The organism is Paenibacillus timonensis (genome assembly GCF_022427145.1).
GTDB classification, from domain to species: Bacteria; Bacillota; Bacilli; order Paenibacillales; family Paenibacillaceae; genus Fontibacillus; species Fontibacillus timonensis.
Genome location: NZ_JAKSXN010000044.1, coordinates 1 through 46,059 on the forward strand (window position 1 = coordinate 1; position 46,059 = coordinate 46,059).

Below are 46,059 nucleotides of genomic sequence, written 5' to 3' on the forward strand. Positions count from 1 at the left end.
GGATCTCTCCTCTAAGTTGTCTGCAAGATATTGATTTACTTTTGAAGAAGCATTAGCAATTGAATTTAGGTATAATTCACGATCTTGAGTATTTAAACTCTCATAAAAATTTTGAACTGATTGGAAGACTAACTCTTCTTCGGATATGTTAGAAGCATATGAAGTTATTGGGATGCAGGATAGAACTAAAGCAAACGATAGAAAAAAAATGAATAAAAACTTTTTTGGCAATAAAGCTATACTATTCTGTACTTTGACTTTCATAAAAACACCTCCTCGATTTTACTTTATTCATACAACAATGGAATAAAAAAGAAAATAGTTGTCTTTTTTGGTTTTGATAGATTGGAAGTTTAAGAAACGGCTGTACCGTGTTTCAGTGATAAAAAATTTCTTTATTAAAAGCCAAGTAGATATCTTGGGGAATTTACACCACTTGCATTTAGAACTTATAGAATTGGCGAAGCCTCTTAACATGTTGAGAAACCCACGTCATCAGACGTCAGGTTTCTCATTTTTCAATTGTAAAGCGCCTTCTTATCGAATAAGGGAGGGCATCCCTTCATGTTGTCGAGATATCCCAAAGAGAAAAAACTCTTGCTTTTTGGCAATTCCTTGCTTAAAATTTTCACTAAGGAAACATTTTTATATATGACTAAAAAACAAAGCCGAAGCAAACAAGTGTTTACTTGTACAACATTGAGTGATTTGGGAGAGAGGAGAAGCGAAATGGATGAGCTGAAGGTGAAGAAAAGCCCGTTTGAAAGGGCCAAAATGACGTTAGGCGTATTGGCGCTGATCGTATTGGCGGCCTGTTCCAAAGTAGAAGGTCAGGCGGATCAAATCCGACGTTCGGCGGACGATACCCCGATACAGGTGGTGGCCACGATCGGGATGATTACGGATGTCGTACGGGAAGTCGGCGGCAAGCAGGTCGAGGTGACCGGACTGATGGGACCGGGGGTGGACCCCCATTTATACAAGGCGTCGCAAGGGGATATCGAGAAGCTGGACAATGCGGAGGTCGTGTTTTACGGCGGGCTGCATTTGGAAGGGAAAATGACGGAAATTTTCGAGAAATTGGAGCAGAGGAAGCGGACCGTGGCGGTCTCGAAGGATATCGACCCGGCCTTGCTGCGCTCCGGCGCGAATGCCGGCGGCACGCAGTACGACCCGCATATCTGGTTTAACGTTCGGCACTGGATGACGGCGACCCAAACGATCCGTGACACGTTGTCGGCCTATGATCCGGACCATGCGGACGTTTACCGGAAGAACGCCGAGGCGTATATCGGCGAATTGGAGAAGCTGGATGCGGAAATCAAGGAACGGATCGCCGAAATCCCCGAGCAGGATCGGGTGTTGGTGACGGCCCACGATGCGTTTGGTTACTTCGGAGATGCTTACGGCATCCAAGTGATGGGGCTGCAGGGAATCAGCACGGCGGCGGAATACGGTTCGAAGGACGTCGCCAAGCTTCGGGACTTCTTGGTCGAGAACAAGATCAAGGCCGTGTTCGTGGAATCGAGCATCCCCACTAAATCGATGGAGGCCGTCATCGCCGGAGCCGCAGAGCTGGGGCATACGGTCAAGATCGGCGGCGAGCTGTATTCCGATTCCTTGGGCGAAGCCGGTTCGGAGGCGGACACGTACATTCACATGGTCCGGCATAATGTCGACACGATCGTTGAGGCGTTGAAATAAATGCAGAAAGGGAGTGCAGAGATGAATGGTTATCCGCTTGAAGTTAACCGATTAACGGTCGCTTATCAGAAAAAGCCGGTGTTGCGATCGGTATCTTTTCAAATCCCGGAGGGGCAGTTGATCGGGATTCTCGGCCCGAACGGAGCGGGGAAATCGACGCTGTTGAAAGCCGTGATGGGGTTGCTTCCGACCCTGGACGGCGAAGTACGCATCTACGGTCGGTCCTACCGGGAACAACGCAAATTGATCGGTTATGTGCCGCAGCGCGAATCGGTCGATTGGGATTTCCCGACGAATGCGCTAGACGTGGTGATGATGGGACGTTACGGCCAGCTTGGCTGGTTTCGCCGCCCCGGGGCGAAGGAACGGCAGATTGCCCTCGAGTGTTTGGCCAAGGTAGGGATGGCGGAGTATGCCGGCCGCCAGATCAGCCAGTTGTCCGGCGGCCAACAGCAGCGCGTGTTCCTGGCCCGGGCATTGGCGCAGAACGCGCAGGTGTATTTTATGGATGAACCGTTTGCCGGCGTGGACGCCACCACGGAAAAAGCGATCATCGCCCTGCTGCACGAATTGAAGGAGCAGGGGAAAACGGTGCTGGTCGTACATCACGATTTATCCACGGTTAAGGAATACTTCGATCACGTGCTGCTGTTAAACGGCGAATTGATTGCCGCTGGCCCCACCGGGGAGACGTTTACGCCGGATCATTTACACCAGACGTACGGCGGAAGAATCGCCATGCTGGCGGATTTCGGCCCTGTGCCCGCAGGGACGGTGTGACGGCGATGCTAACGACATTGTGGCAATGGGTTACCGATCCGAACCTGCAGTGGATCTTGATGGGATCCCTGCTATTGGGCTTAGGCAGCGGCGTTATCGGCTCCTTCACCTTCCTGCGCAAGCAAAGCTTGCTTGGGGATGCGTTGGCGCACGCCGCGTTGCCGGGGATTTGCATCGCATTTATGCTAAGCGGCGTCAAATCGGTGGGCTTGTTTATGCTCGGCGCGATCCTCGCCGGGATGGCGGCGACGTTTGGCATTTCCGCAATTACCCGTTATACGCGGATTAAGCAGGATGCAGCGCTTGGCATCGTACTGTCCGTGTTCTTCGGCATCGGAATCGTGATGCTGACCAAAATCCAGCACAGCGGCAACGGGAATCAGAGCGGGCTCGACAAATACATGTTTGGGCAGGCAGCCTCGATGATGCTGGCGGACGTATATCTGATGGGCGCGGTGTCCGTGCTGCTCATCGTGATTTGCGCGCTGCTCTTTAAGGAGTTTAAGCTGGTGAGCTTCGACCCCGGCTTTGCCAGAGGCATGGGGCTCAAAGTTGCCTTCCTTGAACAGCTGCTGCTGCTCATGACCGTCGTGGCGGTCGTCGTGGGAATTCAGGCCGTGGGCGTGGTACTGGTGGCCGCCCTTCTCATTACGCCGGCGGTTGCCGCCCGGTACTGGACCGACGCGTTAGGTACCATGGTCGTGCTGGCCGGCGTCTTCGGAGCGCTGTCGGGGGTCACCGGCACGCTGATCAGTTCAACCTTGTCGAATCTGCCGACCGGTCCGGTGACGGTGCTGGCGGCCACTGCGTTGTTTTTCGGCTCCGCCGTGTTTGCGCCGAATCGGGGGCTGTTGATGAAGTGGGTGCGTCGCTGGCGCAGCCGAAGCGAAATGCAACAACCTGCGGAGTTGGCGATGATCCGGCAAGCCGGGAACGCGGTCGAAAGGGGGGCGGAATAACATGGCCGATTTTTGGATTATTTTGACCGGCACGCTGGTGGCGGCGACATGCGGAATTTTAGGCTGCTTTCTGATTTTGCGGAAAATGGCCATGGTCGGGGATGCCATCAGCCACTCCGTGCTGCCGGGCATCGCCATCGCGTTTCTGATCAGCAGCTCGCGGGACTCCATGCTGATGCTGATCGGAGCGGCCGTCCTAGGGCTCGTCACGGTTTTCCTGATCCAGGCGCTGCAGCAAAGCGGCCTGCAATCCGATGCCTCGATCGGCATCGTGTTTACCGCGCTATTTGCCGTCGGCGTGATCCTGATCAGCCGGAACGCTTCACATATCGATCTGGATTTGGATTGCGTATTGTTCGGCGAGATCGCCTACGTGCAGTGGGATACCTGGATTTGGAACGGCTACGATATGGGGCCGATCGCCGTCTGGATGCTGGGCGGGACACTGCTCCTCGTGCTGGCGGCCATCCTTCTGTTCTACAAGCAGTTTAAGCTATGTGCCTTCGATCCGGCGCTGGCGGCTGCGATAGGCATTCCGGTCGCCTTGTTCCACTATTTGCTGATGGGGCTCGTTTCGTTGTCCACGGTCGCTTCCTTTGAGAGCGTAGGCGCGATCCTGGTCGTCGGCATGTTGATCATCCCGGCTTCCGCGGCTTATCTGCTGACGGATCGGCTCAGCGTCATGCTGGGGTATAGCGTGCTGATCGGGGCGATCAGCGCCGCTGGCGGTTACTACGCCGCCAAATGGTTGGATGCTTCCATAGCCGGTTCGATGGTGACGGTCGCCGGCATCTTGTTCCTGCTGGCGTTCGTCGGCTCTCCAAAGCACGGCCTGATCGCCCGGTTCGGCAAACGGAAACGGCTGAACTCGGCGGCGGTTTAACCCGAAAATGACAGCATTTGCCTCGTTTTTGCTACCAAGTGGCAGCCCTCCCCGTATTACCTGATATAATTAGCCGGCTAAAGGTCCGGCAAGAACATATCTTAAGGAGAGGGATTCATATGGAGGCAGGGACGCAGCAACATCCAAAGAAGAGTATGCCGTTGGGAAAATGGATTTCCACGGCCATCATCGTCATCGTCGTGCTGATCGTCGGGTCAAACAGCTACTCGCAGGTAGAATACGGACACGTCGGATTGTACAAAACGTTCGGGAAGTTGAACGACAATGTTTTATCCCCGGGCATGCATTTCAAAATTCCGTTTATTCAAACCGTCATTCAAGTGAATACGCAGGTCACCAAAACGGAAACGGATACGACCGCTTCCTCCAAGGACTTGCAGCCGGTATCCACGCACGTCGCCGTCAACTATTCGGTGAACAAGGATTCGGCCTACAATCTGATGAACAATATCGGCGGCAATTACGATACGGTCATCATTAACCCGGCCGTGCAGGAAATCGTCAAAGAAGTGACGGCTCGCTACCAGGCCGAGGATTTGATCGCCAAACGCGACATCGTCGCCGGAGAGATCAGCGAGCATCTGACTGCCCGTCTGGCAAAATACGACTTAATCGTTAACGAAATTAATATCGTCAATTTCAAGTTCTCCGACGCGTTTAACCAGTCGATCGAAGCGAAGCAGGTCGCTCAGCAGCAAGCGCTGAAAGCCAGCAACGACCTGAAGCGGATCCAGATTGAAGCGCAGCAGAAGATTGCCCAGGCGGAAGCCGAGGCCGAATCGCTTAAGTTGAAGAAGCAGGAGGTAACGCCGGAGTTGGTGCAACTGAAGCAGATCGAGGTGCAGGAGAAAGCGTTGGAAAAATGGGACGGCAAGCTCCCGCAAGTGACGGGAGGCGCCACGCCATTCATCGACATCCAGTCGCTGACCAGTCAGCGCTAAAATAAAATCGAAGTGGAACCGAACCTAGCCGCCTTCAAGGGCGGCTTTTTCGGGTTTGCGGCCTGCTTCGCAGCGTGTCCCCGAGCTTTGTCGGAATCCGGGATTATGGTAAAATGTCGGTATGCTGTTTAGAGAGTAGAACATATTGCGGATAGGGGAGCTGTCTGTTGTTGAAATACAAACTGTTGGCGCTCGATATGGATGGTACGCTGCTTAATGATGAACATCAAATTACGCCGGAGACGGAACGCTGGATTCGCAAGGCGGCGGCTGCCGGGGTGCATGTCTGCTTGTCGACGGGACGCGGTTATCAAGAGGCAGTTCCGTACGGGGATCAATTAGGTTTGGGAACGCCGATGATCACCGTGAACGGGAGCGAGGTTTGGAAGTCGCCGCATGAGCTGTACCGCCGGGTATTGCTCGATCGATCTTTCGTTTCGCGAATGTACGACATTTCCCGGGAAAAGAAGGTCTGGTTTTGGGCCTACGCCGTCGAAGGCAGCTATAACGAAACGAATTGGGAACCGGAATTATTGGAACGGAATCAATGGATGAAGTTTGGATATTTTACCGAGGACGACGAGGTGAGGGGAGAAATTTTGCGGCAGCTGCAGGAGATGGGCGGCCTCGAAATTACGAATTCGTCCCCGCACAATCTGGAAATTAATCCGAAGAGAATCAGCAAAGCCAGCGGGATCGACACGGTTTGCGGGCTGCTTGGGCTAGAGATGTCCGAGGTCGTAGCGGTTGGCGACAGCTTGAACGACTTGGCGGCGATCGAAGCCGCGGGGCTTGGCGTAGCGATGGGGAACGCTCAAGAGGCCGTGAAGGAGAAGGCCGATGTCGTGACCACGTCGAATAATGAGGATGGAATTGCCTGGATCATTCGGGATTATATTTTGACGGGGGAGTGAGAAGATGGCGCTGACCGTGCTGGGTTGGATTCTGGTGATCGCCCTGTTTGCCGTAGGGATGGCTGGAGCCGTGTATCCCGTATTGCCTGGGGTACTGGCCGTTTATTTTGCCTTTTTCGTGTATGGGTGGTTTTTCTCGTTCGAGCCGTTTGGCCCGTTCTTCTGGATCCTGCAAACCTTGATCGTTGTCGTGCTGATGGTGGCGGACTATGCGGTCGGGGCTTGGGGGGTTAAAAAATTCGGCGGCAGCAAGCTGTCGGTATGGCTCAGTACGATTGGCATCATCGTCGGCCCGTTTGTGATCCCGGCTTTCGGCTTGGTGCTGGGTCCGCTGCTTGGCGCGATGATCGGGGAATTGATCAAGGGCGAGTCGCTGTCCAAGTCATTCAAAGTCGGCGTCGGCTCGGTCGTTGGCTTGTTTAGCAGCATGGTCGTCAAAGTGATTTTGCAGCTGGTCATGATCGTCGCCTTCATCATCTGGATCGTCTCGTTTTAACTTATGAATTTCAGTTTGCACTCATCAGGATTGCGGGAAAGAAGGAATCGGTTTTGTCCAAGAAGGAATCGTTCATCAAAGGTACGTTAATATTAGCGGGGGCCGCGCTGATCGCGAGGGTGCTTGGCTTGTTCCAGCGGGTTCCGCTGGAGCACATCCTCGGAGACATCGGGAACGCGTCCTATTCGCAAGCGAATGCGGCGTATTTCATGCTGCTAACTTTAGCGACGGCTGGCATTCCGAGCACGCTGAGCAAAATGGTGTCGGAGCGGCATGCGCTGAACCGGCCGGAGGAAGCGCGTCGCGTCTATCAGGCGGCGCTTTTGTTTGCGGGCGCGGCAGGCGTGGTAATGTTCGCGCTGCTGTTTGTTCTCGCGCCATATTATGCTGAAGCATCCGGCGTTCCGGAATCGGTGGTCGCCATTCGGGCCCTGGCTCCCGCACTTCTGCTGTTTCCGCTGATCGCCATTATACGCGGTTATCTGCAGGGCCGGAACATCATGATCGCGGGCGGAGTTTCGCAGGTGATCGAACAAATCGTGCGGGTGGCCACCGGCATTATTTTGGCATTCGTTCTGTTTAACTGGGGGTACTCGGGCGAGCAGATTGCGGCGGGCGCAACCTTTGGTGCGGTACTTGGCGGCGTGGCGGCGTTGATCGTCATGCTGGTTTACAGCATGAAATTGCAGCGGAAGGACCAGACCGAGGGGCAAGGAAAACCGCGTGGCGAGTCCGATCGTCTGCCGTTTAAGCGGATTTACGCGGAAATCTTCAAACTGTCGATTCCGATCGTGTTGACCGCGCTGGCGGTGCCTGCCGTCAACTTCATCGACAATTCGATCCTGAAGCCGCTGCTGACCGGGCAGATCGGCTCGGGACAAGCAACGTATATCCTCGGTATTCTCGGGAATCGGGCCCAGATGATCGCCGGCATTCCGCCGATTCTGGCGATTGCGCTGAGCCAATCGCTGGTGCCGATCATCTCCGCCGCGTATGCGCGAAAAGACCAGGAGCATTTGCAGCGTCAAGTGACCTTGGCGATGCGGGTTGCGGTGCTGAGCGGGATGCCGATCATTCTCGCGTTGGGCACGGCGGCCTATTCCGTGAACGGGCTGTTGTTCAGTACCCGGGACGGCAGCAGCATCGTGGCTTTGCTGACGTTCGCTACGATTTTCCAGATCACGATGATGACCAGTAACTCGATTCTGCTTGGGGTAGGCAAAGCCAACTTGTCGATGGTGCACGTGGCGATCGGGATTCTCGTGAAGCTGGCAGCCAGCTACGTGCTTGCTCAGTTTTGGGGGATTTATGGCATCATTATCGCCACCGGTCTCTGCTTCCTCGTCATCACGCTGTTAAATGTGCGGACGATGAAGCAAATCGTGCCGTTTTCCTTGATGGGAAGCCGCTGGGGCGGGTTCCTGGTGACGGTCGTTGCGTTGTCCGGTATCGGCTATGGCTTGAACCAGGCCGGAATCCAAATGGTGGATCTGATGCCGGCGCGCGTCGCATTCTTCCTGACTTGCTGCATCGTTGGCGTGGCGGTCGTCGCGTTGTATCCGGTGCTGCTCATCCTGCTGCGCGTCGTCCGGAAGGACGAGCTGGCCGGTTACCCGGCGCCGCTTCGCAAGGTGCTGTCCCCGCTGATGCGGTTGCAGCGCGGAGGGCGGCAGGTGGGGTAGGATAAGATTGCCTCTGGGAGTTCCCGACCTATGGCCATATGGTGCAGCTCTTTGCATGATTATCCCTTTGGCTCAGGGTAGCAAAAGTTGCGAGAGGGGCTGCTCCCGCCCTATGGTCATATGTGCTGCTCTTTGCACGATTATCCCTTTGGCTCAGGGAAGCAAAAGTTGCGAGAGGGGCTGCTCCCGCCCTATGGTCATATGCGTGCAGCTCTTTGCATGATTATCCCTTTGGTTCAGGGAAGCAAAAGTTGCGAGAGGGGCTGCTCCCGCTCCGCGGTCATATGCGTGCAGCTCTTTGCATGATTATCCCTTTGGTTCAGGGAAGCAGAAGTGGACAGTTGCGGGGGGAAGCACCCGAATGGTTATTGTCCAGCTACCTGATTATACGGGATAATGGTGCAAAACAAGCTGCACAAGAGGGGCCCCTCCGCGGGTCGACGCTCCTCACTCCTCCGCCGCATCGTGCACCAATGCGGTTTCGAGGATGCCGTTCCGGTGCGACCGGCTGATGTCGCACAGGAACGGCGCCTTCGGCGCGCTGATGCCATCCAGCGCGCGGGTGTCCTTGAGCCAATCCTCCCGGGAGATTGGCTCATAGGCGGTGTCGCCCCAAGCGCTCAGCAGCTTGGGGCTGTAGAGACGCTGGCCCGGCGGCAGCGTCTCATGCTCCAGAAGCTCTGACCCCTGCACCTTGGCGGTCAGAGCTTCTTCCAAATTGGCCGTGAACAGCTCCGGCCAATAATCCGCCCGCGAGCCGCTGTGCGGCACGCGAGCGGCGAACCGCTCCGCGCCGCTGCGCACGGCGCGGTAGCCCATGAGCATCGCGTACAGGCTTTTGCCTAACGCGATGCGGGCAGGCAGGCTGCCGAAGTCGGAGACGGTGCGCCCCGCCAGGCGGCGCGCCTCACTCCCGGCAGCCCCGTCCCCCTCCGCCTGTTCGCTCAGCGGGAACACCACCTGGTTTAATCCGGCCAGGCTGAACAGGCGAAAGTTCATTTTTCCCGTAACGTGTTTCTGGAAATAGGGATGGCGCACCACGCGCTTTTCGATATAATTCTGCTCGTTGATGATCAGCCCGACGGTGAGCAAGGCGCTCCCACGGTCGATCCAAAACCGTTCCCAGAACGGCCGCATAAAGCCGGAGACATGAAAATACGGCAACAGGTGGAATCGGCTGGCCCCAAGCTCCCGGCTCTTCATATACAATCTCAGCTGCGGGTAGGCATCCTGGAAAATCAAAGCGTTGCTCCGTTCCAGAAAGCGGTAGGTAAGCCGTTTCTCCTCGGCGTCGATGACATCGGCCATCCGGCTGCTGTGCAAGTCCGTCATATTCCAGCCGGCATTCCGCGAGACCATATGCGCGAGAAACGCCCAATGCAGCTCGGGGCAGGCTTGGTAGCAGGCGAGATAAGCTGCCGTCCGGCTGATGTTGTTAGCCCCGGCCAGCCGCGTTTCCTCGGCGATGGCTTCGACCAGCCGCAAATCCTCGGCGCTATACTCTTCCCCTGCCGATGGTCTGGAGGGCGCGGTACGCCGCAACTGCTCCTCGATGTCGGTGATGACCGTGCGGGCAGCCGCTTCGTTCCAGCCCAAAGATACCGTCTCTTTCCGCATTCGGGACGAATCGGAAAACGAGGCGGTTTTGCTTCTGAACATAGTTGAAAAAGCGGCGGGAAGGCGGTACATCAATCTTCGCAGATGGACCGCCTTCCCCTTGGTCTGACGGGGGTCACCCATGGGGTTACGCCCTCCCTTCTGTCCGAGCGGCTTTCAAAGCTTGCCGAGCGCTGAATATTTAGCGGCCGACAAGGCATAATATTTTATCAGTATGTCCGAAATATTTGACTTCCACTCCCGGTTTTGGTTGACTAGAAGTACCTTAGAGGAAAGGAAGGATTGCCAATGAAAAAAATAACGTCCCCCGCGGAATTTCAAGTCAGCATCCAATCCAGCAACCTGATCGTGGCCGTGTTCAAGGCCGACTGGTGCGGGGATTGCAAATTCATAGATCCGTTTATGCCTGACGTCGAGGAGAAGTACGCAGGCCGGTTGACGCTGATCGAGGTCGATGTCGACCAGGTCGGCGATGTCAGCCAGGAGCAGAACATTCTGGGCATCCCGAGCTTCGTCGCCTATACCGATGGCCGCGAGCTGGTCCGATACGTCAACAAATTGCGGAAATCCCGCGAGGAAATCGAGAATTTCCTGAACAAAGCGTTGGACGTGTACCACACGCTGCATGACACGCCGGAGACTCGCGATACGTTGTAAAACCGCCATTATATTCCTCACACCGCCGCAAGGGTTTCCTTTGCGGCGGTGTCTATTTTTCAACATTTTCTATGAAAGAGGTTGCTTCATCGGTTATAATGAAAGGGATTTAGCGATTAACTAAAAGGTGTGAACCGTTTGAATACGAAATATTTGAAATGGCTCAGTTACGCGTCCTGCTTCGTCATGTTCCTGGCCACGCTAGGTGGCAGCGTCGTGACCAAAACCGAATCGGGACTGGGCTGCGGCAATGATTGGCCGCTGTGTTACGGGAAATTTGTACCCGCTCATACGCTTGCTTCCATGATCGAATATTCCCACCGCGCCGTCAGCGGGGCGGCCGGATTGTTTTCTTTGGCGGCGTTTGTCGCCTTTTGGTTGTACCGGAAGAACCGCAAAGACCTGCAACTGTACTCCCTGTTGGCCTTGATCTTCGTCATGGTGCAAGCCGTCATGGGGGCGATGGCGGTGATCTATCCCACGTCATCCGCCGTTATGGCGCTGCATTTCGGGTTTTCGTTGATCGCCTTCGCCAGCTCGATCATGCTGGTGCTGGGCGTCCGTCAGGAAGAACGCGGACAAGCCGGCGCGGCGTCCCAAGCCCATGCCCCGGCGGCCCGCGTGTCCAAAGCGTTCCGCAACCTGACCTGGCTGGCTACCGGCTACACGTATATCGTCGTTTATATCGGCGCTTATGTCAGCCATACGGACTCGGCCGGCGGGTGCAGCGGTTGGCCATTATGCAACGGGCAGCTTGTTCCCGGATTGTCCGGGGGCGAAGGCATCGCCTTCATCCACCGGGTTGCGGCCGCACTGCTGCTGGTCGTGATCGCGACGGTTGGCCATTTTGCCTTCCGCAAGCATCCCGGATTACCGGAAATCCGCAAGCTGGGCGTCGCCGCAACGCTGCTGGTGATCATTCAGGTGTTTACCGGGGCGACCATCGTGCTGACGTTAAATAATTACCATGTTTACCTGTTTGCCTCGCTGGCGCACATTATCGTGCTGGCCGCTTTATTTGGAGTTTTATGCTACCTTAGCGTCCGAACCTGGCAACTTAGCCGTACGGCAGAGGTACAAGCGCCGCCGGCCGGCAAGGCGGTTTGACCACGTGATTGTCATGAATCTGTAGAATGACGGGCGCACAGGCAACCGCTAAGGTAAGGTATACTTTTCTCTATAAGCGAACGTACTGCGACGACTGAGCGACAACCCCGTCCTATAGGAGGATCAACGAGATGACTTACAAGAACCTGCGGCAATGGATCGATGCGCTGCAAAAAGAAAACGACCTGGCCATCATCGACGTGCCCGTCGACCCCTACCTGGAGTTGGCCGAAATTCACCGGCGGGTCATTGATGACGGCGGCCCGGCTTTGCTGTTCACCAATGTCAAAGGAACCCCGTTTCCGGTGGCAACGAACCTGTTCGGAACGCCTCGTCGCGTGGAGATGGCTTTTGGTCCCCGTCCCGAAATGCTTGCTAACCAACTGGTCGAGGCCATACATAAACTGCTGCCGCCGACGCCCAAAGCGATTTGGAACGAACGCGGGCTGATCCGCGATGTGTTGAAGGTCGGCATGAAAACCGTATCCAAGAACGAAGCCCCGATTCTCGGGGTCTGCCGGACGGAAGCGCCGCTGAAGGATCTGCCGAAAGTGACGAGCTGGCAGAAAGACGGCGGTCCGTTTATTACGCTGCCGCTTGTGTATACGGAAAATCCGTTGCAGCCAAAAGAAAACAACCTGGGCATGTACCGGATCCAATTGTATGATGACCAGACGACCGGAGTGCACTGGCAAATTCAGAAAGGCGGCGGTTTCCACTACCACGAAGCCGAGAAACGCGGCGAGCCGTTGCCGGTTTCCGTATTCTTGGGCGGACCGCCGGCTATGGTCGCTTCGGCGATTTCGCCGGTACCCGAGCATTTGTCCGAGCTGCTCGTAGCTTCGTTTATCCTGGGCGAGAAGCTGCCGATGGCGGAGAACCCGCTGGGCGGCCATCGCATTCCGGCCGAGTCGGAATTCGCCATTTCCGGACTGGTGCCGCCGCACGAACGACGTCTTGAAGGTCCGTTCGGCGACCATTTCGGATATTATTCCTTGCAGCATGAATTCCCGGTGCTGCACGTCAACCATATGTGGCATCGCAAGGATGCCATCTACCCGGCAACGATCGTCGGCAAACCGCGCCAGGAGGATTATTACTTAGGCGACTTCCTGCAAAAGCTGCTGTCGCCGGCGTTCCCGATCGTAATGCCGAACGTTCGCTCCCTTTGGACGTATGCGGAGAGCGGGTTCCATGCGCTCAGCTCAGCCGTGGTTCGCGAAAGCTACTCCCGCGAAGCGCTCGTGTCGGCGTTCCGCATTCTGGGGGAAGGACAGCTCTCGCTGACCAAATTCCTTATGCTGACGGACAAGCTGATCGATCTGGCGGATTTTCGTTTGCTGCTTAAGACGGTGCTGGAGCGTTTCGATCCGCGCACGGATCTGTTTATTCTCAACAATACGTCCCATGACACGCTGGATTATACCGGCCATAAACTGAATCATGGCAGCAAGGCCATTCTGATCGGTGTCGGCGATCCCGTACGGGAATTGCCTCGTGCGTATGAGGAAGGCGAAATAACCGAAATCGACAGCATCCAAGTTTTTCATGACGGATGTCTTGTCGTTTCCGGTGCATCCTATGAGGACGAGCCGGAGCTTGCCGGTCGGCTGCTTGGCCGGCTGCGCGAGCGCGGGACCGCCTGGCCGCTGGTGGTGCTGGTGGATAACGCCGAAGCGGCGACCCAGGATCAAACGGCCTTCCTGTGGACGGTGTTTACGCGCTTTAATCCGGCTAGCGATACTTACGCCGCCTCCGAGGTCCGCCAGCATCATCTGGCCTACGGGTTGCCGCTGGTGATCGATGCCCGCATGAAGCCGGGTTATCCGGATGAGCTGTTCCCGCAAGAGGACGTCGTGTCCTTAGTGGATCAGCGTTGGAAATCCTACTTTCTGTGAAACGGGGAATGCCTATGCTGCGAAGCTTGCTGGGCGAGCCGCCTCGGCAAAACGAGGGTCGGTTGGCCGAAACGATCGACGCGATGATGCAGACGATCCGGCTGCTGCAAAAGGAAATCAAAGAGCATCAGGATCCTTCCCATGATTTCCGCAAGCTGGAGATTTGGGTCCATGGCTTGATCTCTTCGTTGGATGAACTCGAACAATGTTTGTTCGCTGCGGCCTTTTTCCGCAAAAAGGTCCGCACCGAATTTGTCGAGGACATGGATCCGGTTGAACGGGCCGATTACGCGAGGTATGTCTACTTCTACAAGGATGGCTTCATTCGGGTGTTCTCGGCGCTGGACAAGCTCGGGACGGTGCTGAACGAGCTGTTTGATCTGAATACGTCGAAGGTGAAGACGCATTTCTCTTATTTTACCGTGCTGCGCCAATTTGCTTATCTGAAGACCCATACGGAGCTTGGAAACCGGCTGAACGCCATCAAGGAGACCAACCGGGAGGCGCTTGGCGTTCTGCGGCGCCGGAGAAACACGGAGATTCACTACATGAACTCGGAGATGAAGGACGACTTGTGGCAGCGGCATCAGGCGTTGTTCGGGAAGGTTGCCCTGGAGGACCTGGACCAGCACATTCGCGAGCTGGAGCAAGGGTACCGCATGGTTTGCGACACGTATTTCACGACGTTCGACTACATCAATCAACGTTGGAAAAAAATAGCGGCGGTCTAAACCGATTGCCGTTCTTATTTTTCCTCTTTACAAAATGGGCAAAACTCATTATACTCATCAATAGTTTCATTACACGACTTTAAAATTTCATATTTTTCTTATCGAGAGAGGCGGAGGGAAAGGCCCGATGAAGCCCAGCAACCGATTCGCCCGTGATCGCGGAAGTATTAAGCCGCGTCGTCATGGGACCGAATGTCATGGTGCTAATTCCTTCAAAACCAATGCGTTTGTTAGCAGATGGTTTTGGCAGATGAGAAGGCATTGTCTTTACGTAGAGAGAGCCCTTTGAATCTGTAGGGGCTCTTTTCTTTTTTTCATACGCCGGTCGATAATTGTCCATGCTAGAAACAGGAGGTTAGCCGATTGATCGAACTAAAAGGAATTACCAAAATATATGGCACGAAAAAAACGGCGACCACCGCGCTGTCCGGGTTGAACCTCAGCGTTCGCAAAGGGGAAATCTTCGGTGTCATCGGCCATTCCGGCGCCGGCAAAAGCACGTTGATCCGCTGCATCAATTTGCTGGAGCGTCCGACCGAAGGCGAGGTGTGGGTCGGCGGGGTCGAGCTGACGAAGCTGGGCAAGCGCGAGCTTCAACAGCGGCGCCGCAAGATCGGGATGATTTTTCAACACTTCAACCTGCTCTCCTCGGCGACGGTTTACGATAATATCGCTTTTCCGCTGACGCTGATCGGAACGCCGAAGGCGGCCATCGCGGAGAAGGTCAATGAGCTGTTGGCCCTGGTCGGCCTGGAGGAGCACCGTCACAAGTATCCGTCGCAGCTCTCCGGCGGCCAGAAGCAACGCGTCGGCATCGCCCGGGCACTGGCCAGCGATCCGGACGTGCTGCTGTGCGACGAGGCCACCTCGGCGCTGGATCCGCAGACGACGGACTCCATCCTGAAGCTGCTGCTGGACATCAACCAGCGGTTCCAACTGACGATCCTGCTAATAACGCACGAGATGCACGTCATCCAAAGCATTTGCGACCGCGTGGCGGTGATTCACGAAGGCGGCATTGTGGAGGAAGGGCCGGTGACGGAAGTGTTCCTGAAGCCGAAGCACATGGTGACCCGGGAGTTTATCCACCGGGAGGCAGCGGGGGAAGAAGGCGTGAAGCTGGCCGCTTCCGTCCCGCATCCGGCGTGGTCCAGGCTGGTGAAAATCACGTTCCTGGGCGCGAAAACCTATGAATCGGTGTTGTCCCAGGTCGTACGGGAAACCGGCGTCAACTTCGCCATCCTGCAAGGTACGATATCAACGATCAAGGATATCCCGTATGGTCAATTGACCGTATCGTTCGAAGGCGAAGACGACCGGGTGGAGCGCACGCTGTCGCTCCTGCGGGAACGCGATCTTGACGTGGAGGTGATCGAATAATGGGAGGACTGGACTTCGGAACGATCGACTGGTCGGAAATGGGCACAGCCACGCTGGATACGCTGCAGATGATGGGGTATGCCACCTTGTTCACCTTCGTAATCGGGCTCCCGCTCGGGGTGCTGCTGTTCACCTTCTCTCGTTCCCAATCCTTGGTATTAGGATGGGTTTACCGGTTGATTTCGCTGATCGTCAACATTCTTCGCTCGGTTCCGTTCATCATCCTGATTGTCGCGTTGATTCCGGTCACGCGGGCCATCATGGGCGTATCCACCGGCGTGGAAGGCACGATTCCGCCGCTGGTGATCGGGGCAGCCCCGTTCTTCGCCCGGCTGGTGGAAACGGCGCTGCGCGAGGTTGATCGCGGAGTGATCGAAGCTTCCCAGGCGATGGGGGCTTCCTCGTTCCAGATCATCCGCAAGGTGCTGCTGCCGGAATCGCTGCCCGGCCTGATCGCGGGCATGACGATTACCGTTGTCACGCTGGTGTCCTATACCGCCATGTCGGGGATGGTCGGCGGCGGCGGACTCGGCGACTTGGCGATCCGTTACGGGTATTACCGGTATGAGACGGGGATCATGATCGTTTCGGTTATTTTCATGGTCATTCTGGTACAGGTGCTGCAAATGCTGGGAGACCGGCTGGTGATCTTTTTTACGCGGAAATAAGGAAAACCTAAATAGATAGAATCATCCTTATTCAAAAAAACACTTTTAAGGGGGAGAACCTGCAATGAAAAAATGGACTTTATCTTTGTTAACGCTCGTATTGGTACTGGTATTGGCCGCTTGCGGCAACAATAACGCCGCCAATAACGGAGCAGCAGGAAACACGGCAGGAGAATCGTCGGCAGCCGAGGGGAACGCCGCGGATACGGGCAACCAAACCGCAGCCGAGCCGGTGAAGCTGGTTGTAGGTGCTACCGTACCGCACGCCGATATTTTGAAATTTATTGCGCCTAAGCTGAAGGAAGAAGGCGTGGAACTGGAAGTCAAAGAGTTCACCGATTATGTGCAGCCGAACGTACAGCTGTATGAAAAAGAACTGGACGCCAACTACTTCCAGCATCAGCCTTACCTGGACGAACAAAATGCCCAAAACGGCTTTGATCTCGTTCCGGTCGTAGGGGTTCACGTTGAACCGTTTGGCGCTTACTCCAACAAATACAAATCTGCGGACGAAATTCCGGACGGCGCGAAAGTCGCGATCCCGAACGACCCGACCAACGGGGGCCGCGCGCTGCTGCTGCTGCAGAAGCAAGGGTTGATCAAGCTGAAGGATGACGCCGGGATCACCGCAACGCAAAAGGATATCGTCGAAAATCCGAAAAACCTGAAAATCATCGAAGCCGACGCGGCGATGCTGCCACGCCAATTGGCCGAAGTGGATCTGGCGCTGATCAATACGAACTACGCGCTGGAAGCGAAGCTGAATCCGACGAAGGACGCTTTGTTCATCGAGGATAAAGATTCGCCGTACACGAACATTCTGGTTGCCCGTCCGGACAACAAGGACTCCGACGCGATCCAAAAGTTGGCGAAAGCCCTGACTTCCGACGAAGTCAGAACGTTTATCAACGACACGTACCAAGGTGCTTTGGTACCGGTATTCTAAAGCGTTATGCCTATCGATTCCCGCTGTGAATGCAGCGGGAATTTTTTTATCTTACTGGAGGTTAACGAGAAGTAGGCCCGTCCGTTTGTGGGAATCCCTTAAATCTTTTATACTTAATGATAATTGCACCTGGGAGGAGGAGAAGGAACGTTGCACGGTAAAGTGGCCTTAATTACCGGGAGCGCCAAGGGCCTCGGGAAGAAAACAGCGCTGATGCTGGCAGAGCAAGGCTGCCATATCGCGCTGAATTACGTACATAGCGAAGCGGAAGCGCTCTCCCTCCGATCGGACATCGAGCGTCTGGGCGTCCGCTGCATCGCGGTGCAAGCCGACGTCTCGCGCCGGGAGCAGATCGAGGATCTGGCCTGGCAGGTGAAGGAGCAGCTCGGCACGATCGATATTCTGGTCAACAATGCCGGGCCGTTTATCCGCGAGCGCAAGCTGTTTGCCGACTACAGCCAGAGTGAATTGTTGGGCATGATCGAAGGGAATTTCGTTGGCAGTCTGCTGCTGGATCATCTCGTGCTTCCGGGGATGCGGGAGAAAAGGTGGGGGCGGATCATTCATTTCGGGTTTGGCCATGCCGCCGAATCGCGCGCCTGGCCGCATCGGGCGGTCTACGCCGCAGCGAAAACCGGACTCGTGTCCTTTACGAAGACACTGGCCGTCGAGGAAGCGCCTTACGGCATTACCGTAAACATGGTTTGCCCGGGGGATATCCGCGGGAGCCAAAAGGAGATGTCGATTCAGGAGGTCCAGGGCCTCCACGATGGGGAGACGCCGCTGGGGCGTCCGGGAAGCGGGGAGGATATCGCCCGCGTGATCGCTTTCTTGTGTCATCCGGACTCGGATTTCATTACCGGCAACATTATGGACATTTCCGGCGGACTCGATCCGATCCGGCCGTGGATCAAGCCTTCCTGAAGAACCTGATTTCAAGCAAAACAAAAAACCCGGCCTTCCGGCAATTTGCCGGGGGCCGGGTTCGTTTAAACCCTCCTGCTGAAGAGCAATTCATTTATGGAGTGCCAATTAGAATACTTGAACTACCTCTTCTACGCCTTCCACTTCTTCAAACAGGGCGCGTTCGATCCCGGCTTTGAGGGTGATGGTGGAGCTTGGGCAGCTGCCGCAGGCACCCATCAATTTCAGCTTCACGATGCCGTCCTCTACGTCGACGAGCTCGACGTCGCCACCGTCACGCTGCAGGAAAGGCCGCAGTTTGTCCAATACTTCCAATACTTCATCATACAATTTATCTTGTACGTGTTCACTCATTGTGTTCAACTCCTTTCTTGCCTTATTATATTACAAAAAGTCAAAAATTTAAATGCTTCTTCATGGGGAGGACGGAAGATGAAACCGATCCTTGAATTTTGTGCGAATAACGCTAACTTAGGGACGGAAGAAGCGATCCGGCAAGTGAAAGCGCAGGTTGATTGCGAAGTGTACGAGTACGGCTGCCTCACAGCCTGCGGCACGTGTTATCTATTCCCGTACGTGCTGGTTGACGGCGAACAGGTAGAGGGGGAAGACGCGGAGCAGCTGGCGGATCGGATTATGCAAAAAATCAGGGAGACGCATCCATAAGGCCTTTCGAGGCCATGGCTGTGCTCCCTGTCTTAGTTTATCCGATATGATGCTTGGACATCCAAAGTACGCCGCTCTTCAGCAGGCGCGGGACGCGGCCCGTGACCTGCGTTCGGCCCATCAGGCCGAACCCGGCTTTTTTGCCTAATGATCCCAGCGTCCCCTTGAGCTTAATCTGCGATAGCCGCGGCGTCTCGCCCCGCCATAACGCGCCGGTAATTTGTCCGATCTGGGCGCCTTGGGCTTCGGCTGCCTGGGCGCTCGGCGAAAAGGGCAAGCTCGCGCAATCGCCGCAGACGAACACCTCGGGATGCTCGGGAATCTGGTACCACTCATTCAGCAGGACGCGGCCTTGCCGATCCTTGGCTACATCCAGCGCTTGCACGATCGCCGCCGGCTGGATTCCGGCCGTCCACACGGTGACGTCGGATTCGATGTCACCTCGCTCATGATGGATCACGCCGCATTCCACGGCCTGGATCGAAATGGTCGACAGGGTCTCGACGTCGTTCTCGTGGAACCAATTGGCCACATAATCGGATACCTTTGCCGGAAAAGCGGAGAGCAGCCGGGTCCCGCGGTCGATGATCGCAATGTTTAGATCCGGGCGGCTTTCCCGCAGCTCGGCGGCCAATTCGACGCCGCTGAGTCCTCCGCCGACGATGTTGATTTTGCCATAGGGTCTTGTATTGTTCAGCCGCATGTAGGTTTCGCGGGTCGAGGCGAACGACTGGACGCTGCACGAAAACTCGGCAGCGCCGGGTACATGGTGATAGTTATCGGTACAACCCAATGCGATGACCAGTTGGTCGTATTCCAGCGGATCCTCCTCCGCGAAATGGATCAACTGCCGGTCCATATCGATGGATTCGACTTCGCCGTATTTCAGGACCAGACCGGGGTAGGCGGTGAAAGGGACGCGCAATTCATGATCGCTGGCCGTCCCGGCCGCCAAGGCATAATATTCGGTCTTTAGGCTCTGGTAAGGCATCCGGTCGACCAGAACCACTTGCACATCCGAAGGAATAGGGGCTTTGAACAGCTCATGAATGACGGCCGTTCCCCCATATCCTCCCCCAAGCACAACGAATTGCCTCATACGTGACGATTCCCCTTTTTTTGCCGTGAAATAGCCGCAGGCTGCTGCCGAACGGAGTTATTCGTATACCCGGATCTCGTTATAGAAGGTGTCCCGCTCAACCGGGATGCGTCCGGCGCCTTTCACGAGCCAGATCAGCTCTTTCAACGTCAGCCCTTCCGGCGTTTGCGCGCCGGCGGCGTGGCTGATTTGCTCCTTCAGGATCGTACCGTGCACGTCCGAGGCGCCAAACGCCAACGCGACTTGGGTCAACTGAACGCCGATATTAATGAAGTAAGCTTTGATATGTTGGATGTTGTCCAGCATCAAGCGGCTGATCGCGATCGTCTTGAGGTCCTCGTAAGCCGAGTTGCGGCGCATGATGCTGGCGTTCTTGTTGCGCGGCTGCATGGACAAGGGGATAAACACCTGGAAACCTCCGGTTTCGTCCTGCAGATCGCGGATTTGCATCATATGGCGAATCCGGTCCTCATAGGATTCGATCGAGCCGTACAGCATGGTGGTTGGCGTCTTCATCCCCAACTGGTGTGCGGTCCGATGGACGTCCAGGTATTGGTCGACGTTTGCCTTCTCCACCTTCATCTTCTCCCGGTATTGGTCGGACAAGATTTCCGCGCCGCCGCCGGTTAACGATTCAAGGCCGGCTTCTTGCAGGCGGATCAGCACTTCCTTCGTGCTCAGGCCGCTGATCCGGGTGAAGAATTCGATTTCCGCTGCCGTATAGGCCTTGATTGTGACATCCGGGAAATTCTCTTTCAGCGCTTTGAGAGAATCAACGTAATATTGGAACGGAACGTGATTGTTATGTCCGCCCACGATATGGAACTCGCGGACGCCCGGGGTGATATGCTGCTTCACGTAAGCGACCATTTCCTCCCCGGAAAGCGTATAAGCCCCTTCTTCTCCTTGATCCTTGCGGAAGCTGCAGAACGCGCAGTGGGATTCGCAGACGTTCGTGAAGTAGAGGCTCATATTTTCGATGAAATATACCTTTTTTCCGTTCTTGCGCAAATTCACTTCATTGGCTAATTGGCCAATGGTCAATATATCATCGCTTTCATATAAATAGACACCGTCTTCGAGGGTGAGACGTTCGCCTTGCCGGACTTTGTCCACAATTTCGGCCATTCTCTTATCGGTGTTTGGGGTGACTACAGTGAACATGACGTTCCCTCCGTTTCCAAATGCATGAAATGCCTCGTATCCTAACTGTATGAATTACCTACCTATTATAAACCTCACATTCCAAGCGGGCAATAAGCCTACGTTGAAGAAAAGGAATTGGCAACAAGAAATATCACAATTGTTGAGCGATTGGGGGAGAAGGAGTATAATTTTCGTAAAGGAGTGAGTACACGATGATTACCATTAGCGACAGCGCCATGGCGCGGATTAAAGATATGTTAGCCGAAGAAGAAACGCCGAATATGTTCCTGCGGGTCGGAGTGAATCCCGGCGGCTGCAGCGGCTTCTCCTACGGCATGGGCCTCGATGACCAGGAGAGCGAAGAGGACGTATATTTGGACATTAAGGGGCTTAAGGTGGTCGTGGACAAGGAAAGCATCCGTTATCTGAACGGCCTGGAGATCGACTTCAAGGAATCCGGCATGAGCGGCGGATTCACCATCCATAACCCGAACGCCATTGCCACCTGCGGCTGCGGCCAATCGTTCCGCTTTAAGGACGAAGAAGGCCAACCGCAGCCTTGCGATTGATCAACGCAGTAACGACGCGGGTTCTCCGGTTTCTTCTCCCGTTGATCTGAACGGAAGCCGATACGGAAGCCTACGCGCGAACTAACGTTTGGGGATGCGGATAACGGCGGTAAAATGAGCGTTAACAATCCCGAATAGTGTACGTTAACAACCCCGAAATACGCGTTTCAGGGTTGAGGATCACGGCCTCTTTTACGTATAATCTCGCGATTATATCGTATTGGAGGTCGTTTTTATGTCGCTCAAGAAACGGGAACGGCGCGTGCCTAACGGAGCCCGGACCCTGCGCGAATATCCGCGGATCACACTGGACCAGGCGCTCGACTTCGTAATAAGCGCGAAGAAGGCGGAGGGGCTGCGCGAAAGGACGCTCGTGGACTACGCGAAGCATTACGGCTATTTCGTCGATTGGCTGCGGGAGGCGCACGCTGACGTTGAATACGTTGACGAGATCACAACGCAGATGATTCGCGACCATATTTCGTATCTGAAATACGATCGGACGCGGTACGAGGGGCACAAGTTTATACCAACGAAGGAGCAGCGCGTCGGTTTATCGGATACGACGGTCAACATACGGCTGCGTACGCTCAAGGCAATATTTAACCAGTTGGAGCGGGACGATTTGATCGAGTATAACCCGCTCGCGAAGGTGAAGCTATTACGCCAGGACATCGACCTTACGAACTGCCTAACGGACGAGGAGGTTAAGGCAATCCTCGCGCAACCTAACCGCCGCGATTTCGTAGGCTTTCGAGATTATTGCGGCATCGTGACGCTTTTGGACAGCGGGCTTCGGGTGTCTGAGTTGTTGCAACTTCGCGCCGGCGACATCGACTTTCAGACGCGTTTTATCGTACTGCCCGGCGAGATGAACAAGAACCGGAAGCCGCGCATGGTCCCAATATCCGCACACACCACGAAGCTCCTCCTGCAGCTTATCGAAGAGAATCGGCAATTCTTCTCGACGGATCGTTTATTTATGTCATCCTTCGGGGAGCCGATTTCACCGAACCACTTCAACAAGCGGCTGAAATATTACGGGGAGAAGGCGGGAGTGGCCGGTAAGAAGATGACCGCACACGTCTACCGCCATACCTGGGCCCGCGCGATGGTTCTAAACGGTGCCGACCCGTTTACGATTCAGAAAATGGGCGGCTGGGCCGATATGCGCACGATGCGGCGGTACGTGCAAATGGACACGGATGATCTGCGCAAGAGTCACGACGAGTATTCGCCGACCAATCGGTTTATTACGAAGCGAAAATAGACGTCATATACCGCCCTCAATCCCGCCCATTCACCGCGAAATTAGCCGTTCTAATCGCGTCCAAGGGTAAACGGAAGGGTAGGCGCATATAAACGCTAATTCCACGTAGAATAAACGGGCGGCCGGCGCAGGCGAATCCGTAACGCTGCAGGTGACCGGCGTTATTGGCGCGGTGGGATCGTGCGTTGCGTATATGTTGGCGGAAGGAATCGCGGACGGCGGAGGTAAGGGCGGGGAAACAGACGACGCGAGCGGTGTGAGCGGCGATAAAACGGAAGAGTAACGATTAAGGGGCGCAAATAACGCGTCGATTGAAAAGAGGGGCGTAAGCTAGCGGAGTAAAATCCGTTGTGCTTACGCCCTTTTTCTGCGTTAAAATACCGCTCCAATCCCGCCGCCCTTCCGTTTATACTCCGAGCCAGTGAAAGCCGCTTATTCCGCGTAAATTCCACGGTAAACACGCGGTAAATAAAAGACCGCAAACCTCAACGGCCGGCGGTCGGATGTGCAATTACTCCTCGCCAGATTCGAAATCGATTAGTTGTCTAATATCCGTTATTCCTAGCGCGTGAGCAATTTTCGCTAACATTTCAAGATTAACCTCCTGTCGGTCGGGGCTGCAGAGCTTAGATATACGGGCTTGAGCAACTCCGGCGCGTTCTGATAACTCCATTTGGGTTATCCCTCGTTCCTTTAACAATCCCTTTAACTTGACTTTAATTTTCAGCACAAAAATTCCCCCTTGACATAATATGACCATAAGCGTATATTTAAAAGTATCAATATGACCACAAGCGTATAATCACAATAGCAATCATACCACCTGTTTACAGAAAAAGCCAGAACTTTCTGCTTATTTGTCATGCAAATTTTTAGAGGACGGGAGGTATCGGCTATGTATCGCGGAGGCCGGCGGATGAACGGGCGGTTATACGTCCGGACGCGGGGCGGAAATTGGATCGCGCTGCAACTACTTACTCAAATCAAGGGGGATTCGATATGAAAGTAATCGATACACACGCGCAAGAATGTTATTTGCGATATAGGGAGGCGCAAGACAACGCCACCTTTACGGACTTATACAACGCGCTCGCCGACGTCCGGTCGCGGCACCGGTCGAAGGTCATTTCGTCGAAAGCGGGCGACACCTATGACGCAGACTCGTCGTTTGACGACATCTTGCTCAGCCTCGCGAGTAGAGACGATATTACGGACATTCGGCGGCTACTCTACGTACATCTCCGTTACGCGCGAATCCGTCTATACCACAAAACCGCCCGCTGGCGTGACCATACGTATTACCCGGAAGAATACGAGGAGTTCGGCGCGACGGTCGACCGCATTCAACCGAACATAGTCGGCCTTATCCGCGATTTACTCGATCGGAGCGGCGACAAGACAGCGGCACTTATCGCCAACATGACGCTGCAGACCGACGGCAACGAGTCAATCAGCGCGGTCGCCGGGCGGGCCGGGGTACACCATCACGCGGCGTTCCGGCCATTGAAGCGGCTGCGGCGGTACTATAATGCGGAGATGGATGGGGAGCTGGCGGAATACTTCGCGTGATACAATATCCGGTCGGTAGCGCCTACTACCGGCGGACAAGCCTGCGGAAAGGGACACGACGGGCGGGTGTCTCTTTCGTTATTTTTGAAAGTTCCCGTTAACAAAAACGGGGGTTCGGGCTATCCTTATATTGAGAGGTGTCGGTCATGGATCGGGCATCTCTTTTTGTATGATTAATAGAACATCAATTTACGTCCCTATTAAGTCATAAATTACGCCGACTCGTACTTGGGTCTGTACCAACTCTTTCGATTTTTGTCCTTTTATATAATAGGGGTTATTTTTCTTTGTCGCGAAGTTGCGGGATAGATGTGCGAGGGGGTGTGCGAATGTTCTATAAAATATTGTGGGCGAAAAATCTCCGGAAAGTGTGCGAAAGCACATCGGGCTCCGTCAGTATAAGTGTGAGGCGTGCGAAAGCAAGTCGAGCAGTATCGGTTTAAGTGATGGCCGCGAAAAAGTTGGCCGAAATATGTGCGAAACTGTGACCGTTGGCAACAAGGTAAGTGAAGGCGGAATTTCCGCTCACTATAAATTAACCAAAGGGAGACGATGAAAAAATGGAAATGTTGACACGTGAGAAGTACGTAGAAAGAAAATGCGAGGAATGGGCGGCTATTGGAGGATCATTCAAAACTGTTAGAGAGGCGTATGGGCTTTCTGCATTAAAAGTGGCAATTGGTGTCGGTGTAAGTGAAAGTACATTAAGAAGATTTGAGAAAGGAATGCCGGTGTTGGCTGCAAAGACGCTTGAGCAGGCTTATAAAATGTTTCTCCAACTCCATAAGGTTTTGAGCTTAGGTTTCCATAGCCATCTTTACTCCCCTGAAATCGAATCTCTTGGCGCGAGATTAATAATCGATTGGGAACTCGGAGGCACTGGAGCAGTCACTGTTTATCGATTAGACAATACAGAAGTAGCAAAATTTGATACCGGGGACTTTGAGACAAACTGCGCACTTGCGACTGATCTATGCGAGAGATTGAAACAGCCATATTACTTCACTTATTGATAAGAAAAGGAGGCGCGACTATGAGCGAACTACAACGCCTGGCGCAAATTGCGATCCAGCAGAAGGAAACCGTATTAGAACGTGGGAGGGGCGGATACTCTCCGTCTCTCCACGATTTATTCCGCGTCCAGTTGCGAGAGCTTGGCGCAAAGTACGATAAGGTGACGGCGCGGGATGCGATATTCCTGCTTTTGTATCTCCATGCTTACGCGAACGGAACGGAATCGAACGACTACTATATGTGGGCATTTCCGACCGTGGCACAGATTCGCAAGGATACCGGGATTCACGGGGATCGGATTAAGCCGCTCTGCCAGATTCTCGAAACCGAGAGACTGCTTATTTCGAAAACGATCCCTTGGCGCGGGAATGTGAAGAAGATATACCTACCGTTATTCTACCCGTTTGAGCGAGCGATTCCCGCGGACGGAGCAGCCTAACTCCGTTTACGGGAACTGTCGTAATCCGTTTGTAGGAAACTAATAAGAACGAAGTAACAACAACGAATAACAAGAATAAATATACCGCTTCGGTTAAGTTCACTCGCGTTCACTGAACCTTGCGGGACAATTGATTATGAGGATATTTGACGCGGATAAGAGTGGAGGATAATAATAGATTTTCTTCGCGTTAAAGAGAGATAAACAATAATAAAGGAGCCCGCGATCCGTTTGCGGGAATCACTCACATTATATGGAGGTGCCGTCTATGACACGAAAGGAAGCACGAAAAGCAGTATGGGAGTTCCTCGTTAAGAACAGCGAAACGCCGACGGCCTGGCGCGCTGAACTTGTCCGCCAATTTACGGACGAGCTATTCGAAAAAGGTTGCCCGCGGCTGGCGTTCTGGACGTGGAAAATGACGCATCCGGCGCTAATCCGGAAAGGCGCGCCCCACCAAACAATCGGCGATATTCTCGCGGATTACATAATGAACGTACGCGAGATCCCCGAACGTAAGGCGGAGCATCCGGTTAGTGGTCCCGAACGTAATCGACGCGAAGCATTAAAGCGTGGCGCACTCGAATCGCAGTTATTAACGGAGCGGCCGGGCGAAGGCGATCCGATTGAAATCGGCATATACGAAGATACGTTTATCACAAACAGGCCCGTTGAAGCCGCGTTATTTGACGAGCCAGTTACGATGACCGGCGACGAACTTATCGGACGTCTGACGCGTATCCAACGAAATCCGGAGGCGTTTATTCAGAAGTATGCGGACGGCGGCGCATGGAACCGGGATAACACCGTGAAGCGGCGGACGCCGGAAAACGTGCGGGCGGCGATTGATACGTTGAATTTTCGCCGCGTTCGTACTTGCGTGTTTTGCGGCAACGCCTTCTATTCGCACAGTAAGCAGCCGGGCCGCGTCAAGCTTTGCGAGATTATGGTTCATCCGTTAGACAAAACGAAGTTCTTCTGCCAAAAAGAACGGGATCGGGCGCTGGCGGTCCTCCGGAAGCATAAGAAGGTTGCCGCGTAATCGAACCGTTTTCCAATACTATATAGACGGGTTAATACCGTCTAAACATCAATTTTTTATTTGGGGTCAAAGCGAAGAATACGGAAAAAAGGAGAGTGAAGCAGAATGAACGGGTTTGCGATTCGAGCAATTCGGATTAGTAAGGGGATGACACAGCCTGAATTTGCAAAGACGTTGGGTATCAGTCCGACGTGGTTATGCGAAATCGAAAAAGAAAGACGTCCCGTATCCGACAGAGTGCGCATTCGTGTCAGTCAGTTATACGGCGACGATGACGCGGTTGAGATGATCCGTCGCGCAAAAATGTCCGAACAGCTTACGGTTTAAGTTGAACGCCGAACGAGGCGGCATACCCTCGGGCAACACGCAGGGAAAATCCACGGCAAAACTGCTAGGCCGCTGAATGGATGGGAGTAAGATGGCTGTTACAATAAGCCAGGATGAGCACGTAATACTCGTCAAATACGCGGAGGACAAGCGCCCGCTCAAGATCGAGCCGTTCGTCATTCACTCCGCGCAAGATCGCGAAATTGTCGCGGAGGTAATCGGCTTCGTTGAGTGCGAATCGAACGCCCCGCATCACATCGCTAAGATGGAGGAACCGAAATTGTGGGCGCTGGTCGAGCGCTTGGCCGTCATGGCCTGCCGCCGCTTCTCGCCGGCCGCGAATTGGGGCGTAAGTAAGCAGGAGATTCGCGGTATCGTATTATTCGCGCTGCAGGCCGCCATTGCCGCCGGAGAGTGGCCGGAATCGTACAAGCTTACGGACACGACTTTCGTTATAAACGGAGGCGCTCACGATGAATAACAACGCAATCTGGCGGCTCAACCCGGCGTTTCTGGCCGGCTACACGGAGGACGCGGATGTCATGCGGAAGATAAAGCGTTCATACCCGGATTTCGCGGAGATGGCCACGTATCAAAAAGCCGGCGTTATCTATGCGCGGCAATACCGGATTCCTTCCGATCGTAAGCGGTCGGCGCGTCACTTATTCGGTGTACCTTTATCGTAAATATTGCGCGGTTTTAGCGTGTTTAGAGCTCGGAGGATGGAATACCCTGCCGGGCTTTTTGGTGTGCTTAAATCCGCGGGAAATCGCAGAAAAGGGTACCGAATATGCGCTGATTTAACGGAAGGGAGGGCAACAAGTGAATGAGAAGCAAGACGACGCGAAGCGTTACTGTCCTTATTTTCACGGAGATTGTACGTGCGCTTTGTTGGCGGGGATGAGCAAAGACGATATCCGCTGTAAAGTATGGCGCGGTGCCGATTCGATCCGGTGCCGCTACTTGGATACGCAAATTTGCCGGAGGTGACGCGGAATGACCATAACCGTATATCAATACGTATTCGCGGACGGAACGCGGACTCGCGTACACACGACGATCGTAAACGAAGCCGGCGCGGTGCTTAGCCGGAATATGGCGAACTATGAGGCGTACCCAGTTAAGCAAATTGCGGTGGAGCATTCGCAGTATATGCTTCGGGTACTCAAGCGCAGTCTATCGCCGGATTGCGTCATTTACGACTGCAATATTCGCGGCCGGTTTGAATATTCAGCGACGGAAGGCGGATTCAAAGGCGAACTGGTCTGGCATCCGCGATTCGGCAAAGCGGAGAAAAAGGTGCGGCTACAATGGGCGGACCCGGCACCGGATGAACCGGAAGACGACGAAGAAGAATCGGAGGAATAACGGATGTTTATTGCGGGAGAGGTATGGGACGGATTAAAGGGCGAGGATATGACGGAAGTATATTCGCGGATCGGCCCGAGTTTGGGTTATTCACTGAGGAGTGAATTACCTAATAAGTCGAAAGATAAGCGCCTGAATGGTTATATCCGCCGTTATTACGATGATCAGAAGTATGGATTTATCGGGCGCGAAGGGGCGAAGGACGTTCATTTTCATATTAGCGCAGTCCAAAGCGCTGGCAAACCGCAGATCGGCGACCGCGTAACCTTCGAAATTGGGACAGATAAGCGCGGCAAGCCAACGGCCAAGAACGTGAGGCTCGTATGATTACCGCGCGGGGATTAATCGGCGAGGACACCGGTATTACGACGCGTCGGATCACGCCGGAACCAGCGAAACAACCGCAGCAGACGTTAACGGTGCGCCGCCGGATTAAGACGAGCCCAGGCGATATGTACGCGACGGTTACGTTTGAGGCGGTCGACCAAGCGGGGGCCGTTGTTCGCGCGGAGTCACTACGGGCCCGGCAGCCGGTCATGATCAGCGCGATTATTCCGCGACAGCAGGACTTTATCGACGGGCTGGCTGCGGAAGGGTACGCGGTGAAGGTATGAGGCCGATCATTCTCGCGGATTTTGTCCGCATCGAAGGTGTGAAGCCGCTGCTTGCCGCGCAGTTATACGACAAGCGCGGAGACTACCAAACCTCCGTCGTCTGTCCGTGTGATGACCCGGTCCTGGCGGTGCAGATTGCACTCGAAATGGCGGAGTTCGCAGGATATTACGGAATCATCGACTTTCAAACGTCGGATCGCGGATTATTCGCGGTTGCAATGGCGGAGCCGGACCTGAATACGACGATTCTGCACCCGTCAGACACGGCGCATCTCCGTCGGATTGTTGCAGACGGTATCGACGCTTACCGCGACTTCTATCCGGAAGAAGTGCCGAAGCCGCCGGAAGAGGAAAAGGCGGAGTTGACCGGTTGGCGCGCGAAAGTTGTTAGGTTTTTACAATACTTAATTTCAAAATTAGATAATACGGGGGAATGCAAGAATGAAGAAATTTGAAGCGCTCGAAACCTATAAAAAAATGAGTTCTGAAATCGGACAACGTCGGGCGGACTTGGAGCACCGCCGCGGATCAGCGCTTGAAGAAGTCCGGGCATTGAAGGCGGAGTATGCGGCTGCGGTGAAAAAGTCGGTACTTGAAGGCGCGAATAATGCTGCAGAAATCGAAGAAATTGATAAAAAGATTGAGCAAGCAGAGCGCACATTTAGGCGTGTAGACGCGGAAGTTACTGCCGGGCTAAACCTGTCCGGGGCGGTAGGCGGTCAAGATAGCGTTGTTACCGCGTGGAATACCGATTATTATCCGAACACTGTAATGAAGGATACGCTAGAGCCCGCATTGGCAAAGCTGAACGCCGCGGCCTGTGCGTATGCGGACGAGTTTCAGCGCGTCTTATCAATTATCGATGAAGTAGACGCGTTATATTACGACGCGAAATCCACGCTGGGACACGGTTACGAGTACAAGCTGCGAAATTTAAAAGAAGAGGTTCGGCACGTTGATAATCCGGTAACTAAAGCGGCATTGACTCCGGATGACCTGGCGCAACTCGCCCGCGGCAACCGTCCGGCAAAATTACCGAAAACCGGAGGTAAATAATAATGAAACTTGATACGACGCTATCGCAACATGAAGAATTGAAGTTAGAGGTCGGCGGGCTTCCGTATCACGTTTCCCGTGATCGCTTGCGCGGCCTTCTCGACACCGGTGCAACGATTACGCAAACAGACGTAGACGAGGCGGAACGAGTCGCCTGGGAGAACTCTGGGTTAGACAATCTCGTACTCTATGCGCGTCTAAAATCCGTTAAACAGGCGCAGGAGGACGGCACATATGTACCGACCACGCCGACGGAGCCGCCGAAAGTGACGGCCGAGGACGTGGAAGCGGCGCGGGTTAAGGCGCAACGGACGAGCTCAACGCGGGATATCGCTGATTACGCGGTCCTAAAAAGACAATACCAGGCAGTCGAGGAAGCTGGCGAGTAACTGCGCTGGCTTCTTTTTAATTTCGGAGGGGGAGAAACATTTGAATAATGAAGTGATGGGGTTACTGGTTACGTACGTCATCCGCGACATTCTGCATATGTTTGAAATCATGGCAATCGATGGGGATGCAACGGAAAAGGCTCAAGGTATACGTGAAGGGGCGTCGGCTATCCTAGAAAAGATTGAACTGTCCGGATTGCTGGGCGACGTTAATATCCCGGAAGAAATGCGAGAGGCGTTTATTTCGCTGATTTGCGAGCAGGTTCTTGATGCCGTCGGGACGGTGGTTAAATGAGTGAAGCGGTAGACGTCGGGGCTGTTAGGGCCCGCGTAATTGCAGATATTTCCGGATACACCACAAACATCGATAAAGCGAAAGCCAAGGCAAAGGAGCTCGGACACGCAGGACACGATGCAAGCGCCTCGTTTATGAAACTAAATATGGCGCTGATGGATGTTGGCGCGTCGTCCGCACAAGTACAAAAAATCAACGAAGCGCTGCGCAAGGCGAATCCGGAATTATTGCGAAAGCAGATTGCGGAGGTTACGAAGGAACTCAAAAAACTTGGCGCAAGCGATGAGGACATAGAGAAGATCACGCAGGAACTTGAACGGTCAGCCAAAGGTGCCGGCGCTCTAACCCGTGAGACGAAGGCGCTCGGGGCCGCCTATAGTGCGCTTGCCGTGGCGATGGGGATCGTTATTACGAAAGCGATCGAAACGTCGAAAACGTTCGAACAATCGATGGCTAACGTAAAAGCCATTACGGAGGCCACCGGACATGACTTCGAAATGCTCCGGGAGAACGCGATCAAACTCGGCGTGTCTACGGTATTCAGCGCATCGCAATCCGCGGACGCAATGGCGGAACTCGGACAAGCCGGCTTCAAAACGAACGAGATTGTCGCCGCGATGCCCGGTATGTTATCGCTCGCGGCCGCATCACAAACGGATCTCGCAACGACGGCGGATATTACGTCGAGCGCGCTGCGGGGCTTCGGATTGGAAGCGGACCAAGCGGCTAGAGTCGCGGACGTTCTCGCGAAATCTGCGATCGATACCAACGCGAACGTGACGGATTTGGGTATGTCGCTCAAATATGTCGCCCCGGTTGCCGCGAATATGGGAATATCCGTAGAACAAGCGGTGGCCGCGATTGGCGAACTATCTAATGCCGGCATCAAAGGCGAAATGGCGGGGACGCAGCTCCGCGCGATCCTCCTTGCGCTGTCCTCTCCTACGAAAGAGGCCGCGTATTATATGCAGCAGCTTGGCGTCAGCATCAGCGATTCGGCCGGGAACATCCGCCCGTTATCCGAAATCATCGGTCAGTTACAGTCCGCGTTTACCCGGCTCACACAGGCGCAACAGGCGGACGTCGCCGCAACATTGGCCGGCCGCGAGGCTGCTTCCGGATTTATCACGCTCATTAACGAGGGCCAGGGCGCGTTCGACGTGTACACCCGCTCGCTGCAGAACGCTGGGGGGACCGCGGAGGAAGTTGCCGGTACGCAGATGGACACGCTCAACGGCGCGATTAACGAGATGCAATCCGCTCTCGAAGGCGCGGGGATTGCGGTCGGCGACACATTCGCCCCGGCGGTGCGTGGCGTAGCGGAAGAAGTAACGAAGCTGCTGGCCGGATTCAACAGCATGAACCCGGAGCTCCGGACGATGATTACCGTGTTCGCGACGGTAACACCGCTTGTGGCGGGCGGGGCTGTTGCGGTAATTGCGCTCAAAACGGCGTTCGATACGATGCGTGTAGCTGCAGCGGCCGCCGGCGTGCAGATGACGGCATTCAGCGCTAGCATTCCGATTATCGGCGCGGTTGCAGTTGCTGTCGGCGTTCTCTCCGCGGGTGTTGCCGGACTGGCCGCACGTAACCGGGAAGCTGCGGAAGCTGCGAAACAGTTTGAGGACGCGCAGAAAAAGCTAAATGACACGTTGAGTGCTTCCCCACTGTCCCGAACAACGTCCGACGTCGAGCAAATGAAAACGGATATGAAATCGTTGGAGCAGCTCGTCAATAACGTCCGGGAAGCCGAGCGGGAACTCGCGGAAGAGTATGCGAAGCCGTACGATATCCAAGACGCAAAAGCGCGGGGGCGGCGAAAGGATTTGCGGGATGCGTTGGCAGAGGCGCAGGATGCGCTTAAAGCGTTTGGAGTTGACGGGGTAGACGAAGCCAGCCGGATCATGGCGCGATATACGGAGGAAATTAACAAATCCACGCCGGCACTTCTCCAAATGAACAAGGCGGAAATTGCGGACCTCGCGACCAAGAACGATCAAGTCACGAGCATGGAAAAGCTTTCTGCGCGTTACAAGGAACTGAACGGACTCCAAACGCTTGACGCCGCGCAGAAGCAGGAACTCGTTGGTATTGCAAATACGCTTCAAAAGCAGTATCCGGAACTACACGCGCAAATAGACAAAGAGGGCCGGCTCCGGATCGATAATATCGAAATCGTTGACGGTCAGATTAGCGCGGAGAAGGCGCTGCTGAGTACGTCGTTATCAGCCGAGTTGGAGCGGATATCCACGTTGGAGAGAACGACGGAGGCGCAACGCAAAGCGGTACAAGCGCAGATCGACAACAACATTTCGCTGATCGAATCGATTGTCGCGGTAAATAAGGCGCAGGCCGGTTCGGTTCTGACGTCGCCGGACGGGCTCGAAGACGAGAAAATTTACATCCAGGCTAAGAAACGGATATCCGCGGCGAATCAGCAGGCGGGCGTCCTGGACGCTACGCTCTTAGAGGCTCAACGTGCGCGGGCATCGTTACAAGGCGGTAACCTTGACTACTTCAAGGGAAGCAGCGGAACGGGAATAAATCTGACGAAGCCGGGCAGCGAGAAAAAGGAGAAAGCCGGGAAGACCCCCGAAGAACTTGCGGCGGAAGCCCGGCGCAAAGCGTTCGAAACTGACCTCGCGACGATTCAGTATCAAACGGAAATGTTCGACTGGTCTGCCGACCGTCAGATTCAAGCATACGAGAAGCTGCAAAAAACGCACTCGAAGTATTTGAAAGAGTCGACCGATGACCGCCGGACACTTAACCTGCAGCTAAAACGTCTCCAAGAGGACAGCGCGCAATCGCAATTCGACTTCTCGTCGGAATGGATCGACCGCGAAGAACGCCGCATGGAGGAGTCCGGTAAAACGGAGCAGGAAATCGCCCGTATGAGACTTGACGCCTGGACTCGCGTCCGAGATCGTTACGCCAAGGATACCGAAATGTACAAACGCGCGGATGAAGAACTGTATCGGGCCCGCAAGGACTTGACCGCGAAAACGATCGAGTTAAGTAACGACCTGGTTAAAACGGAGAAAACGCGAATCGACGACGCGAAAAAGCGCGAGCTCGACGCACTCAAAAAGAGCAAGCAGGCCGCGCTGGACAAGTATAAATCGGAAATCGACGCCATTGACGAGCTCATGGCGAAACAGGACCAGCTTAACGCGGATATCGATTACGAGACGGAACTCCGCGAGAAACAGGCGCGCGCCGACCTTCTAACATCAGCGGTAGGCCCCGAAGGTATCCAAGAGCGCGAGGATTTGCTCAAGGAAATCGAACGGATGAAGCTCGAACATGACCGCGACCTGCAAAAGCGCAGTCTTGAGGAGCAGAAGTCCGGACTCGAAAAGGAGCGCGACGCGCAGGAGGTTGCCTTCGACGCGGAGATCAGCCGGACCGAGGCGCAGTATGATGCGTTGCTCGAAGCGTTCAACGCATACGGCGGCGACATTAAGACGATTGAGGCCGCGATCAGTGAGTTCCGCGTATCCGAAGCTGCGAAAGCTAATACGCAAATCCTTACGGACCTGGACGCCTTCATCGCGCAATATTCCGCTAAAATGGCGACCGTGACGGCGGCGAACCAAGCGGCCGACCTTGCGGAATACAACGCCAATAAGGACGCATATGACGCAGCGGCAGCGCGGGGAGACCGGGCGGAGATGGAGCGGTTACGTGCGCGTAATCAGGCGATCCGCGACCAGTACGGGATTACGCAGGATACGGGGCGGTTACAGTCGTTCGCGACCGGCGGTATTGTGCGTGGACAAAACGGTGATCCGGTTATGGTACAGGCGCACGCGGGCGAGATGGTACTCAATGCGCAGCAGCAGGCGGTACTTTTCGAGGCGTTGTCCGGCGTGTCTGCGCGGCCAGTTACGCAACCGGCCGGAGCCGTTACGCAAAACACGTACAACATCGATATGGGTGCGGAAGAAATCGTAATAGAGGACTCGGCGACGGCTCGCCAATTCTTCGACGAACGTGCGCGCGTTGTTCAGCGGTTGCAAACGGAAGGTGTTAAGACGCGATAATATAACGGGGGCCGGCGTACGTCGTGCGCTGGCTCTTAAATAACGGAGGGATTCATTTGAGTTTATGCGTTTCGTTTTATCTTAACGGTAATATCTACGTTTTCGCGGATACACGCGTTTCGGCGTACAAAAACGGTCGGAGTTATTATGTCCACGACAATTACAATAAACTGCGCGAAGTAGGCGACAAAGTAGTATTCACGTCCGGCGAGCTTGAAATATGCGAAAACCTATTCGCGGTCATCAATGAGCGGAGTACGGTCGAAGATATTGCGGAGGCCGCCCGCAAAGCCTATAACGATTTCAAACGCGCGAATCCGGACTATGACGGCGGCAAATACGGCATCGAGTTCGGCGCGTACGTCCACGCGATCGAGGACGGCGTGCCCGTTTACTATCAACTCCGCTATATCGACGATTTTAAAGTAGAGCGCCGGGTCCCGAACAATCAGGAGTTATTCGCGGTGGCCGGAAGATCGGAGGAGGCACTCGCCTATATCGCAAAGCTCGCCGGGAAAGGGGTGCCGATCGATGACGCAATTATGCGGACGTATGAGCACCTTGCTAACGAGTTTATAGGCGGAAAGCTCGTGCGCTATACGGTATCACCTAGCGCGGTTGAGCGTCTTGTTCGTCCGATTCGCGACACGAAGCCGCTGCGGATGTGGTCGGTTAGAGGCGCGTCATTACATGCGGATATGCAGGGGAACGTTGTCGCGCGGAAAATTACGCTGACCGGGACCGTCGAGAACTCGGATATTATCTCCGGGACCATTACCGGTGCGCTAATTCGTACGGCGGCGAGCGGGGCGCGGTTTGAAGCGAGTTCGACCGGGTGGCGTACGTATGACTCATCGAATCGTCAGCGGATCAGCATCGACATTAACAATCAATACGGGATGAGTGCGATTTCGTTTGCGCGGTCGGACGGTTCAGCGCTCGGGTATATTAACGGCGGTGATTCGCTGTTTCAGATCACGTCACTCTCGGACATTATGATAGCGGCCCCTGGTCGGACAATAACCATGCAGGGATATACGCGATTTAACGACGGCGTAGAGTTTGACGGCGGCGTAAGCGGCATCTCCATTTCAAGTGTCAGCGGCCTGCAGTCTCAACTAAACTCGCTTAGTTCACAAATTAGTAGGGTGCCAGATAATTCAGAAATTGCAACAAACATGAATTTCGATCCGAATACGCGCAATTTGAAGCTATACAGCGCGTCTGGAACAACTCTAGCTACAGTGAACATACCTTAAATGACAAGGTTAAGCTGACGATGTATACTGTGGTTAAAATGAGGTGGAGGTAAAATTATGAAAAAGATTCTATTATCGGTTGCTGCCAGTATTTTACTCCTCGGAACTTTAACCGCAGTTGCATCAGCGGCCACAAACTCGCTAATCGGTAAGAAGGTTCAAAATGTGATAGAGTTTACGGTAAACGGAAAGCCCGTTAAGGACGCGGTTGTCATCGACGGAACAACGTATGTCCCGGCCCGCAGTTTTTCGGAAGCTGCCGGATACTCTATCGCTATCGAGGGAGGAAAGGTGAACATGACAGGAACAGAAACTGTTACTCGTACAGAAGAAGAGGTAGTAGCAGAAATAAAAATCAAAAACCAGTTAAATATTTTACAAAATAATGTTTCATTTTGGAAAGCGTCACTGGTTGGACCCGAAGAAACTGCTGCTCAAGCGCGAAAATCAATCGAGGAAGCGAACTCCTGGAACGCAGCCGTAGATGACGACCTTATCAAAATGAGTACATCCAGCGCGGAGGAGAAGTTAAAAAAGGCACAGGCGGAGATTGCCGAACTTCAAGCGAAGATAGACGCAGCCGAGGCGGAGATTGCGGAGCTGCAAAAACAGTTGAACAAGTAACATAGCGGGCCGTCCTCCGGGGCGGCTTTATTTTTGTATACGGAGGTGGACGAATATGCCGCGGAAGAAACCGAAGCGGGGCCGGCCGGTGACTCCGCTCGATGAACGCCATTACCTCGCGATCGAACTATTGACGACGGTGCCGACGCCAAACCTCGAAGAGATTGCGCGGGCATGTACGGTGGATAGACGAACGTTGTACCGTTGGCGACTGCGCCGGGACTTTACGCGTGAACTCGATAAGGTGATGCGCCATAAGAGGGAGGTACATCAGCGTTGGCTTAACGCGAATGTTAAGTACGTACTGACCGCGCGGGACATCGAGGATAGGCTTAGAATCCTCGGACTGATTGCGTAATGTAAAGCGAGTCGAAAGTGCGGATGTGTTCGTGCGCGTGCGCTTAAACTGTTGATGTGACGCGGATTATGTGCGTTTTATACCGGGACAATTAACGTCCCAAAATTTGACGTTTCGAGCGATTTTCCTGCAAGCGGGGTGAGACGCGTGCCCCTCCGGAAACTTTTCAAGCGCTGGCGGCGCACACCGGACGGCCGCGCAAAACTCGGGGGGTTGGCGGTAGATTTCGCCTGTTCACGCTGCATAAACGGTGCATAAACGTCTCGATCCGCAGTGAATAATTTACCAGCGGAAATTGCGACAAACCGCGCCATTATGCGAAATGTGCTGGAAATGTATATGCGGTGCATAACGCTGATTTATGCAGGATCGGCGTAATTGGCGTAGTGGTGCGGGTTCTCGGCGTCCGGAATGGATTGCGGATTACACATTATCAACCCCGCGCGATTGCATACGCATGTATATCGTAACGCGTACGAATAAAGCCGGCCGCTGACCCCCAGGCCACCCCCTCGCCGGCGGCTCATCAGGCCCCCGCACAATCGACATAGCAAAATTAACTCGGGTGGTAATAGTTGGTAATTATAATACGCGTCGATCCGCATTAATATTATAGAAGAAACGCGCCCACTATTGCGGAATTTGCCCGCGTTAGGGTACAATACGGTTAACGAGATTATGCGCCATAGAGGCGCGTGATTAACGAGTCTATTCGGTGATTAACAATCCGGCTCTGCGCGGTGAAAACGTTGATCTGACGCGGTTTTAGCCGAACGCAAGCCTAACGCCAAATTCACCATCCACAACCCGAACGCCATTGCCACCTGCGGCTGCGGCCAATCGTTCCGCTTTAAGGACGAAGAAGGCCAACCGCAGCCTTGCGATTGATAACAATAACGCATGCAAAGAGGGACTCTTCCAATTGGAAGAGTCCCTCTTGTTTATTGCTGCGATGCATCCCCGGGTTCAGGAGCATCGTGGCCAGGGGAAGGCCCGCCGGTCTCCTCGTACAAATGCGAACGCCGTTCGAACCATTGGAACAGATGGGTGAAGATCACCTTGAGTACGGCGTAACCCGGCACGGCCAAAATAACGCCCAGTACGCCAAACAGATTGCCGGCGGTCAGGATGACGAAGATGATCGTAATCGGATGGACCCGCAGCGTCTTGCCCATGATTTGCGGAGAGATGAACTTGCCTTCGATCAGCTGGACGACCGTCCAGACGACGATCAGCTTCAGCAGCATGATCGGCGACGTGACGATGGCGACGATGATCGCCGGCGTGATCGCGATGGCCGGACCGAGGTACGGTACGATGCTCGTGAACGAAGCGATGATCGCGAGCGTCAGGGAATAATCCAGGCCGATGATCAGGAACCCGACATACATCAACGCCCCGATGCAGAAGCTGACGATGATTTGCCCGCGAATATAGGAGCTGATTTGGCCATTCATCTCGGTCATGACATGGTGCGTCTGTTCGCGGAAACGGACCGGTACGTAACGCAGGATGAACTTCGGCAGCTTCTTGCCGTCCTTCAGCAGATAAAATAAGATGAACGGCACGGTGACGATCGCCAGCACGACGTTCTTGATCGCGCCCAAGAATCCGCCAAGGCCTGACCAGGCGTTATTCAGCAGAGCCGTTCCCTGCTCGGACAACGAATTCGACACATCGTCGAGATTAAAGCCGGTCGACTCCTGGACTTGATGGAAAAAGTTGCTGCCGATCATGCTTTCGAACTGCCGCTGCACCTCCGCGGTATATCTCGGGAGATTATCGATCAAACTCGTAATCTGCTCCTGAACCAACGGGATAACGGTCATAATCAGCACCGTCAGGATCCCCGCGATGAACAGGTATAATCCGGTAATCGTGTATACCCGGCGGATTCGCTTGCTTTCCAGCCAATCCACCAGCGGGTTCAGCAGATAATAAATCGCTCCGGTCAGCAGAATCGGCAGCAGCACCGTTTTTAGCAACACCGTAAGCGGTTTGAACACGAACGGGATTTTGGCGAACACGAGAATATTCAGGCCAATCAGCAATAAGACGAGCAGAAATACTACGAAACGGTTGTTTAGAAAAAATCTTTTGAATCGGTCTCCCCAAGGTTGCGTGCTTCCCATGCCACTAGACCCTCCTGTATCTTCCTTCTATCTCAAGCATCGATAATTTCTATGTAGTAATACGCATAAAAGTGATTTGGTTTCACATTTTTAAGGAAAAAAGCCCGGGGTCCACCCGCAGGCGATGACCCGAGCTTTTCATCAGCAGTCGGGCGCCTGTACCCGACCCGGTTTAGAAAAATTGGCGATTCACCATCATGACGACCAGGGAAGCCGCTGCCAGAGAGAAGACGATACAGCCGATTCCGAGACCTTTGCGCGTCGTCTTGGCCATTTTCAAGCCGGTGAGGAACAAGGCGACGGTGATGCCTGCCAGCACCAGCGACATGGCGATCATGGCAAACCAATAAAGCACTTCGAACAGATTTGCCTCAAATGAAGAATTCCCCGTATTCAAAGCTTTTGATTTCTCCTTCCTCTGCTAGGTATAGACCAACGTCCCCCCTTAATATACGCGAAATCCCTCTTTTTGCATAGAAAGAGCCTGTGGCCGAGCGCGCGGGAGAAAGGGCTTAAGCCTTGGACAATCATCCAAGAATATTAATCTACAAATGAGTAGGATATCGTATAGTGCGAGAAAGGGGATGGTGTCATGGCGGGAAGACAATTGGCCAACAAATGGCTCAAGACCGAGGCGCTTCTAAGCAACGCGGACGTGGCCGCCCACATACCGCAAACCCGATTGTACGGTGCCGATTCGTTAAGAAGCATGCTGCATCAGTTCGGCATGGTCGTGATTAAGCCGCTCCGCGGCGGCGGGGGCTACGGCGTGATCAAGGTGACCTATGCCGGAGGCGTTTATGCTTATACCTATATGTCGCGGAGACATGGATTCGGAAGCTTTGAGTCGATGTTCCGGGCATTAAATCGCGTGAAGGTTGGACGCAAGTACATGATTCAGCAAGGGATTCACTTGGCCCGGATCGCCGGTCGGCCGATTGACTACCGGGTGAAGGTCGTGAAGGAGAACGGAGCTTGGGTATACCGCTCGATGGTTGGCCGGTTAGCCCGTCCCGGGCTGTTCGTGACCAATTTGTGCAAGGGCGGCACGATGCTCAGCGCACGCGAGGGGCTCAGCCGATCATTAAGCCGCAGAGCCGCCGGACGTAAACGGAGGGAAATGCGCTCATTGACCAATACGTGCGTGCAAATCCTGGAGACCCGGTTTCCGGGCATTGGACAGCTGGGTTTTGATTATGGCGTAGACCGGGGCGGCAAGATCTGGATTTTTGAAGTCAATACGCGGCCGCAATAAGCTCGGAAAGTCGAACAATAAAAAAATTTTTGGAGAAATATGGGAACAAATGTCCTGTGAATAACTTTTGTCCACATTATCCCATTAGTTTTTTCAACGCTTTTCGATAATTACTAACACGTTATTCACAGGATTTCCACAAGCGTTTGTGGATAACCGGAGCACTTGTTCTACTAAACTTTTCCTGTTATGATAAGGAAAATACTAGAAAGGATGTGTTATCAATGGCGCTGTTAACGAATGAGTTGCTCCTGGAATCCTATCAGAAGGCGACCGAACTGCAATTGGATCGGGAGTTTATCGCACTGCTGTTAGCAGAAATCCGCAAACGCGAATTAGAGCTTGCCGCGCCGTCCGTTCTGCACTGATTGTGGACAACCTGGCTATCCCCCAGTTTAATTATGAAGTTATCCCCAAACATCAAGGCGCCTGCCAGGCGTTGACATGATATATATAAGCTTCATGACAATGCGGACATTGCACGACATGTTCGCAGCCGGAAGGAATACGCACGGAGATAGCTGAAGTATATTGGTCAGCGGAGCCGTAAGGGCTGTAAGGCCCGGCGTAGTCTTCTTTTTTTCCCGCATTCTCCAGAACGTATCCGCAATCGGGGCAGGTGGCGGTCATAGCAGCCAAGCCGTTGCATAACGGGCATATAAATGGCAAAGGGTATCTCTCCTTTACGGCATAATCTTCCGTAAAGTTAAGATACCCTTTTCTTTGTCAGAACATGTAAAACGCGAAGCGCCTCTATATAACTACAGCTTCATGTTGCTGCTGTGTCCCGGAGACAGCTTCGCTTCCGGATCGATGTAGACCTTGGCATTGTTGACCGCTGTCGGCGCTTCGCCAAATCCTACCGCAATGAGGTCCAATTTGCCGGGATATGTCGTAATGTCACCCGCGGCAAAGATGCCGGGAATCGAGCTTTCCATCCGAGAATCGACGACAATGGCGTTGCCTTCGATGTCGAGACCCCATTCAGCGATGGGTCCCAGGGAGGAGACGAACCCAAAATTGACGATAACGTCGTCCACGGCGATCTCTTGGGTTTCTTTCGTCTTTACGTCTGCCAGTGTGACGCGCTCGATTCGCTCGTCGCCATGCAGCTCCGCGATTTCCGTAGGCGTAATGACCTGCACCCGGGAAGCCATCAGTCTCTCAACGCTATGCTCATGCGCCCGGAATTTGTCGCGGCGATGGATCAACGTGACCTGCTCGGCAATCGGCTCCAGCATCAGCGCCCAGTCGACAGCGGAATCACCGCCGCCGCTGATCAAAACTTTCTTCCCGCTGAACCGGTTCATGTCACTGACGAAATAGTGCAGATTGGTTTTCTCAAAACGGGAGGCGTTCTCCTGTTCAAGACGGCGCGGTTCGAAGGCGCCAACTCCCGCGGTAATGATCAAAGCACGCGCATAGTGCACGTCCTTGTCGGTCGTCACCACAAAATGGCGATCCTCTTTCTTCTCGATCTGCAGCACCCGTTCCTCCAGACGAATGTCCGGCTCAAACAGCTTTAACTGCTCATTCAAGTTGTTGATCAGCTCCTGGCCCGTCACTTTAGGAAAGCCGGCCACGTCATAAATATATTTCTCAGGGTAGAGGGCAGCAACTTGACCCCCAAGCTGAGGCATACTTTCGATCAGTTTGACGGAAGCTTTTCTCATTCCGCCGTAAAATGCGGCAAACATGCCCGCCGGTCCGCCCCCGATAATCAGGAGATCAGTGAATTCGGCGTTGTTTTGGGATGACACGGGCCAAACACCTCCAGATGGTTTCTTTTTCTTTAGCTATAATGTCAATTCTACTTTATTATAATCGTCACACCCCTACTTGCAAAGGTAAGATCAAAACTGTCGAAAATATGGAAAATAATCCGTTGAAAGTCCTATAGTTACAGGTAAAATAAGACTTGATCTTTTAGGCAAAAGTCGATATCATTCAAATGTATGCACTCATATTTGTGACGAAAAAAGTACATTTATGATTATACGACAGAAGGCTTTTGATCATCCTACAAATAAGGGTTAAACTAAGTTGTGACAAATGTCTCTGATTACATGAAACGGTGGAATATGGTACGAAAGAATGGTTTTTTATGTGTTAATTTTCACATTGCGTTTTTTGGTTTAATTCAAATATAGAGTGTGCAAAATTGGAAGGAGAACAAATACATGAGTACCATACCCAAAATTGTAATTCTTGGTGCGGGTTATGGCGGCATTCTTACCGCGCAGCGGCTGCAGAAAGAGTTGAATTACAATGAAGCGGACGTCACCCTGGTGAATCGGCACGACTATCATTATTTTACGACACATCTGCATATGCCGGCTGCCGGGACAGACTCCATCGAACATACCCGAGTGGCGATTTCCAAATTAATTGACGAATTCAAAATCGACCTTGTGAAATCGAACGTACAGGAAATTCGTCTGGCCGACAAGAAGGTCGTGCTGCAGGACGGAACGCTTTCTTACGATTATCTGATAATCGCGCTGGGCGGCGAGCCGGAATCTTTTGGCATTCCAGGGTTAACGGAATATGCGATGACGATCCGCAGCATCAATTCCGTTCGCCTGATCCGTCAGCATATCGAATATCAATTTGCAATGTACAAAATGGACGAAAGCCGGACCGACCGCCTGAACTTTGTGGTCGGCGGCGCAGGCTTCAGCGGCATCGAGTTCGTGGCCGAGTTGGCCGACCGGATCCCGCAGCTGTGCAAGGAATACGACGTGGATCCGAACTTCGTGAATGTGTACAATGTTGAAGCTGCGCCAACGGCTTTGCCGGGCTTTGATCCTGAGCTGGTGGAGTACGCGATGGACGTGCTGAAGAAGAAGGGCGTTCAGTTCAAAATCGGCGTAGCGATCAAGGAATGCACGCCGGATGGTGTTATTTTGGCCACCGGTGAAGAAATTAAGTCGCAAACGGTCGTTTGGACCGGAGGAATCCGGGGCAACCGTCTGATCGAGGCGGCAGGCTTCGAGACCGCGCGCGGACGGGTGAAAATCGACGATTATTTGCGCGCACCCGGCCATGACAACGTGTTTATCATTGGAGATAACTCGCTGATGTTCAATCCGGAGGGTCGTCCGTACCCACCAACAGCGCAAATCGCGATGCAGCAAGGAGTAACTTGCGCACAAAACGTGGTGGCGTCGATCCGCGGCAAGGACCTCAAGAAATTTGTGTTCAGCAACAAAGGAACGGTGGCTTCGCTTGGCAAAGGGGAAGCTGTTGCCAGCGCATTTGGCAAGAAGTACAAAGGCTGGGTTGCAGCTCAATTGAAGAAGTTGGTCGATATGCGTTATCTCTTCATTATCGGCGGGATTCCGCTCGTACTGAAAAAAGGAAGATTCTTCTGAGATGCGTCATTGCAGCGTACAGGTTCGGGGACTGCTAACACGGGAGGAACTGGATCGCTATAACGCCTTGATGGAAGTGGGCTCTTATCTGGAATCGCAGCAGCAATACGATTTCGCTTATACGGTCCAGAAGGAAGTTGACCTTCTCATTCTGCCGGCCATCGAACGTTTGAAGGAGAAGAGCCGTGATCGCGATCGGGCAACGGCGGAGTTCTTGAAATCGCTAGAGGCCGAACAAGAAGGAAAAGAATAGAAAAGGGTGTGCCGCTCATTGGAGCAGGCACACCCTTCTTTAGTTGTGTGAGTTACAGCTTTAGCATATCGTCTAACCGTTCGGCATTTAACAGGTTGCCAACATAAAAGGCACCAAATTCGCCATAACGCGCGCTGACTTCGTCAAATCGCATTTCATAGACCAGCTTCTTGAACTGCAGCGCGTCATCGGAGAACAAAGTCACGCCCCATTCCCAGTCGTCGAGGCCGACGGAGCCGGTAATGATTTGCTTCACTTTGCCGGCATAGCTGCGGCCGATCAGGCCGTGGCTACGCATCATCTCGCGACGCTCGTCCATCGACAGCATGTACCAGTTATCGTTCAGCTCCCGCTTCTTGTTCATCGGGTAGAAGCAAATATGGTTGGATTTCGGAAGGATCGGCTGCAACCGCGCCATCACCTCGGGGTTCGCCTTCGGGTCACCGCCGCCGGAAGCAAGATAATTACTTAACTCAACAACGCTGACGTAAGAGTATGCTCTGCTCGTATACTCAGCAAAGGTCGTTTTGTTGAAGGCCGTTTCCAATGCGTTCAGCTCTTCCAAGCTTTCGCGCAGGTGCATGAACACGATATCGGCTTTCTGGCCGACGATCGAATACACGGCGGTGCTGCCCGTCTTGGATTCTTCCATCTGGTTCCAATCTTTCAGAAACGTGTGCAGCTCCTCCAGAGCTCCAGCGCGCTCCTCGTCATCCGCCGCTTTCCAGGCGGTCCAATCGATGGTGCGGAAATCGTGAAGCGCATACCAACCTTCCAAGGTTAGGGTAGCTTCATTCATGTATATCACTCCTAGATAGATTCTGATCCTCATTCACGAATCGTACATTACGCTTCTTATTGTAGCGCAAGGTGCCTAAACGGGGCAAATCGATTCATCTAATTTTCATGCAAAGTTCATTGCTTCGTTACATAATATCTAGTAAACTAACTACTAGCTTGATTTCGTGTGATTTATGTTATAGTTCGAGCGAGCCTCGTGCTCGTCCAAAGATGTCTTTTGGAATGACCGTTACAATGAAGATTCAAAAAGGCAGGTTAGGAGCACCGAGAAGGTTGGATGAAGCTAGGGACTGAGTAGCGGAGCGTAGTAGTGACTACGTGAGCAACGGAAGGCCCGGCTGAATTCAAGATTCGATGTCGAATATGCGATCTTAAATGCTTCGTGATCCAAAGATGCCTTTTTGAATGACCTTTAGAAGGGTGGGGGAGCGATGGGTTGGCTCATCGTACTGGTGCTGATGGTTTTATTCTTCGTGATGATGTTCGGCATCGGCTTTATTCTGAATATGCTGATGAAAACAACCTGGTTTCCGGCATACGTTTTCATTATCGTGATTTTACCGATTGTGGTGTACACCCTATGGGATCATGATCGGAGCTTTGGCGCTTACCTAGCGTCGTTCCGGCTGGTTGATTATTTGACGGCGTTCGCCGGACTGTGCGGGGCGATTCTGAGTGGGTGGACCATCCGCAAACTGCGGTTAGGCGGTTACAAAATGTTCTAGAAGTTGAACATGCACTTGTAGGAAAATGTTGAAAAGCGCGAGCCTCGTCGAGGGATCACCC

53 protein-coding genes, 1 pseudogene and 1 riboswitch are annotated in these 46,059 nt (G+C 53.7%); of the genes and pseudogenes, 44 read left to right on the forward strand and 10 right to left on the reverse strand.

Annotated elements, in window-relative coordinates:
• Nucleotides 1-264 (reverse strand): hypothetical protein (locus MJ257_RS16940; RefSeq protein ID WP_240270348.1); only part of this gene is annotated, 264 nt, incomplete at its 3' end.
• A 465-nt stretch (nucleotides 265-729) separates the two neighbouring features.
• Between MJ257_RS16940 and MJ257_RS16945 the strand changes: the two genes are divergently transcribed.
• From MJ257_RS16945 to MJ257_RS16980, 8 genes are all read left to right on the forward strand, one after another.
• Nucleotides 730-1,704, forward strand: a complete 975-nt coding sequence (locus MJ257_RS16945) for a metal ABC transporter solute-binding protein, Zn/Mn family (protein WP_270406881.1) — start codon at nucleotides 730-732, stop codon at nucleotides 1,702-1,704.
• A 21-nt stretch (nucleotides 1,705-1,725) separates the two neighbouring features.
• A complete protein-coding gene (locus MJ257_RS16950) occupies nucleotides 1,726-2,484 on the forward strand; it encodes a metal ABC transporter ATP-binding protein (protein ID WP_240270349.1) in 759 nt (252 codons plus the stop codon).
• 5 nt (nucleotides 2,485-2,489) lie between these two features.
• Nucleotides 2,490-3,443 carry a metal ABC transporter permease gene (locus tag MJ257_RS16955; protein WP_240270350.1) on the forward strand — a complete coding sequence of 318 codons (954 nt, stop codon included), beginning with the start codon at nucleotides 2,490-2,492 and terminating at the stop codon, nucleotides 3,441-3,443.
• A 1-nt stretch (nucleotide 3,444) separates the two neighbouring features.
• On the forward strand, nucleotides 3,445-4,326 hold the full coding sequence (locus MJ257_RS16960) for a metal ABC transporter permease (RefSeq protein WP_240270351.1): 882 nt from the start codon (nucleotides 3,445-3,447) through the stop codon (nucleotides 4,324-4,326).
• A gap of 155 nt (nucleotides 4,327-4,481) precedes the next feature.
• Entirely contained in the window at nucleotides 4,482-5,288 is an 807-nt protein-coding gene (locus MJ257_RS16965) for a prohibitin family protein (RefSeq protein WP_240270390.1), read from the forward strand.
• Between the two features lie 170 nt (nucleotides 5,289-5,458).
• The gene (locus MJ257_RS16970; RefSeq protein ID WP_270406883.1) at nucleotides 5,459-6,202 is read left to right on the forward strand and encodes a Cof-type HAD-IIB family hydrolase; all 744 of its coding nucleotides are present in this window, start codon (nucleotides 5,459-5,461) and stop codon (nucleotides 6,200-6,202) included.
• 10 nt (nucleotides 6,203-6,212) lie between these two features.
• Nucleotides 6,213-6,698 (forward strand): DUF456 domain-containing protein, encoded by a 486-nt coding sequence (locus MJ257_RS16975; RefSeq protein ID WP_240270392.1) that lies wholly within the window; start codon nucleotides 6,213-6,215, stop codon nucleotides 6,696-6,698.
• 53 nt (nucleotides 6,699-6,751) lie between these two features.
• Nucleotides 6,752-8,380, forward strand: coding sequence for a putative polysaccharide biosynthesis protein (locus tag MJ257_RS16980; RefSeq protein ID WP_240270352.1), 1,629 nt, complete (start codon nucleotides 6,752-6,754; stop codon nucleotides 8,378-8,380).
• 447 nt (nucleotides 8,381-8,827) lie between these two features.
• Here the strand turns inward: MJ257_RS16980 and MJ257_RS16985 are convergent, their stop codons facing one another.
• Entirely contained in the window at nucleotides 8,828-10,120 is a 1,293-nt protein-coding gene (locus MJ257_RS16985; RefSeq protein ID WP_240270353.1) for a DUF2515 family protein, read from the reverse strand.
• A 165-nt stretch (nucleotides 10,121-10,285) separates the two neighbouring features.
• Between MJ257_RS16985 and MJ257_RS16990 the strand changes: the two genes are divergently transcribed.
• From MJ257_RS16990 to MJ257_RS17025, 8 genes are all read left to right on the forward strand, one after another.
• Entirely contained in the window at nucleotides 10,286-10,654 is a 369-nt protein-coding gene (locus MJ257_RS16990; protein WP_240270354.1) for a thioredoxin family protein, read from the forward strand.
• A 138-nt stretch (nucleotides 10,655-10,792) separates the two neighbouring features.
• The gene (locus tag MJ257_RS16995) at nucleotides 10,793-11,761 is read left to right on the forward strand and encodes a COX15/CtaA family protein (protein WP_240270393.1); all 969 of its coding nucleotides are present in this window, start codon (nucleotides 10,793-10,795) and stop codon (nucleotides 11,759-11,761) included.
• A gap of 131 nt (nucleotides 11,762-11,892) precedes the next feature.
• A complete protein-coding gene (locus MJ257_RS17000) occupies nucleotides 11,893-13,659 on the forward strand; it encodes a UbiD family decarboxylase (protein WP_240270355.1) in 1,767 nt (588 codons plus the stop codon).
• A 14-nt stretch (nucleotides 13,660-13,673) separates the two neighbouring features.
• Nucleotides 13,674-14,390, forward strand: coding sequence for a Cthe_2314 family HEPN domain-containing protein (locus tag MJ257_RS17005; RefSeq protein WP_240270356.1), 717 nt, complete (start codon nucleotides 13,674-13,676; stop codon nucleotides 14,388-14,390).
• Nucleotides 14,391-14,485: 95 nt separating this feature from the next.
• Nucleotides 14,486-14,647: riboswitch (SAM riboswitch) on the forward strand.
• Between the two features lie 106 nt (nucleotides 14,648-14,753).
• On the forward strand, nucleotides 14,754-15,770 hold the full coding sequence (locus MJ257_RS17010; protein WP_240270357.1) for a methionine ABC transporter ATP-binding protein: 1,017 nt from the start codon (nucleotides 14,754-14,756) through the stop codon (nucleotides 15,768-15,770).
• On the forward strand, nucleotides 15,770-16,438 hold the full coding sequence (locus MJ257_RS17015; RefSeq protein WP_240270358.1) for a methionine ABC transporter permease: 669 nt from the start codon (nucleotides 15,770-15,772) through the stop codon (nucleotides 16,436-16,438). The genes MJ257_RS17010 and MJ257_RS17015 overlap by 1 nt, the downstream gene beginning before the upstream one ends.
• Nucleotides 16,439-16,502: 64 nt before the next feature.
• On the forward strand, nucleotides 16,503-17,384 hold the full coding sequence (locus MJ257_RS17020; RefSeq protein WP_240270359.1) for a MetQ/NlpA family ABC transporter substrate-binding protein: 882 nt from the start codon (nucleotides 16,503-16,505) through the stop codon (nucleotides 17,382-17,384).
• 150 nt (nucleotides 17,385-17,534) lie between these two features.
• Entirely contained in the window at nucleotides 17,535-18,308 is a 774-nt protein-coding gene (locus tag MJ257_RS17025) for an SDR family oxidoreductase (protein ID WP_240270360.1), read from the forward strand.
• Nucleotides 18,309-18,416: 108 nt separating this feature from the next.
• Here the strand turns inward: MJ257_RS17025 and MJ257_RS17030 are convergent, their stop codons facing one another.
• Complete coding sequence (locus tag MJ257_RS17030; RefSeq protein ID WP_059041097.1) at nucleotides 18,417-18,662, reverse strand: NifU family protein; 246 nt, start codon at nucleotides 18,660-18,662, stop codon at nucleotides 18,417-18,419.
• A 78-nt stretch (nucleotides 18,663-18,740) separates the two neighbouring features.
• On the opposite strand from MJ257_RS17030, the gene MJ257_RS17035 reads away from it, so the two are divergent.
• Entirely contained in the window at nucleotides 18,741-18,974 is a 234-nt protein-coding gene (locus MJ257_RS17035; RefSeq protein ID WP_240270361.1) for a YuzB family protein, read from the forward strand.
• Between the two features lie 37 nt (nucleotides 18,975-19,011).
• On the opposite strand, the gene MJ257_RS17040 is transcribed toward MJ257_RS17035, so the two are convergent.
• Together MJ257_RS17040 and mqnE are read right to left on the reverse strand one after the other, a co-directional pair.
• The gene (locus tag MJ257_RS17040) at nucleotides 19,012-20,073 is read right to left on the reverse strand and encodes an NAD(P)/FAD-dependent oxidoreductase (protein ID WP_240270362.1); all 1,062 of its coding nucleotides are present in this window, start codon (nucleotides 20,071-20,073) and stop codon (nucleotides 19,012-19,014) included.
• Nucleotides 20,074-20,130: 57 nt separating this feature from the next.
• Nucleotides 20,131-21,237 (reverse strand): aminofutalosine synthase MqnE, encoded by a 1,107-nt coding sequence (gene mqnE, locus MJ257_RS17045; RefSeq protein ID WP_240270363.1) that lies wholly within the window; start codon nucleotides 21,235-21,237, stop codon nucleotides 20,131-20,133.
• Nucleotides 21,238-21,431: 194 nt separating this feature from the next.
• Between mqnE and MJ257_RS17050 the strand changes: the two genes are divergently transcribed.
• Together MJ257_RS17050 and MJ257_RS17055 are read left to right on the forward strand one after the other, a co-directional pair.
• Entirely contained in the window at nucleotides 21,432-21,788 is a 357-nt protein-coding gene (locus MJ257_RS17050) for a HesB/IscA family protein (RefSeq protein WP_240270364.1), read from the forward strand.
• Nucleotides 21,789-22,023: 235 nt separating this feature from the next.
• On the forward strand, nucleotides 22,024-23,058 hold the full coding sequence (locus tag MJ257_RS17055) for a tyrosine-type recombinase/integrase (RefSeq protein WP_240270365.1): 1,035 nt from the start codon (nucleotides 22,024-22,026) through the stop codon (nucleotides 23,056-23,058).
• Nucleotides 23,059-23,569: 511 nt separating this feature from the next.
• Here the strand turns inward: MJ257_RS17055 and MJ257_RS17060 are convergent.
• Nucleotides 23,570-23,788, reverse strand: a complete 219-nt coding sequence (locus tag MJ257_RS17060) for a helix-turn-helix domain-containing protein (protein ID WP_240270366.1) — start codon at nucleotides 23,786-23,788, stop codon at nucleotides 23,570-23,572.
• Nucleotides 23,789-24,057: 269 nt separating this feature from the next.
• On the opposite strand from MJ257_RS17060, the gene MJ257_RS17065 reads away from it, so the two are divergent.
• The 20 genes and pseudogenes from MJ257_RS17065 to MJ257_RS17160 form a co-directional block, all read left to right on the forward strand.
• Entirely contained in the window at nucleotides 24,058-24,627 is a 570-nt protein-coding gene (locus MJ257_RS17065; protein ID WP_240270367.1) for a hypothetical protein, read from the forward strand.
• Nucleotides 24,628-25,187: 560 nt separating this feature from the next.
• A complete protein-coding gene (locus tag MJ257_RS17070) occupies nucleotides 25,188-25,640 on the forward strand; it encodes a helix-turn-helix domain-containing protein (protein ID WP_240270368.1) in 453 nt (150 codons plus the stop codon).
• A gap of 20 nt (nucleotides 25,641-25,660) precedes the next feature.
• Nucleotides 25,661-26,080 carry a hypothetical protein gene (locus tag MJ257_RS17075; protein WP_240270369.1) on the forward strand — a complete coding sequence of 140 codons (420 nt, stop codon included), beginning with the start codon at nucleotides 25,661-25,663 and terminating at the stop codon, nucleotides 26,078-26,080.
• Between the two features lie 268 nt (nucleotides 26,081-26,348).
• On the forward strand, nucleotides 26,349-27,122 hold the full coding sequence (locus MJ257_RS17080) for a hypothetical protein (RefSeq protein WP_240270370.1): 774 nt from the start codon (nucleotides 26,349-26,351) through the stop codon (nucleotides 27,120-27,122).
• 105 nt (nucleotides 27,123-27,227) lie between these two features.
• Nucleotides 27,228-27,449, forward strand: a complete 222-nt coding sequence (locus tag MJ257_RS17085; protein ID WP_240270371.1) for a helix-turn-helix domain-containing protein — start codon at nucleotides 27,228-27,230, stop codon at nucleotides 27,447-27,449.
• Between the two features lie 91 nt (nucleotides 27,450-27,540).
• Entirely contained in the window at nucleotides 27,541-27,930 is a 390-nt protein-coding gene (locus tag MJ257_RS17090; protein ID WP_240270372.1) for a hypothetical protein, read from the forward strand.
• Entirely contained in the window at nucleotides 27,923-28,135 is a 213-nt protein-coding gene (locus MJ257_RS17095; protein ID WP_240270373.1) for a hypothetical protein, read from the forward strand. The genes MJ257_RS17090 and MJ257_RS17095 overlap by 8 nt, the downstream gene beginning before the upstream one ends.
• A gap of 136 nt (nucleotides 28,136-28,271) precedes the next feature.
• Nucleotides 28,272-28,439 (forward strand): hypothetical protein, encoded by a 168-nt coding sequence (locus MJ257_RS17100; RefSeq protein ID WP_240270374.1) that lies wholly within the window; start codon nucleotides 28,272-28,274, stop codon nucleotides 28,437-28,439.
• A gap of 6 nt (nucleotides 28,440-28,445) precedes the next feature.
• On the forward strand, nucleotides 28,446-28,817 hold the full coding sequence (locus MJ257_RS17105) for a hypothetical protein (protein ID WP_240270375.1): 372 nt from the start codon (nucleotides 28,446-28,448) through the stop codon (nucleotides 28,815-28,817).
• 3 nt (nucleotides 28,818-28,820) lie between these two features.
• Nucleotides 28,821-29,144 (forward strand): cold-shock protein, encoded by a 324-nt coding sequence (locus MJ257_RS17110; RefSeq protein ID WP_240270376.1) that lies wholly within the window; start codon nucleotides 28,821-28,823, stop codon nucleotides 29,142-29,144.
• Nucleotides 29,141-29,431 (forward strand): hypothetical protein, encoded by a 291-nt coding sequence (locus MJ257_RS17115; protein ID WP_240270377.1) that lies wholly within the window; start codon nucleotides 29,141-29,143, stop codon nucleotides 29,429-29,431. The genes MJ257_RS17110 and MJ257_RS17115 overlap by 4 nt, the downstream gene beginning before the upstream one ends.
• The gene (locus MJ257_RS17120; RefSeq protein WP_240270378.1) at nucleotides 29,428-29,886 is read left to right on the forward strand and encodes a hypothetical protein; all 459 of its coding nucleotides are present in this window, start codon (nucleotides 29,428-29,430) and stop codon (nucleotides 29,884-29,886) included. The genes MJ257_RS17115 and MJ257_RS17120 overlap by 4 nt, the downstream gene beginning before the upstream one ends.
• Nucleotides 29,873-30,487 carry a hypothetical protein gene (locus MJ257_RS17125; protein WP_240270379.1) on the forward strand — a complete coding sequence of 205 codons (615 nt, stop codon included), beginning with the start codon at nucleotides 29,873-29,875 and terminating at the stop codon, nucleotides 30,485-30,487. Before MJ257_RS17120 ends, MJ257_RS17125 begins: the two co-directional genes overlap by 14 nt.
• A 2-nt stretch (nucleotides 30,488-30,489) precedes the next feature.
• Entirely contained in the window at nucleotides 30,490-30,876 is a 387-nt protein-coding gene (locus tag MJ257_RS17130; RefSeq protein WP_240270380.1) for a hypothetical protein, read from the forward strand.
• Between the two features lie 40 nt (nucleotides 30,877-30,916).
• Nucleotides 30,917-31,171: a hypothetical protein gene (locus MJ257_RS17135; protein WP_240270381.1), complete on the forward strand. Its 255-nt coding sequence runs from the start codon at nucleotides 30,917-30,919 to the stop codon at nucleotides 31,169-31,171.
• Nucleotides 31,168-35,217, forward strand: coding sequence for a phage tail tape measure protein (locus tag MJ257_RS17140; protein WP_240270382.1), 4,050 nt, complete (start codon nucleotides 31,168-31,170; stop codon nucleotides 35,215-35,217). Before MJ257_RS17135 ends, MJ257_RS17140 begins: the two co-directional genes overlap by 4 nt.
• Before the next feature lie 56 nt (nucleotides 35,218-35,273).
• A complete protein-coding gene (locus tag MJ257_RS17145; RefSeq protein ID WP_240270383.1) occupies nucleotides 35,274-36,476 on the forward strand; it encodes a hypothetical protein in 1,203 nt (400 codons plus the stop codon).
• Nucleotides 36,477-36,533: 57 nt separating this feature from the next.
• Nucleotides 36,534-37,100 carry a stalk domain-containing protein gene (locus MJ257_RS17150; RefSeq protein WP_240270384.1) on the forward strand — a complete coding sequence of 189 codons (567 nt, stop codon included), beginning with the start codon at nucleotides 36,534-36,536 and terminating at the stop codon, nucleotides 37,098-37,100.
• A 55-nt stretch (nucleotides 37,101-37,155) separates the two neighbouring features.
• Nucleotides 37,156-37,458 (forward strand): phBC6A51 family helix-turn-helix protein, encoded by a 303-nt coding sequence (locus MJ257_RS17155; protein WP_240270385.1) that lies wholly within the window; start codon nucleotides 37,156-37,158, stop codon nucleotides 37,456-37,458.
• Nucleotides 37,459-38,250: 792 nt separating this feature from the next.
• Nucleotides 38,251-38,346, forward strand: a pseudogene (locus MJ257_RS17160) (iron-sulfur cluster assembly accessory protein); the annotation flags it as partial.
• 53 nt (nucleotides 38,347-38,399) lie between these two features.
• Here MJ257_RS17160 and MJ257_RS17165 read toward each other — a convergent pair.
• On the reverse strand, nucleotides 38,400-39,590 hold the full coding sequence (locus MJ257_RS17165) for an AI-2E family transporter (protein ID WP_240270386.1): 1,191 nt from the start codon (nucleotides 39,588-39,590) through the stop codon (nucleotides 38,400-38,402).
• Nucleotides 39,591-39,762: 172 nt separating this feature from the next.
• Nucleotides 39,763-39,987: a hypothetical protein gene (locus tag MJ257_RS17170; RefSeq protein WP_240270387.1), complete on the reverse strand. Its 225-nt coding sequence runs from the start codon at nucleotides 39,985-39,987 to the stop codon at nucleotides 39,763-39,765.
• A 195-nt stretch (nucleotides 39,988-40,182) separates the two neighbouring features.
• Here MJ257_RS17170 and MJ257_RS17175 point away from each other — a divergent pair, with 195 nt between their 5' ends.
• Both MJ257_RS17175 and sda read left to right on the forward strand, forming a co-directional pair.
• Nucleotides 40,183-40,845 (forward strand): YheC/YheD family protein, encoded by a 663-nt coding sequence (locus tag MJ257_RS17175; RefSeq protein ID WP_240270388.1) that lies wholly within the window; start codon nucleotides 40,183-40,185, stop codon nucleotides 40,843-40,845.
• Between the two features lie 224 nt (nucleotides 40,846-41,069).
• A complete protein-coding gene (gene sda / locus MJ257_RS17180; protein WP_155606188.1) occupies nucleotides 41,070-41,213 on the forward strand; it encodes a sporulation histidine kinase inhibitor Sda in 144 nt (47 codons plus the stop codon).
• A gap of 393 nt (nucleotides 41,214-41,606) precedes the next feature.
• Here the strand turns inward: sda and MJ257_RS17185 are convergent, their stop codons facing one another.
• Nucleotides 41,607-42,605 carry an NAD(P)/FAD-dependent oxidoreductase gene (locus MJ257_RS17185; RefSeq protein WP_308193213.1) on the reverse strand — a complete coding sequence of 333 codons (999 nt, stop codon included), beginning with the start codon at nucleotides 42,603-42,605 and terminating at the stop codon, nucleotides 41,607-41,609.
• Nucleotides 42,606-43,025: 420 nt separating this feature from the next.
• Here MJ257_RS17185 and MJ257_RS17190 point away from each other — a divergent pair, with 420 nt between their 5' ends.
• Nucleotides 43,026-44,219 carry an NAD(P)/FAD-dependent oxidoreductase gene (locus MJ257_RS17190; RefSeq protein WP_155606190.1) on the forward strand — a complete coding sequence of 398 codons (1,194 nt, stop codon included), beginning with the start codon at nucleotides 43,026-43,028 and terminating at the stop codon, nucleotides 44,217-44,219.
• 1 nt (nucleotide 44,220) lies between these two features.
• The gene (locus MJ257_RS17195) at nucleotides 44,221-44,472 is read left to right on the forward strand and encodes a hypothetical protein (protein WP_155606191.1); all 252 of its coding nucleotides are present in this window, start codon (nucleotides 44,221-44,223) and stop codon (nucleotides 44,470-44,472) included.
• Nucleotides 44,473-44,524: 52 nt separating this feature from the next.
• Here MJ257_RS17195 and hemQ read toward each other — a convergent pair whose 3' ends face one another.
• The gene (gene hemQ / locus MJ257_RS17200; RefSeq protein WP_155606192.1) at nucleotides 44,525-45,271 is read right to left on the reverse strand and encodes a hydrogen peroxide-dependent heme synthase; all 747 of its coding nucleotides are present in this window, start codon (nucleotides 45,269-45,271) and stop codon (nucleotides 44,525-44,527) included.
• 433 nt (nucleotides 45,272-45,704) lie between these two features.
• On the opposite strand from hemQ, the gene MJ257_RS17205 reads away from it, so the two are divergent.
• The gene (locus MJ257_RS17205; protein ID WP_155606193.1) at nucleotides 45,705-45,998 is read left to right on the forward strand and encodes a YuiB family protein; all 294 of its coding nucleotides are present in this window, start codon (nucleotides 45,705-45,707) and stop codon (nucleotides 45,996-45,998) included.
• Nucleotides 45,999-46,059: the final 61 nt, after the last annotated feature.

Bases quoted from the DNA above. Each gene is read 5' to 3' on its own strand.
- MJ257_RS16945 (WP_270406881.1), top strand. From the start codon at position 730: ATGGATGAGCTGAAGGTGAAGAAAAGCCCGTTTGAAAGGGCCAAAATG.
- MJ257_RS16950 (WP_240270349.1), top strand. From the start codon at position 1,726: ATGAATGGTTATCCGCTTGAAGTTAACCGATTAACGGTCGCTTATCAG.
- MJ257_RS16955 (WP_240270350.1), top strand. From the start codon at position 2,490: ATGCTAACGACATTGTGGCAATGGGTTACCGATCCGAACCTGCAGTGG.
- MJ257_RS16960 (WP_240270351.1), top strand. From the start codon at position 3,445: ATGGCCGATTTTTGGATTATTTTGACCGGCACGCTGGTGGCGGCGACA.
- MJ257_RS16965 (WP_240270390.1), top strand. From the start codon at position 4,482: ATGCCGTTGGGAAAATGGATTTCCACGGCCATCATCGTCATCGTCGTG.
- MJ257_RS16985 (WP_240270353.1), bottom strand. From the start codon at position 10,120: ATGGGTGACCCCCGTCAGACCAAGGGGAAGGCGGTCCATCTGCGAAGA.
- MJ257_RS16990 (WP_240270354.1), top strand. From the start codon at position 10,286: ATGAAAAAAATAACGTCCCCCGCGGAATTTCAAGTCAGCATCCAATCC.
- MJ257_RS17000 (WP_240270355.1), top strand. From the start codon at position 11,893: ATGACTTACAAGAACCTGCGGCAATGGATCGATGCGCTGCAAAAAGAA.
- MJ257_RS17005 (WP_240270356.1), top strand. From the start codon at position 13,674: ATGCTGCGAAGCTTGCTGGGCGAGCCGCCTCGGCAAAACGAGGGTCGG.
- MJ257_RS17015 (WP_240270358.1), top strand. From the start codon at position 15,770: ATGGGAGGACTGGACTTCGGAACGATCGACTGGTCGGAAATGGGCACA.
- MJ257_RS17020 (WP_240270359.1), top strand. From the start codon at position 16,503: ATGAAAAAATGGACTTTATCTTTGTTAACGCTCGTATTGGTACTGGTA.
- MJ257_RS17030 (WP_059041097.1), bottom strand. From the start codon at position 18,662: ATGAGTGAACACGTACAAGATAAATTGTATGATGAAGTATTGGAAGTA.
- MJ257_RS17035 (WP_240270361.1), top strand. From the start codon at position 18,741: ATGAAACCGATCCTTGAATTTTGTGCGAATAACGCTAACTTAGGGACG.
- MJ257_RS17040 (WP_240270362.1), bottom strand. From the start codon at position 20,073: ATGAGGCAATTCGTTGTGCTTGGGGGAGGATATGGGGGAACGGCCGTC.
- mqnE (WP_240270363.1), bottom strand. From the start codon at position 21,237: ATGTTCACTGTAGTCACCCCAAACACCGATAAGAGAATGGCCGAAATT.
- MJ257_RS17050 (WP_240270364.1), top strand. From the start codon at position 21,432: ATGATTACCATTAGCGACAGCGCCATGGCGCGGATTAAAGATATGTTA.
- MJ257_RS17055 (WP_240270365.1), top strand. From the start codon at position 22,024: ATGTCGCTCAAGAAACGGGAACGGCGCGTGCCTAACGGAGCCCGGACC.
- MJ257_RS17065 (WP_240270367.1), top strand. From the start codon at position 24,058: ATGAAAGTAATCGATACACACGCGCAAGAATGTTATTTGCGATATAGG.
- MJ257_RS17070 (WP_240270368.1), top strand. From the start codon at position 25,188: ATGGAAATGTTGACACGTGAGAAGTACGTAGAAAGAAAATGCGAGGAA.
- MJ257_RS17075 (WP_240270369.1), top strand. From the start codon at position 25,661: ATGAGCGAACTACAACGCCTGGCGCAAATTGCGATCCAGCAGAAGGAA.
- MJ257_RS17080 (WP_240270370.1), top strand. From the start codon at position 26,349: ATGACACGAAAGGAAGCACGAAAAGCAGTATGGGAGTTCCTCGTTAAG.
- MJ257_RS17085 (WP_240270371.1), top strand. From the start codon at position 27,228: ATGAACGGGTTTGCGATTCGAGCAATTCGGATTAGTAAGGGGATGACA.
- MJ257_RS17090 (WP_240270372.1), top strand. From the start codon at position 27,541: ATGGCTGTTACAATAAGCCAGGATGAGCACGTAATACTCGTCAAATAC.
- MJ257_RS17095 (WP_240270373.1), top strand. From the start codon at position 27,923: ATGAATAACAACGCAATCTGGCGGCTCAACCCGGCGTTTCTGGCCGGC.
- MJ257_RS17105 (WP_240270375.1), top strand. From the start codon at position 28,446: ATGACCATAACCGTATATCAATACGTATTCGCGGACGGAACGCGGACT.
- MJ257_RS17110 (WP_240270376.1), top strand. From the start codon at position 28,821: ATGTTTATTGCGGGAGAGGTATGGGACGGATTAAAGGGCGAGGATATG.
- MJ257_RS17115 (WP_240270377.1), top strand. From the start codon at position 29,141: ATGATTACCGCGCGGGGATTAATCGGCGAGGACACCGGTATTACGACG.
- MJ257_RS17120 (WP_240270378.1), top strand. From the start codon at position 29,428: ATGAGGCCGATCATTCTCGCGGATTTTGTCCGCATCGAAGGTGTGAAG.
- MJ257_RS17125 (WP_240270379.1), top strand. From the start codon at position 29,873: ATGAAGAAATTTGAAGCGCTCGAAACCTATAAAAAAATGAGTTCTGAA.
- MJ257_RS17130 (WP_240270380.1), top strand. From the start codon at position 30,490: ATGAAACTTGATACGACGCTATCGCAACATGAAGAATTGAAGTTAGAG.
- MJ257_RS17140 (WP_240270382.1), top strand. From the start codon at position 31,168: ATGAGTGAAGCGGTAGACGTCGGGGCTGTTAGGGCCCGCGTAATTGCA.
- MJ257_RS17150 (WP_240270384.1), top strand. From the start codon at position 36,534: ATGAAAAAGATTCTATTATCGGTTGCTGCCAGTATTTTACTCCTCGGA.
- MJ257_RS17155 (WP_240270385.1), top strand. From the start codon at position 37,156: ATGCCGCGGAAGAAACCGAAGCGGGGCCGGCCGGTGACTCCGCTCGAT.
- MJ257_RS17165 (WP_240270386.1), bottom strand. From the start codon at position 39,590: ATGGGAAGCACGCAACCTTGGGGAGACCGATTCAAAAGATTTTTTCTA.
- MJ257_RS17175 (WP_240270388.1), top strand. From the start codon at position 40,183: ATGGCGGGAAGACAATTGGCCAACAAATGGCTCAAGACCGAGGCGCTT.
- sda (WP_155606188.1), top strand. From the start codon at position 41,070: ATGGCGCTGTTAACGAATGAGTTGCTCCTGGAATCCTATCAGAAGGCG.
- MJ257_RS17190 (WP_155606190.1), top strand. From the start codon at position 43,026: ATGAGTACCATACCCAAAATTGTAATTCTTGGTGCGGGTTATGGCGGC.
- MJ257_RS17195 (WP_155606191.1), top strand. From the start codon at position 44,221: ATGCGTCATTGCAGCGTACAGGTTCGGGGACTGCTAACACGGGAGGAA.
- hemQ (WP_155606192.1), bottom strand. From the start codon at position 45,271: ATGAATGAAGCTACCCTAACCTTGGAAGGTTGGTATGCGCTTCACGAT.
- MJ257_RS17205 (WP_155606193.1), top strand. From the start codon at position 45,705: ATGGGTTGGCTCATCGTACTGGTGCTGATGGTTTTATTCTTCGTGATG.